Raw genomic sequence first — 56,951 nt, forward strand, 5'->3', positions numbered from 1 at the left:
AAGGTGGTCCCATGCTCGTGGCAAACAGGTGGTCCCATAGCGGTGGCAAATGACACTCGATGTTGCCATCGAGTTGGCGCGTGACAACAATCCCCAGCATTTCGCCCTCGTTTTCGTCTGGACCGTTGCAGCGGGACTGTCGCTGATTCGGTGTAAGTGGTTTTGATCGCCCCCGGCGTGGGGCAGGAGGAATCACGACGATGACCGACACAATCGGGGGCGTGGATGCCCCGGTGGCAGGGCCGGTTCAGCCCGGTCAGGAACACGATGTCACCACCGCGGATGCGGTGCGTGAGCTCTCGAAGGCCGAGCAGGCCTTGGTAAGCGATCTAGCACGTAGCTCCCGCGCTCAGGGCGTGGCCCTGACCGGTCCTGACGGGCTGCTCAAAGCATTGACCAAGAGCGTGCTCGAAGCGGCGCTCGATGAGGAGATGACCGAGCATCTTGGCTACGACAAACATGACGTGGCCGGCCGCAACACCGGCAATTCGCGCAACGGCACGCGCACGAAACGGGTCCTGACTGACGCGTGCGGGCAGGTGCCGATCGAGGTCCCCCGCGACCGCAACGGCACCTTCGACCCGGTGATTGTCGGTAAGAGCAAACGTCGCGTCACCGATGTGGATCGGGTGGTGCTGTCGCTGTATGCCAAAGGCCTCACGACCGGAGAGATCTCGGCGCATTTCGCCGATGTCTACGGTGCGTCGGTGTCGAAAGACACCGTCTCCCGCATCACTGATCGGGTCATCGAGGAGATGGTGGGTTGGTGGGCACGCCCGCTGGAGAAGGTGTACGCGGCGGTGTTCATCGACGCGATCATGGTCAAGATCCGTGACGGGCAGGTGCGTAACCGGCCGATCTACGCCGCGATCGGTGTTGATCTCGACGGGCACAAAGACATCCTAGGCATGTGGGCCGGCGACGGGGGCGGTGAGTCGGCCAGGTTCTGGTTGGCGGTGCTCACCGACCTCAAGAACAGGGGTGTCCGCGACATCTTCTTCGTTGTCTGTGACGGGTTGAAAGGGTTGCCCGACAGTGTATCTGCCGCGTTCCCGTTGGCCACGGTACAGACGTGCATCATCCATCTGATCCGCAATACCTTCAAGTACGCCTCCCGCAAGTACTGGGACAAGATCAGCGCCGATCTCAAACCGATCTACACCGCGTCGACCGCCGCTGAGGCCCGGCTGCGGTGGGAGGAATTCGCTGAAAAGTGGGGCACGCCGTACCCAGCGATCGTGACCCTGTGGGAGAGCGCGTGGGAGGAGTTCATTCCGTTCCTTGACTACGACGTCGAGATTCGGCGAGTGTTGTGCTCTACCAACGCGATCGAAAGTCTCAACGCCCGCTACCGGCGTGCGGTGCGCGCTCGCGGGCACTTCCCGAACGAGCAGTCCGCACTCAAAACGCTCTACCTGGTCACCCGGTCGCTGGACCCGAAGGGTACCGGTCAGACGAAGTGGGCCGTACGCTGGAAGCCAGCGCTCAACGCCCTGGCAATCACGTTCGCCGATCGTATGCCCGCAGCCGAAGAACGCTGACCCGCCGAGCAATCGGAAACCGCCGCTTACACCGAATATCGGACAGACCCGTTGCAGCGGCGATACAGTTCGTAGTTCTTCGCGCCGATGATCGTGCCCTCCACATCGGTGAAGAGGTGCTGCGGACATCGGAGCGGGTTGCCGATGACAACGCCTTGATGTTCGCGGAGTATGCGGTGGGGATCGTCCTCTTGTGGCTACGCGATGCCGGCTTCCGGGATTCTGGCGGAGGTTCTGGTGGACCGCGGGGACGAAGTCGACCTCGTCGAGGCTAAGAGGTCGCTCGACCGATTACTGGGCGTTCCGAACACCGGCGACTGGATGACAGCGCGGGCAACAGCGGCACACGTGCGCGCCCTGTTGGCCCGAGCGCGCGCTGACCCCTCCTATCCGGACCTCGTTGAGCAGTATCGTTCCCTGTCAGAGCGCTTCGGATTCGAAGGCCACATCGATTCGGCTGCAACGATGTAGCGCGGACACCGGCAGGAATCGACTACACCGTGGATCGGTCACGAGCGTCTGGTCACTCGTCTCGCAACTTCTCGAGTTCTGCTCTGGCCACGGCGGTCAGTCGCTCGATGATCTGCTGGTAGGCGGGGGACTGGCGATGCACCAGCGAGGTGTGTGTTTCGCCGTCGACCAGGTGCAGTTCCGCGGTGCCGCCCGCCGCTCGGACGGCGGCGGTGTAGTGCCGCGAGTTGTCCGGATTCACGTCGTCGTCGGCGAGACCGTGGAAGAGGATCACCGGCAGTTGTGGGTCGAGGTTCTGGATCGGGTCCACCGAGGCATAGCGACCAGGCACCTGTTCCGGTGTGCCGCCGAGGATCTGCTTGATGACCCGGCCGTTGCCGTGGTTCACGGCATAGCGCATGTCCAAGGGACCTGAGATGGACACCACCCGGGACGGGACAAACGCTGGGCGAGAGCCCACTTCGTCATCCTCGAGCCGGTGTCGGGTGCCGACCCAGACCGCCAATTGTGCACCGGCACTGTGGCCTATCACCAGCTCGTCGTCGATGCTGAGCTGCGGATGGGTCTCGGCCATCGTGGGCACGTGGTCGAGTGCTCGGGCCACGTCGTGGAAGGTCGTCGGCCAGCCGCCACCGGTGCCGACCCGGCGATACTCGACGTTGTAGACGGCCAGTCCGCGGCCGGCGAGGTCGCGGGCCATCTCGTCGAACTGCTCTGCGCCGGCGCGACTCTCCCAACCGCCGCCGTGAACGATGGTGACCAGCGGGACGGATCCGTCCTCGTGGTCCCCGGCAGGTAGGTACAGGTTTGCCCAGTTCTCGGCAGGGTCGGCGTCGGCGGGACCGAGGTACTCGATTCGCTCGATGTCGATTCCATCTGAGCTCTGGGGGACAGGTGGTGCTGCCGTGGGCGCGTGAGTTGTCGCGCTCACCGACGACGACTGTGGAGCCGGCTCATCGGACCCGGCGGAGCATCCGGCGGTCCCGATGACGACGAGAGCCACAGTGGCTGTTGAGATCAGATGACATACGCGCACGCCGAATTCAAACACGCCGGCGGTGATTTCGGGGTGGGGAATTGTGACCGGAGACGACGGACGCGTCTCTTTCCACTTTCAGAATAACGCCAGGAACGGGGCTTGCGGCAAGGCCCCGGCGAGCGTGCACAATTGCTCGGCAACTGTCACGGACGGAAGGATTCGCATTGGCGGAGATGGCAGATACACCCGAACGATTCACGGTGCACGAATCGGGCGTCTGGTTTCACGGCACCAAGGCCGACCTGAAGGTCGGGGACCACCTGGTGCCAGGTCACCGGTCGAACTACCGACCTGAACACACAGCGAACTACGTCTACATGACGAAAGTGCTCGACGGAGCGGTGCTTGCCGCCGAGATGGCGCAGGGGGACGGTCCGTGCCGGGTCTACGTCGTCGAGCCCGAAGGCCCGGTGGAAGATGACCCGAACGTCACCGACAAGAAGTTCCCGGGCAACCCGACGCACTCGTTTCGCAGCGACCGGCCCGTCCGGGTCGTCGGGGAGATGACCGACTGGACACCCCATTCGCCCGAGTTCCTGCAACGATTTCGCGAGGGGTTGGAGGTGCTGCGCCGGGAAGGTCGTGACGTTGTCTACGACTAGTCCACGGCGGCCGGTCCGGCTGATCAGACGCCGGCGTCCTGCGGGTCCGGGTCGGTGCGACGGTCGGTGTCGGAGAACACGTCCTGTCCGGGCTCGCTGTCGAGGACCTCTCGCCGGAACACCAGCAGGAAACCGAAATAGAGTCCACCGACGAGGATCAACCCGCCGACGATGATCATGGGGACGGTCGCGTCGATGGGGGAGAGCAGGATGACGACGGCGCAGACCGACCACACCAGCGCGGCGACGGCCACCGGCAACTCGAACCGGCCGAGGTCGAAGGCGCCGCGCTTACGGTCCAGGCGTTTACGGACGGCCAGATACAGAATGACGACGAGTCCGTAGGTGATCGCGGGGAAAAGAGTGCCCGCGGTGATGAGTTCGATCAGCGCGTCGCCCGGCAGCACGATCATCACGACGATCCCGATCACCAGCGGGAGCACGGTGGCCGCGATCGGGGTCTGGGATCGCTTGTTGACCCGTCGCATGAGCTGATGCGCCGGGAACCGCCCGTCGCGCGCCATCGCGAACACCATGCGCGCGCATGACGTCATCGACACCAGTCCGCCGTCGAAGAAGGCGATCGCGATCACCACCAACAGGATTCGCTCCATCGGTGCCCCGAACTGGTCTCGCATGATGGTCGCCACCGGCGACTCCGAGGCGGTCACCTTGTCGATGTCGTCGATCGCCACTGTCAGCCCGATGAGGAACAGCATCCCCAGGATGCCGGCCGCTGCGACCGAACCGACGATGGCCCGGGGCACGGTCCGGTGCGGATCCTTGGCTTCCTCGGCCATGTTGGCTGCCGAGTCGAAACCCACCAGAGTTGCCAGTCCGACGATCATCACCGCCATCAATCCGCCGCCGAAGGCGAAGTAATCAGCTGAATCCGATGCGACGCCGCGCGATCCGAGATTGCCGGCCGAACCGTCCCCGGTCACCGCGACCGCCACCAACAGGGCGATCACGAGTACCACCACGATCGTGACCTCGACGCCCACTGCCAGCGAGTTGATCAGCCCGACGAGTCGAGTCGATGCGATCGCCAGCGTCGCCTGAACCAGCAGGATCACGACGGTGAGGACGCGGGCGGTGTGCTCGTCGGGAGAGATGTTGAACAGCGGCATCAAGCACTGGCTGGCCATCGCGAAGTCGATCGCCATCAGTCCGACGATGAGGTAACAGAAGGTCAGCCAACCGAAGATCCAACCCACGCGTGGGTTGGCGAGTCGGGACGCCCACTGGTACGACGATCCGCTGAGCGGGATGCGGGCGGCGAACTGGGCGATCACCAATGCCACCAGCATCTGTCCCGCCAGCGCGATCAGCCAGGTCCAGATGCCCACTGGGCCCGCATTGTTCAGCAACATGCCGTAGGTGCCGAAGATGCCGACCGCGACCGAGATGAACGCGAAGGACACGGCGAACACCTGGAATGAGCCGAGGGTCCGTTTCAGCTCCGGTGTGTAGCCGAACTCGACGGACACCTCGTTCGTATCGTCCTGGGATGTCTGGTCGCTCATCTGGCCTCCGCCGCTCAGGTCGGAACCAAAGCTAGACGGCGTTCTTCAAAATCGACGCAAAACGCGCGAAACGTCCCCCGACTGACCTACGCGTCCACAGGACGCTGTGAGGCACAGGAAGTCCGCTGGGGTCAGCGGGTACGGCCTTGGCGCAGTGCTTCGGTGACGGAACGGAACATGGTGGACTTGATCGCACCGAGGGTGCTCGAGTCCTTGCCGACGAGCGGCTTGAGTCGATCGAGCGCGCCGGAGACGATGTCGTTCTCATCGGCGACGGCGTCGACGAGACCGGCTGCGACAGCTTCCGGTCCGGCATACCGGTGTCCGGTGGTCATGGCGGTGACTGCGGTCTGTGGTGTCACCTTGGCCTGGATGAGGGCGGCCATGCCCGCCGTGAACGGAATGTTGATGTCGATCTCGGGGAAGCAGTAGTAGCCGCGGTCCTCGCGCATCAGCCGATAGTCGTGAGCGAGTGCGAACATCGCCCCTGCGCCGAACGCGTGACCGTTCACACCGGCGACCGTCGGCAGCGGGAAGGTCAGGATCCGGACGAAGAGTTCCTGCACCTGTTCGACATACGCGTCAGCCTTGTCGCCGTTGGCGAGAAGCCACTCGAGATCGAGTCCGTTGGAATAGAACTTGCCCGAGCCGACGGTGACCAGGCCGCGGGCTGCGGACTCGGCTCTGTCGAGGTGTTCGTCGATGGACTCGAGAACCGCAGGGGAGAAGCGGTTCTCGTCCTCACCGAGAGTGAGCACGGCGATGTCGTCATGAAAGTCGAGGGTTGTAGCCATCGGAGGTTTTCCTATCTGTCGAGAGACGTTGAGGCAGTTGACGATGAGTCGGATCCGGGAGGATCGAGTGTCAGCACGGCACGGACGGCGGTTGCGAGGCGCTCGCGCACGGCCGCATCCGCCGTGCGTCGACCGCGAAGAAGAAGCGCGGTCGGGAGTTCGACCACGCAATCCCTGATGATCTCCACCGTCTGGCGGTCGGTTCGTCCCCAGACCGCTTGCGACAGCTTCACGAACAGGTCGACGAGGTCCTGGTCGAGGTTGCGGAGTTCATCGGCCAGGTCGTCGGGTAGTTCACCCGACCCGAGGAGTTCGTGGCGGTTCACCGTGAGCAGGAACCGCCCGGACGTCGGGTGGTCGAGCGTGAAGCGGGCCGGCGCGTCAGCCGCTGCGACCACGGCTTCCACCGCGGTGGTATGACCATGACCCTCGCCGCCGGCCAGGATGGCATCCACCGCAGCGCCTTGCGTACCCAGGAAGCGCCGCGCAGCGCGAAGCCACACCCGCCCGACGAGCCCCGCGCGGGACCCGAACGCGTGATAGATCGCGCCGTTGGAGACCGACGTCAGATCTGAGAGGGCCCGCACCGTCACTGCTGCAGCGCCGGATTCGACCGCCAGCGTTTCGGCAGCATCGAGCAACCGCTCGAGATCGTGCGTTCTGGGCCGCGGCATGGCACGACGATAACAGAGCGCATGCTCTGTTATCGTCGTGCCCTCCCGCAACCGACAGGTTAGGGACGGGCGTTGTGAGCTGACCTAACGATATGCGCGGTGTGTCCGTATGATCACGCGCATGCCCGGTCTTTCCTCTTCCCTTCAGTACACCTCCCGTGTCAGCCGATCAGCCGCCGGTCGCACCCGGCCTCGGTTCGCGTCGCTGGGCCTGGCGATCCTGGCGACTGTGATGTCCCTCGTCGTTCTGGCGCCGAGCGCGCAGGCCGATCGGGTGATCAACGGAATCCTGGTCGGAGGGAAGATCGAAGAGGCCTACGCACAGAGTGGCGGGTTCTGGAAGTGGGGTGTACCGACCGGGCCCGAACGTGCTTCTGCCAAGCGCGGCCGCTACCAGACGTTCGCTCGCGACGCGTCGTTCTATTGGCATCCTGCGGTCGACGGCGGCACGGCACACCAGGTCGGCGGCGCCATCCGGACCCGCTGGCAGAAGGTCGGAGCCGAGCGCGGTGCGCTCGGATTCCCCGTCACCAACGAGTACAAGTCGGGAAGCGGGCGGAGCAACGACTTCCAGGGGGGTGTCGTGACGTGGTCCAAGGCCGGCGGCGCCCAGATCGTGTGGGGTGGAATCCTGCAGAAGTGGCGTGCACACGGCGGCGCAAAGGGCTACTACGGCGTCCCCCTCGGCGGCGAATATCGCAGCGGTGGTCGTTTCGCCCAGGACTTCCTGAATGGCACCATCTTCTGGCCCTGATCCGCCGGTACGCTGGTCGCTCATGATCCGGATATGGTCCTCGGTCGTCGCGACCATCGTTGCTTTGGTGGTGGCGGGTTGCTCGACGACGGACGGTGAAGGCGGCGTCGCGGCGACTGTCACCGAGACGGTGACGTCAACGCCTCCGATGGAGACGAGTCCGGCGAACTCCGAGATCACCACTGAGGGTGGGGATGCCGGTCCGAAGAGCGCGCCCGCGAGTGAGGGTGCGCGACTCACCGTTACCGATATCCGTATCGGGACGCACGACGGATTCGATCGAGTCGTCTACGAGCTCGGTGGTACGGGTCTGCCTGGCTGGCGGGTGTCCTACGTCGACGAGGCTGTCCAGGACGGCAGTGGATTCCCGGTCGACGTCGCGGGCAACGCGATCCTGGAAGTTCGGATCACGGGGTCGGCGTACCCGTTCGACAGCGGCGTCGAACCCTATGACGGTCCTGATCCGGTTCGCGCGCAACCCGGCGGCTCGGTGGTGGAGGTGCGGAGCGCGCTCGTATTCGAAGGTGTCACACAGTCTTTCATCGGCGTATCCGAACCCGCGAGGCCGTTCAGCGTCGACGTGCTGACCAATCCGACGCGACTGGTGATCGACGTACAACGCTGATCGTGCCGCTGGTGGTGTGGGCGAACCCGTCGCCGGGAGCGGAGCGAGATAAGGCGGTTTACGCGGGATGAACCCGATACGGTGTACGAAGTAAGGTGTCGGAAGGATCGATCATGCCCACGTCACGGCGAACCCCCGCGCCCCGCTGGCTCAAGCCGATGAACAAAATGTTCCTGTTCATGCAGCGCTTCGGTGCGATGAAGGAGTTGCCGGTCCTGATCGTGACCGGCCGAAAGAGTCGAAAGACGCGGCGCACTCCGCTGACCGTGATCACTCTGGATGGAGAGCGTTACCTCCTCGAGGGATTTCCCGGCGCCGACTGGGCGCGCAACGTCCGCGCAGCCGATGGACTCGCGCAGTTGTCGATTCGCGGAGACGTGACCGACGTCCGACTTACCGAGTTGCCCGCGGACCAGGCGGTTCCGGTGCTCCGTGCCTGGCCCGAGCTTGCGGGCAGCGACGGCCCGAAAATGATGAAGGACGCCGGCGTGGTCACCGATGTCACGCCGGACGCCTTCGCTGCTGTCGCCGGACGATGTGGAGTGTTCCGGATCGATCCTCGGTGACTCATTCCCGACGGCTCCGACCGCGGCGATGTTTACCCGCCGAGCCGGATGGTTATGTAACCCTCGCGCTTCACGTGTCGGAAGAACGAAAGGTATGAGACATGGCCGGACTCATCGTGGGACTGTTCGCCCCCATTGGCCTGACCGTGTTCACCCTCGGCATGGACGTCGTCCAACGCCGGATGGAAACGCCTGGTCGCGGGAAGAGCCGTGCACTCCGAGTGATCCGAGGCGCGGTCGTCCCGGCGGCCTCCCTTACAGATGCGGCTCCACGGGCCAGGAAGCTCAACTGACTCGCCCGCGGCAGCGGGAGCACGAGCTGCCGTTCGACGCGCGTGTGGGCGTCGTCAGTGCGCGTATTCGCGGGAATCGGTTGTGTACGCCGGGATTCCGTAATCGTCGAGGCGTCGTTTCACCAAGGCGGTGATGTACTGATCGGCGACATCCTGTAGCACGGGGACCTTGCCCGCGATGCGGACGGCGGCGAACCGACCGGTCAGCAAGGGCGCTGTCACGGCGGCGCGGGCAAAGTCGTTGACCGAGAGGTCGACGCCCATGTCGGCTGCCTTCTTCAGATTGCCCTCGCAGAAGGCGGCAGCGAATGCCAGTTTGCTGTAACTCTTTTCGACGGCATCGGCGGCGCGGTCGAAGGTGCTCCCGGACGGGCGCAGGTAGGCATTCATCGTGGACGTGACGAGTTTGCGGCATTCGTCGTCGTAGCCGTGTCGCAGCGTCGCGGCGCGCGCGTTGAACAGATCGACGATCTCCCGCGGAGATCCGGGTAGCAGTTCTTCAGGAAGTCCGAGCAGGTAGCCGCGGTAGCGGTGGAACTCGACCATCGCCCGCTCGTCGTAGGGGAGTTCGCGGTTGGCCCGCACTGCCTTGTCCGCCTTCTGGTATGGACCGATCATTCCGGCCGGGAACTGATCGATCTGCGGGACCGGCAACCCGTAGATCCTGGTGTCCCAGGTCCGCTTCTTGCTGTTGTGGCCGCGGCCGGTTCGTTGCAGGGCGTTGAACCGGACCATCGAGTGCATGAGTCGCACCATGACGGTGGCTTCGAAGCCCGCGCTGAAGCGTTCGAGACCGCCGGGTAGTGCCGTCACCGCAAAGTAGGCCGTGGTCTCGTTGACACGATGCGCGGCACGGGTGCCCGACAGTGCTCCGGTGATCGTCATCGGCAGTGCCGCATAGCTGTTGGTGAACGTCGCGAGGAACGCGCCCCGAGTCATGAAGGGGGAGACGAGCGCGGCATACAGGCGCGAGTACGTGGCGCCGTCCTCGACGAGATCGAAGTTGATCCAATCGGGTTTCTCCTGCATCACCGCGATGAGCTCGGCGATCTCGGGTGGAGCCTCGGGGACGTTCTCCGCGCCCTCGCGGCACACGCGGCGAACCAAGCTCACCAGCTCGGCGACCGGATACCGCGTGGCCAGTGCTGCCACTCGGTCCGCGGGGACGTCGGCCAGAAATGTCGAGGTGTGCACCAACTCCAGGAGGCGCGGATCGTTCAGGTACCTGGAGCGATCGCCCAACCGAGTCAGCAGGGCTGACTTCACACCCGGATCGGTGGTGAAACGCTCCGGGGTGACGGCGAAATCGAAATCGCCGTACAGCTCGGGTAACTCGTCGGCCTGCCGGGTGACGCGCTCCGCCAGTTCCGGGTAGTGATGCGCCATTCCGACCTCTCAGACACTGCCGACGATGTAGCTGCCAGTCATTGGATCAGGTGGAGCGTCGCCATATGGGCGGATCGGGACAATTCGGAGAATGTGTCTCACGGACAGGTGAATGTCCCGCGCCGGGTTGTGGTCGTCTACCTACGATGGGGAGATGCCGCGAAGTGGGCGATCAGCGCAGACGATCCGGAGCGAGCCGTTCTTCACCATCGGTCACTCCACTCGGACCCTTGCCGAGTTCATCGATCTGCTCGCCGCGAGCAGCATTCAGGTGGTTGCCGACGTCCGGAGGCTCCCCGGCTCGACTCGATACCCGCAATTCGACCAGGACGCGCTCACGGGGAGCCTGGACGAATCGGGGATCGGGTATTGGCACGCTGAAGGACTCACCGGGCGGCGTCCGGTGAGTCAGGACGTGCCGGTCGATGTCAACGGGTGGTGGGAGAACCGCAGCTTCCACAACTATGCCGACCATGCATTGTCCGACGAGTTCGCAGATGCACTCACCGGACTGCGCGGGAGGGGGCAGGACTCGCGCGTGGCGCTGATGTGCTCGGAGGCGGTGTGGTGGCGGTGTCACCGGCGGATCATCGCCGACCATCTGCTCGCCCGCGGCGAGGACGTGTGGCACATTCTCGGCGCCGGCCATGTCGATGCCGCGCATCTGAGTGCCGGCGCGGTCGTCGGCCCGCAGAATCAGGTCACCTATCCCGCCGCGACCTGAGTCGGAACTGTCGGTCGTGGACAGTGCGTCAGATCAGCCCGGCCCGGTTGGACTCCGCCCGGTTTGCTGACCCCTCGTAATCTAGCTACTTTAGATTTATGACTCCAGCGTCGCCCGGGTCGGGACTGTCGGACCCTCACGCCTCAGGCGAGATGACCAGGCTGTATGCCGAGGACCTGTCAGCGGGGGAGGTCTTCGAGTTGGGCACGGCGAGCGTGACCGAAGTCGAGATCATCGACTTCGCGAGCCAGTACGATCCGCTGCCGATTCATGTCAGCCGGGAAGTGGCGGCGAACGGGCCGTTCGGCGGCATCATCGGAAGCGCGGCGCATTCTCTGGCGCTCTACTCCGGTCTGGCTTCGCGCATGTTCGTTCCTCGGCTGGCCCTGGTGGCCGGCAAGGGCATCGAACGCATGCGTCTGCCCAATCCGCTTCGCCCGGACGTCATTCACACGGCCAGCATCACGATCCTCGGAGTTTCTCCGCGTTTCCGCGGTGACGCACCGACCACAGACCGCGCAGATCTGCGCTGCGCTGGACAGCTCGTCGACGCCGATGGCCGGGTCGTGCTGACGATGGAGCCACTACAGGTCATCCGGTATCGGACGGTTCAGCACCGCTGACGGCGGACGCGTGGCGAGTGGCAACTCCGGTGCAACCTGACCACGAGCGTATGTCATCGCCTGGTGGTGGCAGGCTCCCTGGCCGAGGCGCCGGCTTCGTCGTAGTGCAGCAGGGAGGATTCCGGTCACCGGTCTTGGGCGATCCGTGGTGCGCTCCGTTCACCAGCGATGGCTGCTCTTCAGGAAACGCTGAAGGCGATGGGGGCTAGGCGTCTTCCCGTCCGAGCCGAAGTAGGCGGTCTCGAGAGCTCGCTGTGCGCTGACGACGCCGGGTTTGACGTGCCGTTCGGTCGCGCGTGAACTGGCGCTGGCGTACCGGAATCAGTTGGCGCTGTTGCTGGAGGTTCCGTAGTCGGAGGACTGGGACAGGTGATGCGCAGATAAAGTTGGCAGTACTCGACTTGGCATGAGGTAGAATATCAACGAATTATGTTGTGCGGCTTGACATTTAGTTACCAGTGACAAAACGATATATGAATCACACCTGGCGGTGTGCGCCTCTAGCGATCGACACGCGAACGCCTACCGGCGATTCGCCCACCGCATCCCTGACGCGGCCGACGGGACTGGGCAGACGCCCGCCGCTCACCTTGGCCGATTGACACCCTCGACGGCGCGTCCGGTCCTCGCACTTATCTTTCACCGGAAAGAACTGACACGGCCCTTGTGCGTGCCAACGAAACACTGGACGGGCTTCAAACCCGTTGCCACGAGAGGCTAGTGCGATATTGGACCTCTCGAAATGGTGACGTGCCGATAGGATCAGCTGCGTCCGTAGACTCGCCCCAAGTTGGAGCCCCAGCACACGCTGGTGCAAGGAGTGCAACCAGCAGTGCAGCCCGCAACCCCCGCCGAACACCAGCTGTTGACCGCCGCCCATACCGGCGACCGATGCGATTTGCCTACCGACACCGAACGCAAAGGGTCCTGGAAACCGACCGTCGAGGATGCCGTCGGCTGGACCGACGACCGCGTCGTGCGCGCCGTTTACCTGCGTCACCTGCTCGTTGACGAGAAGCTACCCATCCGCCTGATCGGCGCCCGCATCGACGGCGACCTCGACCTCGAAGGTGGTCGATCCATCACCCTTAGTCTGCCGCAGTCCGTCCTAACCGGGACCGCCGGGGGTTCGGCGGGGCGACGTTCACCGGGGACACATGGTTCGGCGGGGCGACGTTCACCGGCGGATCGCGCGACGGTGGGACCGACGACGAAGACGTCGCCGCCGCGGATGGCCCACAGGCCAGGTTCGGCGACGGGCCGACAATCGGCCTCCAATGTGGCGGCGATGTAGGTGATGTCGCGTTCGGTAGCGATGCAGCCCACACACCGGTGGACTGAGATTCACCGCTGAGATCTTCGGTTGTTCTCCACTGACGGCAAGGTGCGACCGTACGTCGGGCGTGTGGAACGCAATTCTTGCCCGGTACGTGCCAAAGATGGCCGGCGCGCCCAGCAGAAGGACCTCGGCACCATCGTGGAGACCCTGCGGCCCAGGCTGCAGTTATCGGCCGCCTACATGCTTCCGACACTGCTTATCCGGCACGGTATTCGATCATTGCTTCGTGTGCGAGAACATCACCCGCGTCAGCGATCTCAAGACCGTCCTCCGAGATGGTGTAGGTGACTGACCCGTTGGTGACTACCCACCCTATGTAGTTGGCCTGCACATTCCAATACTCGCTAGGGGCCTGGTCGCTCAGCCTGACACCGCGATAGTAGTAGCTGTAATCGTTCTGAACACAGATCACTAACTGCGACTGAGCCGTCCGAGCCGTCGCCGCAGGTTCGTCGTCGGCATCACAGCGGGCGTGGGAGTTCCGAAAGCCAAGTTCGTCCATGTCCGCAAACTGCTGAGGAGAGTTTCGGGCGATAGACGTCGAACGCGGCTGCAAAGCGCTCGGTCCACCCGTTGAGGTGGTCGGCTGAGGGTTCTGCCGCTGGTGGGCGCTGGCTTGTGGGCAGACGTAGGTTGGGTAGCTGTAGAAGGGGAAATAGCTGGCGGGGGATTCGTATCCGGTTGGAGGAGAGTTGTGCTGACTCGGCATGACCCAGATGTCTGTCGAAAACGCGTCGCCCTTCGGAATGCCGAAGTAACCCGACAAGTCAGCGGTGAGAGTAAAGGTGTGGCCCTCAAAGGCCCAATCGTCGACCGGAAGATAGCGCGATTCGCCGTCCAAGCCGTCTATTTGCCAGCCAGTCCATCCGGGGTCGTAATTGTCCGAGTGGAAATAGATGGGCGGTGGGTACTTCGCGTCGAAACCCCGCGGGTACAAAAAGATCGTGAACTCCCATGCCCCGGGCTGAGGAATCCGCTGATCACCGTAACCGGGGATTAAGACCTGCGGCACCGGCTCCGGTGTCCCGGCAAAGGTGACCGTGAGGCGCACTGTCGAGTCGCCCAGGTCCTCGATGAACACCTCCTCGGCTTGTACGGACTGGGCGGGCACACCGGAAACGTAACTGGGGTCGCCCCGAAAAAGTTCGTCGGCTGTAGGAGACACCGCGCAGGACTGGCTGCGCGGGAAACCTGTCCAAGCGGTGTCGGACGTAGGCCGTGTCTGGGCGTAGAGCACCACCGCTGCCACGACGACGAGAGCGACAGTTGCGATCGCTGCCACAATGAGAAGGCGTCGGCGGCTTAACAGCGAGTTTTTAGGCCCGTCTCGGACCCCGCTCTGCTTCGGCGATTCGCCGTCGGGCGACCGCTCGGCCGAGGGCTCCCGCGGAGGTATAGACATCTTGGGAACTCCAACTCATCCGGCTTCCGAACTTGCCTGTTAAGTCCCTATCCGCAAACTCTGCCTCACCGTTACCCTGCGTCGAACACGTCGGGAGACGACGTGTCCCACGACTGTTTGTCGAGAACTCTTGGAGCGACACGCGACACTGTTACCGTGCGGAAATGGCACCACCCGCTGAACTGTTCGCTGGAATCGACCCCATCCCTGGCCGCGACTGGGCCCTTGGTCAACGACTTCGTTTCGACCCCGTGTACGTGAGGTCCAAGCGTCCGGATGACTGGATGTCAGCTGGTCGCCAACTAGGTGATTGCTGAGCAGGTAGAGCAGGTGCGTGCGGAGACCGCAGCACTGGGAACGGCTGCTGAGTCAGGATCAGAGTGAAGGCGTCTCTGTGCCTGTCGTCGGATCGCGATACCGAAAATCCTCGACCCGGACGGGCGGTTGCGGCGACCGGCCGGGATGGCACTGGACGCGTGGCTCGGACACGTTCTTGCAACTCATGGCGTTGGATCGGGATCTCACTGAGCAAGCCGGCGTTCCCGCGCCACAATTACATCGCTGCGACGCGCTCATGTGGACGGGGTAACCCTGTCCGCGATGAACTTGCGGGGCTGTGTGTTCGCCGACGCCACCCGCAGAACGCTCCCGCGACCACGGACCCGGGCTGTAATCCCGGAACGGATCGCGCGAGGGCTAACTCGCGTAACACTGCTCGTCGACGTGCCTATTCACTTAGTGACGCCACCCGAATCGCGTCGGGGACTGAGTGACCTTCAAGACGGGCGAGGCCACGCTACAAGTGGAGAACTCGCATGACCGCTTTCGAAGAACGTCACGGTTTCATGATTCAGCCCAACCCCGAGTACCGGCCCAAGCCCGGGCAGAAGTCGCCGACTCCTGACGACGACGAACGCAAACGGTTCCGCATAGGGCTCGCTGTCGTCAGCATCGCAGTCCTCGCGGTTATTGGAGCCAGCGTGATCATCGTCAACCTGGCTTCCGACGACCGGCCCGACGAGTCCTCCTCGCTGGTCATGGGGCCGGGATACACAGACGACGAACTGGCATACCTCGCTGCAGTGCGACGACAACTCGCGTACGAAGTAGATTCAGCACTTTTGGTCGGCCTCGGCCACATATCCGCGGAATACTTGGACCAGGGATACAGCATGAACTACGCCATTGGCAGCCTCCACTCCGCGGCGGTCCGAGAGGGCAAAGCCCACATCATCGACCGGAGGGCTTGCGGAGAAATTGTCAAGACCTGTGGATCGGGGTGTTTCAGGCGACCTCCGTTCCGGTGCGCTCGTCACCGTTTGAAGGCGGTTGCGGTGGGGTGATGTCGGTGGGCCGTTCGAGCAGTTTGCCTTTGTGGAAGACCGCGCCGGCACGGACCAGGGCGACCAGATGCGGGGCGTTGACGGCCCGCCAGCGGGCTTGTGCGGCGTCTATCAGCTTGTAGGCCATGGCAATCCCGGCCGCGCGTGATCCAGGCCCCTTGGTGACCTTGGTCCGAAGTCGCACCGTGGCGAAAGTGCTTTCGATCGGGTTGGTCGTGCGCAGGTGAATCCAATGCTCGGCCGGGTACTTGTAGAACTCAAGCAGGGTGTCAAGGTCGTCGGTGATCTTGGCGACGGCCTTGGGGTATTTGGCGCCGAAGTCGACCTCGAATGCCTTGACCGCGACCTGTGCCTTGTCGATGTCCTCGGCGTTGTAGATATCCTTGATCGCCGCCAACGCCGACGGATGTGCCGACTTAGGCAGTGCGGCAAGGACATTGGCCTGCTTGTGAAACCAGCACCGCTGCTCACGGGTCGCTGGGAACACTTCGCGGACCGCCTTCCAGAACCCGAGGGCGCCATCGCCCACGGCCAGCACCGGGGCAGTCATCCCGCGGCGTTTGCAGTCGCGTAGCAGGTCGGCCCACGACTCGGTGGACTCCCGATACCCGTCGGTGATCGCCACCAGCTCCTTGCGGCCATCAGTACGCACGCCAATCATCACCAGCAGGCACAGTTTGGTCTGCTCCAGGCGCACCTTGAGGTGGATGCCGTCGACCCACAGGTAGACGTAGTCGGTACCGGACAGATCACGGCGCCCGAACGCCGCGGCTTCGTCCTGCCACTGCGCGGTCAGCCGGGTGATCGTCGAGGCCGACAACCCCGCACCCGAGCCGAGGAACTGCTCCAACGCCGCAGTGAAGTCGCCGCTGGACAGCCCATGCAGGTACAGCAGCGGCAACACCTCACTCATCTGCGGAGACTTACGTGCCCACGCCGGCAGGATCGCCGAGGAAAACCGCTGCCGCACACCGGTATCGGGGTCCACGCGGCGGTCGTTGACCCGCGGCGCCTTCACCTTGACCGCGCCGGCCGCGGTCAGCACCTCACGCGGCTGGTGGTAGCCGTTGCGGACCACCAACCGATGGCCGTCCTCATCGAGCTGGTCGGCGAACTGGGCCACGTAGGCGGCGACCTCGGCTTTGAGTGCTGCAGCCAGCATCTGCCGGGCGCCGTCGCGGACGATCTCGTCCAATAACGACCGACCGGCACCGCCGGTGCTTTCAGTGGCCTCGGTGGCATCGTGAACTACGGTGAGCATGGGCGTACCTTCCCGAACCAGCGCGCCAACGCCGGCTCATGATCGGACCTTCGGATATTCAGATCATCCTCGGGAAGGTGCGCCCACTTTCAACGCCCCCTCACCGAGGGTCATCCACAGGTTCTGATCATTGCTCGGGCTTGCGCGGTTATCGTCCGAGCTGCGTACTACCACCTCAGTTATACCGGCCCCTAGACACGTCTGCGGGTGGCGACTGGCCGCGAGCAGGGATGGCCTGTTGCCGGTAGATCGGGCAGCCGCAGAAGGTGCCGCAGGGGAAGCTCCAGGTGGGGTGGGTGTGTACTCCCCAGGGGTGTTCGCATTCGCAGTCGGGGAAGAACTGTCGGTCCCAGCGGTCGCAGACTCGCTTCCGGCTCCGATGCGCTCGCCGGAGACCAGCAGTTCTGCCCGGTTGAAGAGAGCTGCCACCCCGCGTAGGTCCCCGGCATCCAACCGCTCCGCGTAGCTGGTGAGGAGAGCCGTGATAGGCGCGATCGGAGGCAACATCAGGTGCCGAGCCGGACAGGTAGTCGTCGCAGGCGGCGGACAAGCAGACTGCGCTCCCAGTCGGGATCTGTTGTGTCGACGACGAATCCGTTGGGCGCCTTGTCGAGTAAATGGTTGATCGCGACCCTTCCCTTGAGCCGGGCGAGAGCCGCGCCCACGCACAGGTGCAGTCCCTTGCCGAACGCCATATGCGAGCGGCGTGCGGTCGGGGTTAGGTCGATCTCCTCGGGTCGATCGAAGTTCTCCGGGTCGCGGTTCGCCGCGCCCCACATCAGGTAGAGGTGCGATCCGGCCGGCAAATCAACGTCGCCGAGGACGGTGTCCGCGACGACATGTCGGTAATGTCCACGAAACGGCGACTCCAGCCGTAGTACCTCCTCGATGAACGGAGAGACGAGGTCGCGATCGCCGCAGAGCTCGTCGATGATGTGCGGATTCCGGCCGAGTAGATACACAGCGCTGCCCAGCAGGCTCACCGTGGACTCCGCGCCCGCAGCCACGAGTTGCAGGCTGATCATGACCGCGGTGTCGCGGTCGAGGGCCCCGGTGGGGACCAGACGCGCCAGGTCTCCCATCACGTTCTCGCCGGTTGGTGCGCTGCGCCGTCAAACGCAGTCGATAGATAGACGTTCGCCCACCGCCTCCGCGGCGGTCTCGAGCTGGGCCTGCGTCACGACTCCGTCGAGCAGAACGGTCGCCGCAAACGACCACCGGACCAGATCGTCGATGTCATAGGTGGAAAACCGAGCAGCTCGGCGACTACCGCCATCGGCAGGCGTTGCGCAACAGTCGTCACCCAGTTGATCTCGCTGTCCTGGACACCGTCATCCCACAAACGGTCCAGGGTGCGGTCGACGAAGGGTTCGATGGCACGGACGCGTTGGGCCACCAACGACGGCATGACCATGACCATCGCGCGGTGCTGCTTGTGAAGGGGTCGTCCGCGGTGGCCAGCACGTGGATCGGAGACCCAGATCGGCGATCGGGTACTCCTCGACGGTTCCGTCGTCCTTCCACACCATGGTGGAGGTGAGATTCGAGGAGAAGTCTTCAGGCCGGGCGACCGCCTCGGCGATCACGTCCCACCCGGTCACGAGAAAAAACGATGAGCCGGCGATTCGGCTGACCGGTTGTGAGCGGGTCAGACTGGCGAGGGTGGGATACGGATCGTCGAGATTAAGCACGTTACAAGGGTGAATGCCACCCAGGCACCAGGCGTGGTCGGCGGGCCATACGAAGGCCGGCGGGTCGTGAAGTAGCGCAGGCGTCTTGGGTGTCCACGGCTCCTCCCACTCGTTGATGTCGGAAAGTGTGCCGGCGTAGAGGTGGTAGTCGCGGTTCGGGATAAGCATCCGAGGCCCTCCCGGTAGGGGAGGAACGCCACCTGAGTAGCCGGCCCAAATCGCGAAGTAGCAGTCGTCGGAGCTGCGCGTCGCCGCTGCCAGGGCTCTGCACGTCCTGGCGATGATGGCGTGCTCGTCGCCCGCATAGACGGCCTGCGTGAAGTCTTCGGTCGGATAGCGCTGGTGCCTGTGGACTGGATCTGGAACAAAACGGACACGCGCATCCTCCTCGAACTCAGGAGGCCCGAACAGCACAAGCGACTTCCACGCGTCGCGAATTCGGGTGATCCAGTCCGCTGGCGAGACGTCGGACAGAAACGCAGCACGAGACGACCATGCGCCAAAGGCGCTGCGGCCATCGTTTTCGACCAAGGGGGTGCTTGGGCGGCAGCGTGAGGTAGGGGTTGGCTTAGGCCAGCCCGTTGCGCAGCTGATGTAGTACACGGTGCTCGACTTGACATAATGTATCTTATCGGCACTCAACGAGGCCGAGTAGAAACAGATGAGAGGACTCGACCCAGTCCATCTCGAGTGACCGTGCAGGTTGCGCCGGTGCGTGTGGCGTGCCGCCGCTCGCTCGGGTCATCGTTCTCGCACTTCGGTGCTGGTTTAGCCAAACAGATGAGAGATTCTCGCGTACATTGAGTTGATGCAGAGCGTCCCGGGCCGGCTCCCTGAGTTCCTCGCCAACGGTGTCGTCGGTCTCTTGCGGCCTGAAGACCGAGTGTTCGAGGCGATGCTGGACGGCTGGCGGGCGCAGATGCTGGCGCGTGGCCTAGGTGTGCCGTTTATCCGGTCGTCCTGCAGCTTGGTGGCGCGTTTCCAGGAGCACTCGAACGAGTATCCGTGGACCTGGCAACCCATCCATGTCGATGAGTTCCTCGCTGATCGGCGCACCGGTCCCAAAGCTGTCTCGGTGTCGACGCTGCGCGCGAACGCTGGCACTATTCGGGCGTTCTGCTATTACGTCACTGACGAAAGGTACGGGTGGGCTACCTTCTGTAGCAAAGCGTTCGATGACGTTCCCGCTCAAGTTGTCTTCGAGTGGAACACGCCGCGCCACAAGACAGATGACGCGATTCCGGCCAATCGGCGTAGCTTCACCCAGGTCGAATTACAGACGTTCTTTGACGCGTGTGATGACCTCGTAGACCAGGAGTTCACGAAGGGCTCGAAACGCTGGCTCCCGCTCATGCGAGACTCGACAGCGTTTAAGGTCTGTTATGCCTACGGTCTCCGGCGCCGCGAGTTGGCGATGCTGGAACACTACGACTTCGGCCCGAATCCGCATGTCGAGAAGTATGGACACTACGGCGCTGTTCAAGTCCGCTACGCCAAGGGCATGTCAGGGTCGGGCCCACGGCGACGCACGGTCCTGACTGTGCCTGAGTTCGACTGGGTCGTAGGCATTCTCGAACATTGGATGTCGCAGCACGGGCGTGAGCTCTTTGCGACTGCGGACCGCTCGGCATCACTGTGGCCATCCGAACGCGCCGGCGCCACGGGTATCCGAAACTTCAATCGAACCTTCACCGCAGTCCGCGACATGGCCGGCCTGCCGAAGGAGCTCAAGATGCATTGCCTGCGCCACTCGTACGTCACACATCTCCTCGAGGCGGGATACGACCCAATGTTCGTACAACAGCAAGTCGGCCATGCATACTCCTCGACCACCGCCCTCTACACATCGGTATCTGCAGACTTCAAACAGAAGACCATCCAGAGGATGATCCAACAGAGAATCGTCACTCGTGACGAAAGTGGGAGTAAGAAGTACCCGTGAGCGAGCAACGCCGAATCGGCTATCACTGGAATCTGCGCCAACGAATGGCCGACCACAACCTTTGGAAGACAACGGAACTCATCCCGTTGCTGAAGTCACGTGGGATCAACCTCTCCAACGCCCAAGTGCACCGATTGGTGACTGGTACTCCCGAACGGATCCCGGCTCGTACCTTCGCTGCCCTATGCGACATCCTCGAATGCACACCCAACGATCTGTTTGAGCCCTACGTCGAGATGCGAGCCGCGGCCACCGCAGACGCGCCGGCGAATCCGGCGGACTTAGGCGTAGGTGAGAAGCGCTCCGTGGCACGCAGGATCAAGATCGTCCGAGATGACGGTAACGATGGCACGCCCACGTAAGCCAGAAGACCCAGAGCGCTGGCTCCCCTGCGAGCGTTGCGGAGAGCACCGCGAATGCGTCGTTACCTGGCAGGAGCTAGAGATCTGTGGTTACTGCTACCAAGCGGCCAAACGGACCCGCGGTGTGTGCGCATGTGGCCACAACGGCGTCCTGCCCGGAATCATCAACGGTCGACCCGCCTGCCGTGCCTGCAGCGGCATCAAACTGAACGTCGACTGCGTGGAATGCGGCGCAGAAGAAGAGCTCTATGCCAAGGGGCGGTGCTGGCGATGCGTCTTCGGATCGACGATTGACCGGATCCTGACGAACCCAGAGACGGGGGCCATCAACGCTGAGCTCAAACCCTTCGCGGCCGCGTTGAAGTCCATGAAACGAGCCAATAGCGGACTCACGTGGATCAACCAACCGCACGTCACTGCATTTCTCACTGACCTTGCACAGTCGCCAGCGGTGACTCATGAGGTGGTCGATGCGTTACCGAAGTCACGAACACGCGAGTACGTTCGAGAACTGTTGGTGGCCCACGAGATCCTTTCGCCTAGGGACGGACTGCTCCACCGCTATATCGAATGGTCCAACGAAGCCCTCAGCCGTGTAATATCCGAGGAACATCGTGACGTCGTAAACCGCTATATTCGTTGGCACCATCTACGTCAGATGCATTCGATGGAGTCGGTGTCGCAAGGAACCTTCTTGAGATCCAAGCAAACCGTCACTGTAACAATCGACTTCCTCAACTGGCTCACCGCTCGGGACATCTCGATTACGGGCCTGTCTCAGCCCGACCTAGACGCTTGGCAAGCCGAAGGTCCGAGCACGAGAGAGTTCGCCATACGCTTCCTTTCGTGGGCTATCAAGACCACGCTGGTCCCTGCGAACCTAACGATGACGCCGCACCGTCGTGGCAGTCGCAAGATGAGTACTGAGGACCAGCACGATGCCGTCGACAGCATCACGTCGAACAAACTGGCGCTGAATCCTCGAGACCGAGCTGCGGCGATCCTGGTACTCGTCTTCGGCCAGCAGATCGATCGCGTCGTCAAACTCACGTGGGACGACGTGATTGTCTCCGACGAGCTTGTGACAGTAACGCTCGGCGACATCGCCATCGCCCTGCCCGAGCCCCTTGATGAGCCATTCCGCTACCTCGCTGGCGAGCGCGAGCTCGCGAACACCGCTGCGCATCCGGCCACAACATGGGTGTTCCGCGGGTACATGCCTGGTCAACATATCAACCCGGGGTACTTACGAACGTGCCTCACGACGATCTGCAGTACCAGGGCGGCCCGCCTTGGAACACTTCACGAACTCACAAAGCTCGCACCACCCGCGATCCTCGCGGATGCCCTAGGCTACTCCCCCGCGACGATCGAGCGACATGCTGTGGCAGCTGCTGCAACGTACGCAGAATATGTGAGCAACTTGGGCGACGATTGATCATGTAAGTCCGACACTGGGGGGATAATTCGAATGGGATTCCTTCCACACATGCTTGGGTAGTACCCTGCGACGATCGAGCGAAATTCGGTCTCTGCTGCGGCGGCATACGCAAGAGACGTATTCAATCGTTGACAACGGCGCATGACTTACGCTGCCATTATTCTGTATAGGCAGTGGTGCGAATATCACAAATTCCCGACGTGATCGCGGAGGTTAAGATGTCGAAGAAGAAGCGAGGCAAGCCTCGTACGGGTAAGACAACCAAACAACGGCGTCGCGAGAGGCGGTCGAACGGGGCGCGCCCCGGAACGTCACCTTCCATGGCGCCCAAGCGTCTACCCACCGGACAGCCTGCACCGCTATTCGCGATCATTTCTGACCACGCGGGGCTGACCGCATTGAGCCACGCCGAGCGGGTTCAGCGACTTGGACAGATTTCCCAGAGATCGGCTCTTCATGCGTTGGCAGCAATGCAGTCTCGACTTGACGTTGCTACTACGACTGACTGGTCAGAGGTGAGTGTCGAACGTGAACTCCTGACAGAAGTTGGGGCGGAGTGGGCTAACCGGCTGTCTCCGATGATCGGGGTCACCCATCGTCTCGTACCCCCTCGATCAGTAACGCAACTCATACGAGAAGTCTTTGAGTCGTGTCCAGTCACAGAGGGATCATCCGGGGTACGTGATATCGAAACAAGTGACGTGATTGAGCTAGTTATGTCCATTACGACGGAACACGTAAGCGTACAGAACGCACTCGATTCAATGGCGAACCCAGACCCCGCCGACGTCGGTGCGTACATCGCAGAGATCGAAGCGTATACCTCTGACGAGACCATCGCGGCGATTCGTCAGCATGCATTGGATGATATGGCGAATTTCCTTAGCAATGAACCCGTCAAGATCGAGTTGATCAAGGCTCTAACGTACGATCTGTGGTTTCGGCCTTGGCCGGCACGCGTGAGTGACGCGCGAGTAGGTGCCAACCCGGCTGAGGCTTTCGAACTCGCAAATGGCATCCCGCTGCTCGATGTCATGGTTGCAGGCCAGATCATTAGCGAGATCGTTTCCTCTGGGCGGTTCGTTGTTCGACGCTCGGACCTAGTGCGTGCTGGTGCTACCGAATGCGCCGTAGAGTTCGTACTTAAGAACATGGCATATTCGGCGAATGATTATGCGCGCAGGCTTCGTCGTGATCGCGAGCAGGGTCCGGTTACGAATCAGCGATACGTTTTCACGGAACGTCCATTTCTTCGGGACGACGACGACACAGTTTTTGCGCTCCGATATCAATGGATTGTTGATAGGTTCTTTGGTTCGCAGTTGTATTGGCAAACATTTTTCTCGTTTGGTCCTGCGAAGCCAGGTTCAGCGGCCGAGGCATTCAGCCTTGCAATGAATTATGCGTTCGAGCGTGTCGCTGGTGACATTCTGGGGCGGATTGCATCCTATAGTTCCAAAATTTCGAGGGTAGTATATGAAAGCGAAATGCGGGAGGAGTGGTCTAGTACTAAAGGGGAAGCCCCTTCGGTCTGCGATTTCCTGTTGGTTGCGGGACGTGCCTGCATTCTCATTGACGCAACGAATCACCACCTGAGTGCCAGGCTTGCTCAAGGTCTTGCTGACGTCTCTGCCTACGACAAAGATATGGATACTTCGTTTGTCGAAAGCAAGTTCAACCAGATTTTGTCAACTGCGAGATTGATTAGGGAGCACTTATCCTTTGGAGTTGAGGCGAATCCGGTATTCATACCGTACGTTGTTGTGCCGAATAACGGTCTCGCAAACATAACCTCCGTCCGGTTGGATTGGATTACAAGGTCTGCGCCGTTCGAGGAGTTGCGGGGCTCCGCGCGAGCCCCTGTGCCACTGAGGCTGAGTGACCTAGCGTTGTTCGAGGGCCTCGGTGAAGCATTCTCCACGACTCCCAGAGACATCGCTGATCTATTGGGTTCGTGGACGACGTTACAGCCTGGCCCTGTCCCCGTCTCATTGAGAGAGCTACTTGATCAACTCGGCCTGCCTGCACCTATTCCGCGGTCCATGCTTCGAGATCAAGCTGTTCTTGATGCTTTAATTCAAGAGCGACGCTCAGAGGGAGGGCTGCCAGACTAGGAGCTATACTACTGACAGCCCTGCTTCCGAAATTGCGCTGCTGCCGTTCGTGAAAAAGCTATTCGGAAAGCTGTATCGCAACGTTATTGATTGCCTTGGATAGGGTCTTGGTGGCGTCGTCCACTGACTTTGCGATAGTCATTGGGGTGCCGGGTGTCGTCTTTGCGACCCATCGGTACTCGCTTAGGTTTATCGAATAACTTAAAGTGGTTTTCGTCCCGTTCGGTCCACGAAAAGAGATCGATATTTTGAAACGCCCATCACCGTTACCCGGAGTATCGGGGGATGGTAAGAGGTCTTGTGGCAATCCGAGATTCCACTGCATCATACGTCCAGGTGGTAGCGAATCAAAGCAGCGCATGCTCGCGAACTTCTCGTGGTCTTCGTTCCGGGCCCATTCAGACGGCAATCCTGGATTAATCTTCAGTGAGACGTCGGTAGCGACGGTCGGTCCTTCATTCTTCAGGATGAGCATCATGAATGAAGCATGCTGGGCGTGAGGTCGGATATCTGCCCAGACGTACGGTTGAGCGGCATCTTTGTACATTCCCCGCTGGATTGCGGTCTGTTCTTCTGCGGTCTTGACTTGTCGTCGCGTGAAGTACAGGGCAGCCAAAGTGATGGCGGCGGCAATCGCGGCAACGATGGCGGAAGCATCCATTGAGCCATTGTCAACGATCGTCCGAGGTGTGGACAGCGTGTCGCGCATTTTGCCGACCACTCGCTGTAGTGGCCCTGCGTGGTTGTGCCACTCCTCCCTGCATACGTCTGCTCGAGGTGAGGATGGTGGGGTGGCGGTTACAGTGCCTGTTGGTAGCGCTCGCCGCACGGGCCGGTTGGTGTCGTGGACGGCACGCTGCACTCCCGTCGCTACTCGTCCTACTTCAACACGTCTCGCTACCAGCTGAAAGGCGTTGGGGGAGTATGTATTTGAACATTCTCTGACGTAACGTCAGCGGCTCCGCCGGTCGAGGGTGATCTCGAAGGTCGCACCCGAGGTTAGGAGCGGTTGATCAGACGGTTCACCCCGGCCACGACGGCTGTAGTGAGCACCCAGCCGATGATGACGTTGAGCGCGCAGCTGGCGGATGACGAACCACAGCCCGACAACCGGGCCGGCGACCAGCAATCCGATCGAGGTGGACAACGCGAAGATGCGTTCCGAACTGATCTGCCCGTGACGTGGCTCCTGACCACCACCCACGTGGTGATGAACGCGGCAGCCGAGGAAGTACGCGCCGGACGCCTTGACGCTGACGACGCCCCGTGGTTCATCGGTGCGATCCTGCTACCAGCGTTCACGCAGACACAAGATTGAGCCGCAACACTCTTGCGGTCGCGATCAACGGCACACGGCGCGGCACGCGCCTCGGCTGCAAAGCCCGTCAATCGCACTCACCCACGGTCGGAGTGGCGTGTCCCCCGTGAACCGGTCCGGGTGGTTCTAGAGTCCTGATTGCCCTGTTGAGGGCGGAGAAGGGACGATAGGGATCATGGCGGGACGGAAGCGTCACTCGGCTGAGGACATCGTGCGCAAGTTGCGCCGAGCCGATGAACTGGCGGCCGAGGGCAAGAACGGCGAGGAGATCGCCGCCGACCTCGAGGTGTCGGCGGCCACCTTGTACAACTGGCGCCGCCAGTACGGCGGTATGGACGCTGATGCCGCCAAGGAACTCAAGAAGCTACGCGAGCAGAACGGCCGGCTCAAGCGCCTGCTCGCCGACGCCGAGTTGGAGAAAGACGCGCTGCGGGAGATCGCCAAGGGAAAATTCTGAGCCCGACCGCCAAACGCGCCGCGATCGACATGCTCAAAGACGTGAAGAACATGTCAGAACGTATGGCGTGCAGGGTTGTTGGGCTTTCACGGTCTACCTACCGGCGTCTGCCGTTGGCTCAGACACCGGCCGACCCGGACGCTGGTATGCGTGCACAGCTACGCACCTACGCCCGCAAGCACCCGCGACACGGGTTCCGGCGGGCGTGGGCGCACCTGCGGTTCGACGACGGTATCGAGGTGAACAAGAAGAAGGTGCATCGGCTGTGGACGGAGGAGGGCCTGCAGGTGCGCCGGGCGCCGCGGCGCAAACGAGCCGGGCAATCGTCAGTGCCGATCGTGGCGGCGGATGCGCCGAAGGTGGTGTGGGCATTGGACTTTCAGTTTGACTCGACCGTGGATGGCAAGAAGGTCAAGATCGCATCAATGGTCGATGAACACACCCGGATGTCGTTGCTCAACATCGTGGATCGCTCGATCACCGCCGACCGGTTGGTCGAGGAATTGGAGAAGACCTTCGCGATCTGGGGTGGCCCACCCATGGTGCTACGCATGGACAACGGCCCTGAGTTCATCTCAGAGGCGCTCCAGGCGTTCTGTGCAGGGTCGGTAGGCATCTCCTATATTCCGCCCGGCACGCCGTGGAACAACGGATTCATCGAATCGTTCAACAACCGGCTTCGCGACGAGTGCCTGAACCGCAACTGCTGGCCCACCCTGCTCGAAGCTCGCGTGGTGATCGACGATTTCAAAGACGACCACAACCACCGGCACCGCCACTCGGCGCTGGGCTACCAGACCCCGGCCGAGTACGCTGCCCGATGCACCCACCAGCACCACCCTGTGGGCTGCGAGATCGACTGACCGACAGCTAGAAGAAACTGGCTCTAGAACTGCCTGGGGTCCCGGTAGTAATGGCGCAAAAAACAACGAAGTTCGCGTAGTGCCTGGTCAGCGGCGATTTCTCGGTTCGGGCTGCGGGCCGGGGTGGTTGGTGCTTGGCTTGTCTGCCGATGAGGTTGGTCGGCGTGTTGGAGGCTGGGGTTCGTGGCGACGCGGGTATTCGCGGACGAGGAGTTGCAGCGCCTGCGGGAGTTCCCGGAGATCAGTCGTGAGGAGTTGTTCCGGTACTTCACGCTGACCCCGGCGGATCTGGCGTTTGTTGCTCCGCAGGGCAGGGGCCCTGCGGTCCGTCTGGGCCTGGCGGTGGCGTTGTGCACCTTGCCGTGGCTGGGGTTCGTGCCGGACAAGGTGCCGTCGGCGCCGCCGGTGGCGGTGGCCCGGCTGGCGGATCAGCTGAATATCGATGCAGCGCAGCTTCGTTCGTATGGCAAGCGGGCGCAGACGCGGACCGAGCATGTGCGGCTGGTGGCCCAGTATCTGGGGTGGCGGCCTGCCGGGGCGATGGAGTTGAAGGAGCTGGATGAGTTTCTGCTGGCGCGGGCGATGGAGCACGATTCGCCGACGCTGTTGTTCCGGCTGGCGTGTGAGTACCTGATCTCGGCGCGGGTGATCCGGCCGGGCCCGGAAACGGTGGTCCGCCGGGTCGCGCACGCTCGCACGCGGGCGCAGCGGGAGACCTACGACCGGTTGGCGCGCGAGTTCACGCCGCAGCGGTGTAAGGAACTGAATGCGTTGCTGGTCGTCGACCCGTCGATCGAGATGTCGCGGTTGCGGTGGTTGTCGACCGGCCCGGTGGAGGCGTCGGCGACCGCGGTGAAGGCCGAGGTCGAGAAGCTGGTGTTCCTGCGCAACCTGGGCGCGGATGAGCTGGACATGTCGGTGCTGCCGGCGGAGCGGCGGCGGTTCCTGGCGACGGTGGGCCGCCGCTTGACGGGCCAAGCCCTCGAACGCCGGGATCCGCAACGCCGCTACCCGATTCTGCTCACCGTGTTGGCGCAGTCGGCCACCGATGTGCTCGACGAGGTGGTGCAGCTGTTCGATCAGGCGATCTCGGCCAGGTTGAGCAAGGCCGAACGCCGGATGCGCGACGAGCTGGCCGAGCGCGGTAAGGCCGGAGAGGATCGGCAGGGGTTGCTCGACGACCTGCTGGCGATCGTCTGTGACCTGCAGATCCCCGACGAGGAGATCGGCGGCCTGATCCGGGGCGATCGGATCGGATGGGAGCGGTTGCGGGCCGCGGTCGCGCAGGCCAAGCCTCGGCTGCCGCGCGATCACGGGCACCTGGCCGCTCTGGACAGCTCGTACTCCTACCTGCGGCAGTTCACCCCGCAGGTGCTGTCGACAGTCCGGTTCGCCGGCGGCACCGCCGCGACCGAGCTGCTGATCGGGGTGCACATGCTGCGGGAGCTGAACGCGACCGGTACCCGCAAGGTGCCCGACGACGCGCCGACCGGGTTCGTGCCGACGAAGTGGCGCGGCTACCTCGACGAGGCCCGCAAAGCCGGTAACACCACCGCCTATCGGCACTACTGGGAGCTGTGCGTGCTGCTGGGGCTGCGTGACGGGTTGCGCAGCGGGGATGTGTTCGTGCCGGGGTCGCGCCGCTACGCCGACCCGGCCGCGTACCTGCTGACCCCGCAGGCGTGGGAGCCGCAGCGTGACGAGTTCTGCCGCCTGGTCGGCAAGTCCGCTGATCCCGCTCGCGCGCTGGCGACCGCCACCGACGAGCTCGACGCCGCTATGGGCGAGTTGGAGAAGGTGCTCGCCGGCGGCGACGGGCCGGTCCGTCTCGATGAGGCCGGTGACCTGGTGATCTCACCGCTGTCGGCGGAGGATGTGCCCGCGGAGGCGACGGCGCTCAAGGCCGAGCTGACGGAGATGCTGCCGTTCGCGCCGATCGTGTCGCTGCTGATCGAGCTGGACAAACGCACCGGCTACCTGGACTGCTTCACCCACGCCGGCGGCAAACAGGCCCGCAGCCCGGAGCTGAAACGCAACCTCATCGCCGTCCTGCTGGCCTACTCCACCAACCTCGGGCTGACCCGAATGGCCGAGGCGTCGGGCCTCTCCTACGACATCCTGGCCTGGACCAGCGAATGGTATGTGCGGGAGGAGACGCTGCGGGCGGCGAACCTGACGATCATCGACTACCACCAAAGGCTGCCGCTGACCCCGGTCTTCGGCGCCGGCACCCTGTCGTCGAGTGATGGGCAACGGTTCCCGACCCGCGGCAAATCGGTCACCGCCAGAGCGTTGAGCCGCTATTTCGCGAACGAAGGACTGAGCACGTATACCCATGTCACCGATCAGCACGCCACCTACGGCACCAAGGTCATCGTCGCGACGAGACGCGAAGCTCACTACGTGCTGGACGAAATCCTCGGCAATGCAACGGATCTGCCGATCACCGAGCATGCGACCGACACGCACGGCGTCACCCTCGTGAACTTCGGGCTGTTCGACCTGCTCGGATTGCAGCTCTCGCCCCGCATCCGGGACCTGGGCCGGATCACCCTGTATCGGGCGGCGCCTCGGGCCCAGGTGGAGTCCGCGTTCCCGCACGCCGGGCCGCTGCTGACCCGCAAGCTGAATCTGGATCTCATCGCCGAGCACTACGACGACCTGCTCCGGCTGAGCGGGTCGCTGAAGTTCGGGCACGCCACCGCGTCGCTGCTGGTCGGCAAGCTCTCCGCGTCGGGCCGGCAGAACGCCCTCGCGGCGGCGCTCAAGGAATACGGGGCGCTGCGGCGCACGATCTACGCCGCCCGGTACCTGTCCGACCCGGGCTATCGGCGCAAGATCTCCCGACAGCTCAACAAGGGCGAATCCCTGCACGCGCTCCGCCGCGACCTGCTCTACGCGCACGAAGGCGCCGTGCGCGCGAGGCACCTGGAGGGACAGACCGAACAGGCATGGTGCCTCACGTTGGCGACCAACGCCGTCATCGCCTGGACCACAGAGTATTACGGGCTGGCGACCGAACAGATGCGGCGGGCCGGGCGGCGCATCGACGACGAGGTGCTGACGCACATCTCCCCGGCCCACAGCGAGAACATCAACTTCTTCGGCGCCATCGAGGTCGACATCGACGCCGAACTCGCCCAGCTCGGCCCCACCGGGTACCGGCCGCTGCGCGTGCGGGACACCCTGTTCTGACCCGCAGCGCCGGCCCGGATCGGCGGCGGCGCGATCTAGCAGCAGGCGCTGGTTCCGGTGGTCGTGGTCGGGTCGGTGATCGCGTCGGCGAGGGGGCGGGCGAGCTGGTGGTAGGCGTCGGTGACCGGCAGCACCGTCATGCCTGGGAATTTCGCCTGCCAGTGGTGGGCGGCGTCGGAGGTGGCGAGGAACATCTGCGGGTTGCAGCAGGTGGCGCGGAGGTGACCGGGCTGGATCCGGTCGGGGTCGACGAAGGCCACCATCGCGGTGGCCGGTTCCAGGTCGCTGACCCCGGTGACGGGGTCGATGGTCAGGCGCACGGTGGTGCCCGTGATCGGGCAGTCGGATTCGATGCAGGCGGGTGCGCCGATGACGGCGGGGAAGATGAGGGTGTCGGGGGCACACCAGGTGTAGAGCTGGTGGCCACCGACGCTGAACCGGTGCGGGGTCGGGTTGAGGGTCAGGCCCCAGCCGACGATCCGGCCGGCCTCGTCGTATTCGACGTCGGCGCCGATCGGCGTCTGCGCGGGGTCGAGGTCGGGCACTCCCGCGGCGGCGGCGAGTTCGGTGACGGTGACCGGGGTGCCGTGGGTGAGCAGCCGCAGCGCGGCGCGCATCAGCGCCCGGTCCCGGCCGGCGGGCAGGATCTTGGCGAAAACGTCGGCAGTGAGGTTGTCGGTACTCATGGGATCGGACTCCTCGAGGGCGATCGGACAGTGACGGTGCCGACGGTAGGGTCTGTCCCCGGGGTGAGGGTCAAGCCCGTAGCTCGCATCCGCACGGGTCACCGGCCCAGCACAGGTCGTCGGTGGCCAGATGCGCACGGTGTGCGGTTTCGAAGGCGTCGATGCGGTCGAGGATCTGCTCGGCATCGGCGATGCGCTGGCGCAGCCGCTGCCGCGACCGCTGCAGCAGCTCGGCGAGATGGGCGCCGACCGAACGGCCGTGGTCGTCACGGTCGGTGGAGGTGAGCTGGCAGATCTCGGCGATGGTGAGCCCGAGGCCGCGCAGCTCGCCGATGAACCGCACGCACCACTCCGCGTCGTCGGTGTAGAGGCGGTAGCCGGCCGGGCTGCGGCCCAGGGTGTAGATCAGGCCGAGGTCGGTGTACTCGCGCAGCGCCTTCACCGGCACCCCGGTGCGGGCCGAGAGGTCCCCGATCGTCATGTGTCCGTTCATCACTGCCTCCCGTCCGACGGCGTCAGCCTGCGCAGCAGGACAGTTTGGTGACGTCGGTGGTGAAAGTCTGCGCGGTCAGTTTCAGCGCTTCGGCCATGGTCAGGTACGGCGCCCAGGTGTGGGCGAGCCGGTCGACGGTCAGACCCGCGGTCATCGCATAGGTGGCGGCGGTGATCAGGTCCCCGGCGCCGTCGCTGAGGGCGTGCACGCCCATGATCCGGCCGGTGCCGGCTTCGGCGACGATCTTGACCAGGCCGCGGGTGTCCCGGTTGACCAGCGCCCGCGGCACGCTCGACAACCCCAGCACCCGGCACTGGCAGGCCAGCCCGGCCGCGGCGGCTTGCGCGTCGGTCAGTCCGACCGAGGCGATCGCGGGGCTGGTGAACGTCACGCGCGGCACCGTGGTGTAGTCCAGGACGCGATCGGCACCGGCCAGGGCGTTGTCGGCGACCAGGGTGCCCTGCGCGGCGGCCACGTACACGAACTGCGGATCCCCGGCCACGTCCCCGGCCGCCCAGATGCGCGGATTGCTGCTGCGCTGGCGGTCGTCGACCACGACCGCGCCCCGCTCGTCGACGGCGACGCCGACCGCATCCAGGCCCAGCCCGGCGGTGTTGGGGCGGCGGCCGGTGGCCATCAGCACCTGCTCGGCCCGCAGCTCGGTGCTGGCGCCGCCGCCGGTGCGCACGGTCACCACCTTGTGCCCGTCGTCGGCGAGGACCTTCTCGACGGTGGCGGCGGTGAGCACGTCGATGCGCTCGTGGGCGAAGACGGCCTCGAGCGCGGCCGAGATTTCCGGTTCCTCACCCGAGGTCAGCCGGCTACGCGCGATCACCGTGACCTTGCTGCCCAGGCGGGCGAACAGCTGGGCCTGCTCGAGCCCCACATAGCCCGCACCCACCACGATCAGCGACTCCGGCAGCTGCTGGAGGTCCATGGCGGTGGTCGAGGTCAGATACCCGGCCTCAACGAGGCCGTCGATCGGCGGAGCCCAGGGCGCGGCACCGGTGGCGATCAGATACTGGTCGGCCTCGATCACCCGTACACCGCCCTCGGCGCGCGCGACCCGCAGCACGGGTGCCTCGGCGCTGCCGTCGAACACCGCGGTGCCGGAGACGATCTCCCACCCGTAGTCGGCGGCCAGGTCGACATACTTCTCCGCCTGCAGCTGCCCGACCAGCGCGTCCTTGCCCGCGATCAGGGCGGGGAAATCCAGCGGCACCTCGGCGGGGGTGAGCCCGGGGAACCGGCCCGCCGCCTCGGCGGCGTGGCGGGCCTCGGCGGCGGCCAGCAGCGCCTTCGAGGGCACACACCCGACGTTCACGCACGTGCCCCCGACCGTCCCGCGCTCCACCATCACCACCCGTTTGCCGAGGTTGACCGCGGCGATGGCGGCGGCGAACGCCGCCGAGCCGGAACCGATGATCGCCAGATCGGCGCGGGAATCTGTCAAGGTCACGAGGGTGCCTCCTGGTCGGGCAACCGCTGAACCGACAACGGCTGCTATTCGTGTTGACGAATATCTACCGGAACCATATTATGCGCTTATCCGAATAGTTCAAGTCTCGTGGAGGCGATCCCATGGCCCGGTCCACCACCGCCACTGTCACCGTGCCCGGTGCCGAGTCGGCGTGTACGCATCTGGATACGACGGCGAAGTTTTTTCGCGCCCTGTCGGATCCGACCCGGCTCAAGCTCCTCGAATTCATCCTCGCCGGGGAGCGCACCTCCGCCGACTGCGTCGAACACGCCGGCATCTCGCAGCCCCGGGTGTCGGTACACCTGTCCTGCCTGGCCGACTGCGGGTATGTCCTCGCGCGCCGCGACGGGAAGAAACTGCGGTACTCCGTGGGTGATCCGCGGGTAGCTGACCTGGTGATGCTGGCGCGGTCGCTGGCGGCCGACAACTCCGCCGCGCTGGGCTGCTGCCCGCGCATCCCCGCCGCGGACGGTAGTGGGCGGCGATGAACACACCCGACAACAAGGCGATGAACACACCCGACAACGACTCGGGCGGGTTCGGTGGTCTGCTCGCAGTGGCCGGTGGCGTGCTGGTGATGGTCGCCTGCTGCGCCGGTCCCGCCCTGATCGCCGGCGGCGTGCTCGCCGGTCTCGGCGGTGTCTTGACCAGCCCGTGGCTGCTTGCCGCAGGCGTGCTGGTCGTGGCCGCCGCCGTCGGCTACACCCTGCGGCGCCGCGCCCGTAAGGCCACGGGGTGTTGTCCGCCCCGACCCGGATCACCATCCCCGCCATCGACGGCCTCGACACCGTCCCCTACTTCACTTCCCGCACCCTGCTGGACCTCACCGACCTGCCCTCACATCTGCTCGTCGTCGGCGGAGGCTACGTCGGCTGCGAGTTCGCCCAAATGTTCCGGCGATTCGGCTCCGAGGTCACCCTCATCCAACGCGCCGACCGGCTGCTGCCCGGCGAGGACCCCGACATCTCCGCCGCCGTCAGAGAGGGCATGACCGCCGACGGCATCACCGTGCTCACCGGCACCACCTGCACCGCGGCCACCGGCACCACCGGGAACATCCGGCTCGGCTGCACCGGCAGCGAAGCCGACGACATCACCGGCAGCCACCTGCTGATCGCGACAGGACGCACCCCCAACAGCGACAATCTCGGCCTCGAGTACCTCGGTCTCGAACCCGACCCACAGGGCTTCCTCACCGTCGACGCCTCCCTGCGCACCGACGCCGAAAATGTTTGGGCGCTCGGCGATCTGCGCGGCGGGCCCATGTTCACCCACACCGCCCGCGACGACGCCGACATCGTCTACCGCACCATATTCCGAAGCCAGGACCGCACCACAACCGGGCGCATCGTGCCGCACGCGGTGTTCACCGACCCCGAAGTCGGCGCCGTCGGGCTCACCGAACCTGCCGCCCGCGCCGCCGGCTACGACGTCGTCGTCGGGCGCCAGGACTTCACCGGCGTCGTGAAAGCCCGCGCCATCGGCAACACCCGCGGCCTGGTCAAATTCGTCGCCGACGCCGCCACCGACCGTATCCTCGGCTGCCACATCGCCGGACCCGACGGCGGGAACCTCGTTCACGAGGCCGTCATCGCCATGACCACCGGCGCCACCTACACCCAACTCGCCCAAGCCATCCACATCCACCCCACCCTCGCCGAAGCGGTCAACACCGCCGCCGGCGGCGTCCACCGCGAAATCGGCGCATAGACACCCCATGAGCATCGCCCGGTACTCGGGTGAGGCCATTTTCCGACTGCCACGGATAACACCCTGTTATCTGTAGCATCATGACATCCGGCCTGCGCCGACTCCGCTCCGGCGGTGCGCGACGCGGACCTGTTATCTGCGGCAAGCCCAGTGAGGGAGGTACCACCGTGCCGTCCGGGATCACCGTCCGCGCCGCCGGCGACAGCTTCCTCGACTCGATCGGCTCCCCGAACACCCGCCGCGCCTACGGCATCGCCGTCGACAAGACCACCGCCACGCTCGGCGAGACCCGGCGGCTGGCCGACGTCGCCGACGATGAGATCGGTGAAACCCTCGAAACCCTGTGGGGCTCCTCAGCAGTCAACACCTGGAACGCCCGCCGCGCCGCGGTCGCGTCGTGGCTGGCGTGGTGCCGCGAGCACGGCCACACCGCCCCGGCGGTCCCGGCCTGGGTGAAACGCTCCACTCCACCGGACTCCACCACCCCGGTGCACTCGCGCACCGCGATCGACCGGCTCATCGCCCGCCGCGACATCGACCTCCGGGAGAAGACGCTGTGGCGGATGCTCTACGAAACCTGCGCCCGCACCGAGGAACTGCTCCAGGTCAACATCGAGGACCTCGATCTGGCCGGGCGGTGTTGCCCGGTGAAGTCCAAGGGCGCCAAGCCCCGCACCCGCCGCCGCGGTGCCACCTACCACGAGTACGCGCACGAGCTCGTGTACTGGGACGCGGGCACCGCCCGGCTCCTGCCACGCCTCACCAAGGGCCGCACCCGCGGACCGCTGTTCGTCACCCACCGCCGACCGGGCCCCGGAAAGGCCGCCGCCGACCGGGACATCTGCCCCGACACCGGGCTGGCCCGGCTGTCCTACGGCCAGGCCCGCGCCGTGCTGGATGCCGCCACCGCGACGAATGGGCCCGGCACCGGTTGGGATCTGCACGAACTTCGGCATTCCGGCCTGACGCATCTCGGCGAGGCCGGTGCCAGCCTGGTGGAGCTGATGGCCAAGTCCCGCCACCGCAAACCCGAGAACCTACGCCGCTACTTCAAACCCTCACCGGCAGCCATGCGCGGCATCACCAGCCTCATCGGCCCCGACCGCAGCCACCGATAGCGGCCACCAACAAGAGCGTCCGTCTACCCGCTGACCAGGCACTACGCGAACTTCGTTGTTTTTTGCGCCATTACTACCGTGACCCCTGCCTGGACCGGCTATCGGGGACCTGCCAGGAGATCTGATACCAGAGAGCACTTGGTTGTTGCGCTTCCAGTTACGGGCACGCCAGTTTGGCGTGTACCGCGCGGTCACTCTCGAAGTCGGGTGGCAGACACCTTTTAGGGACTGGTGTGAGCGCGGCCCAGGGTTCCTCGCCTCGGGAGGCCTCGGTTCATCCATGGGGTAGGGCTACTCCCCCTCCGCTCAGCGTCCTCCGGCTCATCTGAACTACTATTTGGATTAGTTTCAAGATGGCTGTTGGAGGCGCGGTGATCGCAAGCGTTGTGGCCCAAGGGGCACTCTTGGGGCTGTTCGGTGCGGTCGTAGCGTGTGGTGTCGCCGCTGCCCGTCGGCCGGGTCGAGGTGGGGAGGCTTGGCGGGCGCTCGTTTCGTGTGCGCTTGCTGTGAGTGCGGCCGGCGGCGTGATGGTGGTTGCTCCCCAGGGCTTTTTCGCGGCGGCTATCGTGTTGGCGCTGCTCTGTGTTGGGGCGTTCATGCTGTCTTCTGCTCGTCTGCACGGCGCGTCGTTGGCGGTGATGGTGGACTCGCTCGTGTGGATGGCCTCGGCGATGTGGGTGTTCATCGTGTTCGCCGCCACGGGCGGGCCGATCGAGGGTGGTGTGGTGCCTGCTGATCCGATTGCCGAGTTGGCGTTGAGGGCAGAGCTCAATCGACCCCCGAGGTGGGTCCGTACTGGCAGTGTGATCGCGATTTTCGGTCTGGTGGCCGCGATAGTCTTCCGCCTGGCCCGGCCGGCCTCCTGTGGTGATTGCTTCGAGACCCTCGTTCCCGGCGCCCACGCCCGATGGCCACAAAATACGAAGGTGGTTAGTAGAAGTGGGGTGTGATGCGGGTGTGCGGGGAGGTGGTGAGGCATGACTGACGGTGTCGCGGTGCGGCGTGCGGGTCGGTTCGGCCCGCGCGGTCCTGCCCGTACGATCTCCCGTGCGGTGGGTCTTGCTGTGGTGATGTTTGAGGCGGTGGCCGCGTTCTGGCTGGTGATGCTGCTCCGAACGTCGGATCTCGTGCCATCCGACCCCCGCTCAGGAGTCGGGCGCGGTGATCCGGTTGAGCTGCGGGTGCTGACCGCTGTGGATGTGCACGACTGGGTGTCGGCTCTGAGTGCTGCGGCCTTCGCTGCGGGTGTGGCCGGTGCGCTGGTGGCGCGTCTACTCCCAGCAGTCAAGGGGCGCGCGACCGGTTGAGTAGTCGGGCCTGGGCCTCGCCGGAGTTTCCCTTGTCGGAGGGTTTCTATGGCTTAGGCTTTGGTGCCGCCGCCGCGGGTGTGGCGAGGTTTAAGGGTGAGGTATTCGCTGAGCACTTCACGCTCGGCGGGTGTCACGGTCTGGGCGAAGTGCATCAGTACTGCCGCGGAGTCCCCGCTGGCGTCGAGGACCTGACGCAAGGTGCGTGAGGTGGCCTCTTCACGGGTCTGCATGGGGAAGTACCGGTAGGCGCGGCTGACTTTTTCTCGACCGACGAACCCTTTTTTGTGCAGGTTGGTGACGACGGTGAGCACTGTGGTGTAGGCCGGTTCGCGGTCGTGGAGTTCCTCGACTAGGTCGTGCACCGACATCGCCGCACCGGCTGACCACAGCACGTCCATCACTGCGCGTTCCAGTGAACCCAGCCCAGTCATTTTCACCCACCATCTCTAGATGCGGGTCAATCTTACGACGGACTACCTCAGTTAGTAGCTTGGTCCCGTTGGAGCGCATCGGCAGCGCCGCGACGCGGGCGGTGTTTGAAGGCCACGGAGAATTCGGTTCCAGGGGTGCTGCGGTGGATGTGACGTCGGGTGGTGGTCGGCAACGTGATGGTGAAGGTGGCTCCGTGTCCGGCTCCCAGGCTTTCGGCGAGCAAGGTGCCCCCATGGTCTTCGACGATAGAGCGGGCGATGGTGAGGCCGATTCCGCTGCCGCCGGCGTCTCTGGTGCGTGAGGAGTCGGTGCGGTAGAAGCGGTCGAAGATGTGTGGAAGGTGTTGAGGGGGAATGCCGTCACCGCAGTCGACGACGCTGATGCGCACCGCGTGTGCCGGGGCGGTGTCGGCTTTCACTACGACTCGCTGGCCCGGGGAGCTGTGTCGCAGCGCGTTGGTGAGCAGATTGAGCAGTACTTGGCTCATTCGTTCGGCGTCGACATGGATGTGTACGCGCGCGGCGGTGGTGACGATGCCTAGCGTGACTTTGGCGTCGGTGAACAGGTCGGCGGCTTCTTCGTAGGTCGCGATGAGCAGTTCGTTGACAGTGATCGTCGCCGGGTGGAGGGGCATCTGATGCTCGTCGGCGCTGGATACGGTCGCGATGTCCTCGGCGAGACGCTGCAGGCGGGTGGTGGCGGTGCGCACGACGTCAAAGGTCTGTGAGTCGGGAGCCCGGATTCCGTCTTCGATGGCGTCGGTGATCGCGCCGATGGTGGTCAGTGGGGTGCGCAGTTCGTGGGCAAGGTCTGACAGCATCCGCTTACGGATGTCGTCTTGTGAATCCAGCCGTTGTGCAAGTTGGTTGATAGCTCGGCTGAGCTGGGTGAACTCGGTGCCGAGCTGGCGATCGGGTACGCGCGTGCGGTAGTTGCCGGCGCCAATAGCCACGGCTGAGCGGGCGACACTGGCGACTGACTGTTGTACGCGGCGAGCCAGGAACCAGCTGACGGCCGTGGCCAGGATCGTCGAGGTGATCAATGCGACAGACATTGAGACGACGATCGAGGAAGTGAACGCGGCTTCGACATGGTCGGCCTGAACTGACCCTGGCTCGAGGCGAGCTTGGCCGAGGTGGTCGTGGAAGGTGTGTGGAGCCACGAATAGTGCCACGATCGCGACGCTGATGCCGCCGCCGGCGATGACGATAGCTTGAGCGAGCATGAGCCGGGAGCCGAAGCTGCCGGGGATACGTAACCGTCGACGTTCATCGTTCATCGCTGGCTCCTCGAGGTTGGCCGTCACCCATCCGGTAGCCCACTCCGCGAACGGTGCGGATGAATCGGCCGGCTACGGCGCTGTCACCGAGTTTGCGGCGCAGACTGGCGACATGGACTTCGACGACGTGGGCATCGCCGACCCAGTCGGGTCCCCAGATTTCGGTGAGCAGTTGCTCTCGACTGAACACAACACCGGGCCGCCGCGTGAGCGCTTCGAGAACGTCGAACTCAGTCCGAGTCAGCTCCACGGGTGTGCTCTCCACCTGGACTTCACGACCCTGAGGGTCGAGGGTGAGCTCCCCTATCGTCCGCGGGTGCGACTCGCCGGTTGGGGTCGGCCGTGGTCGGCGCAGCATGGCGTCGATGCGCGCCATCAGCTCACGAGGGCGAAATGGTTTCGTGAGGTAGTCATCGGCCCCCACCGACAGGCCAACGACTGTGTCGACTTCGTCCGCGCGGGCCGTGACCATCACGATGTAGGCGTTGGTGAAGGTGCGCAACTGTCGACAGACCTCGACGCCATCGAGTGACGGCAAGCCCAGGTCGAGGATGACTACTGCCGGACTCGCCGTGCGTGCGGCGGCGACTCCCTCCTGGCCGTCGGGCGCAACGGTGACCGTGAATCCGCTGCGCTGCAGGTAGTCAGCAACGACTTCGGCAATGTCGGGCTCATCTTCGATCACCAGGGCGTGCAGACCGTGCGGTGGTCGGACCACCGGCATATGGAGGTCGTCGACGACGTTGCGATCTTGGGGCACGCTCCTATGGTGGCGGTGGTCTACACGATCATCCAACCTCGTGGGCATTCTTGAGCAGATCTTGATCCACGCTGCCGATCAGCCTTGAGGTTCGGTGGGCAAGGTGGCGGTGTCGCCGGGTGGAACGTTACGACACAGTTCCCTCTCACACTGATGATCTGATTTCTGCCCGGCGGCGTCCTGTTCAACAACGCAGAGGATGCCCGTGTGACTGTCTCCTACAGCCTCACCACCAGTGATCCATTCGCCAGTACCTTCCCCGCCGAAGCCGCGTCGCCCCGTGCTGGGCTGAGTCGTCAGCTGGTGGGCGGCACCCCGGTGTTGCGCATCGAGGAACCCTTCGCCGAGCACGGGCGCGGCTTCTGGGCCAAGCTGGAAGGCTTCAACCCCGGTGGTATGAAAGACCGGCCTGCGCTGCACATGGTGGAACGCGCCCGCGCCCGTGAAGAGCTGGCCCCGGGGGCGCGGATCATCGAATCAACTAGTGGGACACTGGGATTAGGCCTGGCTTTAGCGGGCATCGTGTTCGGGCATCCGGTGACCTTGGTGACCGATCCAGGACTGGAACCGATCTTGCGGCAGATGCTCGCCGCATACGGCGCCCAGGTCGATGTCGTCAGCGATCCCCATCCGGTCGGGGGTTGGCAACAAGCCCGCCGCGACCGCGTGCGCACCCTGCTCGAGCGCGACGAGGCTGCGTGGTGTCCCGACCAGTATTCCAACCCCGACAACGTGACCGGTTACAGCTCGTTGGGTGTGGAGTTGATCGCGCAGCTGCGACATATCGATGTGCTGGTGTGCTCGGTGGGCACCGGTGGGCACTCAGCCGGTGTGGCTCATACTCTGCGGCAGTTCAACCCTGAGCTGGAGGTTGTGGGCGTAGACACCATTGGCTCGACGATTTTCGGCCAGCCGGCACAGTCACGGATTATGCGGGGACTCGGCTCGAGTATCTACCCCCGCAACGTTGCCTATGACCAGTTCAGTGAGGTGCACTGGGTGGCGCCGGCCGAGGCAGTCTGGGCATGTCGCACCCTGGCCGCCACGCATTACGCCACCGGCGGCTGGAGCGTGGGCGCGGTGGCCCTGGTCTCGGGCTGGCTGGCGCGTACTCGTTCGGCCGATACGCGCATCGCGGCGGTGTTCCCCGATGGCCCCGCTCGCTACTACGGAACCATTTACAACGATGAGTACTGCCGCGCTCACGACCTGATCGGCGCCCCGGCGCCGCCCACTGAACCCCGCACCATCAGCGATCCGCTCACTCAGGTCGCGAGCAGCTGGACGTGGTGCCCTACCATCATCGACCCCACTTGCGTGCCGCACGCCGAGCCCACGAGCTGATCTATGCGACGCCTCTACCGCAGTTTCCGCAGCTTCGATCGCCCCAGCCAAGTGCTGATGGTCAATCAGTTCACCATCAATCTCGGCTTCTACATGCTCATGCCCTACCTCGCCGCCTACCTCGCCGGCCCGCTGGCCCTGGCCGCATGGGCAGTGGGCCTGGTCCTGGGGATACGCAACTTCTCCCAACAGGGCATGTTCCTGATCGGGGGAACACTCGCTGACCGCTGGGGTTACAAACCGCTCATCATCGCCGGATGCCTGATGAGGGTCATCGGATTCGTCCTACTGGCCCTGGTCAGTTCGCTGCCGGCGATCCTGATCGCCTCGGCGGCAACGGGATTCGCCGGGGCGCTGTTCAACCCCGCCGTACGGGCCTACCTGGCCGCCGACGCCGGTGAGCGCCGCATCGAAGCATTCGCCGTGTTCAACGTGTTCTACCAGGCCGGGATCCTGCTCGGGCCGCTGGTCGGACTAGCCCTGACCGCCCTGGACTTCCGGCTCACCTCTCTCTGTGCGGCAGCAGTTTTCGCGGTCCTGACCCTCGTGCAGATCAAAGCGCTACCCGCAACAACACCTGCCCCGAGCAGCACCTCAATCATTCAGGACTGGCGCAGCGTCGTCCGTAACCGGCGATTCCTGCTCTTCGCTGCGGCGATGGCCAGCTCTTACGTGCTGTCCTTCCAGGTCTACCTCGCCCTGCCCCTACATGCCGACCGCATAGCAGACAACCCCACCCTCGCCACCAGTGTTGTCACCGCAATGTTCGTGGTGACCGGTCTGGTGGCCATCGCCGGCCAGCTACGCATCACCACATGGTTCGGCAACCGCTGGGGCAGCACCGGCAGCCTGAGCGTGGGAATGACGCTGATGGCTGCAGCTTTCCTGCCCCTAGTCGCCAGCACCGCAACGCATCAGCGCAACATCGCCCTCAACATCGCCGCCCTGCTACTCACCGCAGCTCTGCTCGCCGCCGCCACCGCAGCAGTGTTCCCATTCGAAATGGACACGGTGGTGGGACTGGCCCGCGGCACGCTTGTCGCCACCCACTACGGGCTCTACAACACCATCGTCGGGATCGGGATTCTGCTCGGCAACGCCGCGACCGGGTGGCTGTTCAGCGCGGCCACCACCCGCGACATGCCCGAACTGGTGTGGATCGCTCTAGTCCTCACCGGCATGGCGGCGGCGTCAGCCCTGTTGCTGTTGCACCGCCGCGGATGGCTGGGCTTCACCGCCACCACCGAAGCTCAGCCCACCACAACCCATTGATTACCCTAGGGGGGTAAGGTATGAATGTGGTGTGGCGAGACGCCACAGCGACAGACCCCCTGAGGGTCGTCGGCACCACTGCTGTACCGAAAGGGCACATCTCATGAGCACATCGACAGTGATCGTCTCCGGAATGACGTGTGGGCACTGCGCGTCGTCGGTGCGTGAAGAAGTCGGAGCACTGGCCGGCGTGACTGACGTCGACGTCGACGTGGCCAGCGGGCACGTCACCATCTCCAGCTCGGCCCCGATCGAGCCCGACGCGATCCGCGGCGCGATCGAAGAGGCCGGCTACCACCTGGCGCAGTAGCCGATGGGGGGCTGAAGTGTCTGCCCCACTGGCGACTTCAGCCTCTCCCGGGCGGCGTGGGTGTCGCCACCACCGATGACAGGAATCCAGCGATGAATGTTCCAACCAAGCTCGGCGTCTTCGCCGCGGCCCTGCTGATAGTTTTCGCTGCGGCGTACGCCATCGCCGCTGGTGTCGCTCCCGACAGGGCGTCGACCTCCCCGGCTGAGTCCGCCCATGCCGATCACAATGCTGCACCACAGTCGCGAACATCCGCCTCGTCTCCGGGGGCCGATCAGGTTCGCGGAGTTTCGATGGCAGCAGCCGGCTTCATCCTGGGGAATGTGGTGGCACCCCATGCGTCCGGGGTGCAGGCACCGCTGAGCTTTGAGATCCTCGACGCCGCCGGGGCCGCGGTCACCGACTTCGCCGCCGAGCACGACAAGCAGCTGCACCTGATCGTCGTCCGCGCGGATGGCACCCACTTCCGACACGTGCACCCCACTCTCTCGCCCGAAGGGCGCTGGACGCTGCCCTGGCAGTGGGCGACGGGAGGCAGCTACCGGATCTACGCCGACTTCGTGCCCGCCGCCACCGGCCAACCCCTCACCCTCACCAGCACCGTCGAAGTCAGCGGTGACTACCAGCCGGCCCCACCCGCCGCCGAATCACGACAGTCACCCGTCGACGGGTTCGACATCGAACTGGCCGGGCACCTGCGCGCTGGAGCCGAGTCCGAACTGACCGTCACCGTGCGCCGAGCAGGACAACCAGTCACCACCCTGCAGCCGTATCTGGGCGCTTTCGGTCACTTGGTGGCCCTGCGACAGGGTGACCTGGCCTACCTGCATGTTCACCCAGAAGGCGCGGCACCAACCGCCGGTCAACTCGCGGGACCACAGGTCCGCTTCGCCACCACCGCCCCCACCCCGGGCCGCTATCTGCTCTACCTCGACTTCCAGGTCCAGGGCGCTGTGCATACCGCCACCTTCGTTCTCGACGTCCCCACCGGCGCCCCGGCCCCGACACCTGACTCCACGGCCCCCTCGGCCGATCCGCACGCCGGACACTAACTCGCTGACCAGCGCCACCCGGGGCACTGCGCCGAGGCATTCACCCAACGAGGAACCCCCCATGACCACCTCAGCTCCGATCCACCCACCTGCGGCCACCGCCGAGCAGACAGGCGCCGTCGATATCGAACTCGCCGTGTCGGGCATGACGTGTGCATCGTGCGCGGCACGCATCGAACGCACACTGAACAAACTCGACGGAGTGAGCGCCTCGGTGAACTACGCCACCGAAAAAGCTCACGTCAGCGCACCCGCCGGTGTCGACCCACACCTGCTGATCGAGACCATCGAACAGGCCGGATACCACGCTGCGCTGCCCGCCACTCCCACCAAAGGTGCCGCCCCCGACGATGACCCTTCGGACGACGACGGGGAGCTCGTGGCCTTGCGTCACCGACTGATCGGTGCGGTGGTTCTCTCGGTACCGGTGATCGCGCTGGCAATGGTCCCGGCGTTGCAGTTCACCTACTGGCAGTGGGCGTCGTTGACGTTGGCCGCGCCAGTGATCGTGTGGGCGGCATGGCCGTTTCATCGCGCCGCGTTGCTCAACCTGCGCCACGGTGCGGCCACCATGGACACCCTCATCTCGGTCGGCACCACCGCGGCGCTGTTGTGGTCGTTGTATGCGTTGTTCTTCGGCACCGCCGGACAACCAGGCACGACCCACGGGATGTTGACCGGACTAAGTTCGGACACGCCGAGGACGATCGAGGCGGGGGCGGTCAGCGTGGTCATTGTCGAGGGCACTGTTGAAGGGAGTGTCCGTGAACCGTGAAGACGCGAAGGGTGTGCCGACGAGGCTTCCGGCCTGGGGTCGTGTGAACCCAGTAGATGGGGTTCCGTTCTGGTCTCTGGTTGGACCGGACGATCGTGAGATCGAGCCGGTCGGCGAGTTTCTGAAGGAGTTGGTCACTCGTGGTCACCGCGCCGGGACGGTTCGGAGCTATGCGTATGACCTGCTGCGATGGTGGCGCTGGTTGCGTGTGATCGACCGGCCGTGGAACCGTGCCACACAAGAAGACCTGCGCGAGTTCGTTCTCTGGTTGTCTGATGCCATCAAGCCGGAAAGTGGTCGGCGGACCGTGTCCGTCTCGACCGCGGGCACGATCAACGCCGTCACACGCAAGCAGTACCTCGACGACCGCTACAAGCCGCGGACCATCCGCCACAGCAATGCGGTGCTGCGCACCTTCTACGAATGGGCCATCATCGAAGGGACTGGGCCCCTGGTAAACCCAGTCCAGTTGCGCAACGCGAGCCGGCGCGCCCATGCGCACCACAACCCCCTCGAATCATTCCGAACCGACGGCCGGCTTCGCTACAACCCGCCCATACCGAAACGTCGTCCGAGGGTCCTTCCCGATCCGGAATGGGTTCGGCTCTTCGGTGCGCTCACCTCCAATCGCGACAGGGCACTGCTGTCGATGGCGGTCAGCAATGGTGCCCGAGCTGGGGAGATCCTCGGGATGCGGATGGCCGACGTCGACTGGGGCGAGCAGTTGGTGCGGGTGACTCGTAAAGGTTCACGGGACGAACAATGGCTACCTGTGAGCGCGGAGGCGCTGCTGTGGCTCCGCCTGTATCTGTCCGAGATCGATGATGTGCAACCGAACGCCCCACTGTGGTGGACCCTTCGCGTCCGCAATCGTCGGGCTGGTGCGTCCCGCCAACCGATGAACTACGAAACGCTCCGAGGCGTCTTCCGTCGCACCAACGTCGCGCTCGGAACCAACTGGAGCATGCACGATCTGCGGCACACTGCCGCACGACGTATGGCCGACGACTCGAAGCTCTCGCTCCGTGACGTTCAGACAATCCTCGGCCACCGACAAATCGCCACGACCGTCCAGGTGTACCTGCACGAATCAGATGTCCAGGTGGCGTCGCGTGTACTCGAGCACCTGAGCAGGCCTTCACCACCACACCCCCTCGCGGGGAAGTCGCTGGGATACCGGGACCATGACATGTCTGTTCTGTTTGGCGGTGAGGATCTGTGCTGACGACAGTGGCAACTCCCTCAGTGACCGTCCGCCCCGAGCGCGTTCACGGACACCACGACGGCCACTCGATCGATGAGGTGCTTGCCGCCGTGGAGGCAGACCTTCGCTGGCGGAATCACCCGGTACGCGGCGAGCGGGCCGCGATCGCGCTGCGCGGCATCCTCGAGTGGCTCTCCACATTCCCCGGAACCGGCTGGCAAGAGCGGTGGTCAGCCGCATCGGGGAACGACTACCCGAGCTGGATCACCACCATGACCGAGCATCTCTCGGCGCGCGGAGTCGCCCGCAGGAACGTGATCGACACAGTGCCGGCGCTCCTCATCCATCGAGTGGTGATCGTCGACTACGCGTTCCTGCGCGCATACAGGGCACGAAGCCTGTACGAGACGGTTCGAGAGAGGCTCCGCCCCGATCTCTGGGAACGCATCGCCGCCAACGCACCGCGCGCCAAACTGACGGCGTACCAGTTCCGCGAAGCGCGGTTGGTGTTGAGCAAGATGGTCCTGGCAACCGGCCGAGACCTCAACCAACTGCAGCTACATGACTTCACCGACTATCTTGCAGACAACCGGCACTCCAACGGGTCCAACCCGAACGGCGTCCACGCGGCCTGGGATCTCGTCCGCGGGATTGCCCCCATTCCCGACAACGACCTGCTGACGTGTCTGAGAGTCGGCCAGCGCAGCGCCGAACAGATCATCGACCGATTCGCCATCCAGAACTCGGCTATCCGGGATCTCCTCGTTCGCTATCTCAACGAGAGGAAGCCAGCGCTGGACTACACCTCCTTCGACTCAACAGCCCGCCTACTCGGCTCCTTCTGGGCTGATATCGAAGCCCACCATCCGGGTGTCGACTCCCTGCACCTCAGCGACAATGCCGCGCGAGATTGGAAGCTGCGCTTGCGTACCGTCACGAATCGAGATGGGTCCACCAGACCGCGGCTGAATTACCTGGACGTGCTGATGGTTGTGCGCGCGTTCTACCTCGACATCCAGGAGTGGGCCCTCGCGGATCCCTATTGGGCTCCGTGGGCGGCTCCGTCTCCCGTGCACCGTATGGACACAAAGGGAATCGAGAAGGCCAAGCGCACCCGACAAGCCCGGATGCACCAACGCGTCCGCACTCGGCTTCCACATCTCGACCGTCTCGTGGACAGCGCAAACGACCATCGCGAAGACCGGGCGGCGCTTCTCGACCATGCGCGGAGGGCCCAACCCGGCGAAGAGTTCGAGTACCGCGCAACGAAATACCGCAGGGTCGACCCCAGCGACAAGCGACGCGTCAACGGCAACACGACGTTCGTTCACGTCATCGATCCAGCGGGCCGGCGCATCGACGTCGTCAAGGAGGAAGACGACGCCTTCTGGACCTGGGCTGTTATCGAGACACTGCGCCACACCGGAATACGAGTGGAAGAGCTCGGCGAACTCACTCACCTCGCACTCGTCACCTACAGGCCGCCGGATACGGGCGAGACGGTGCCACTTCTGCAGATTCTTCCCTCGAAGAGCAACGAGGAGCGCCTGCTGCTCGTCAGCCCCGAACTCGCCAGCGTCCTCGCCTCGATTATCACTCGACTACGCGGTGAGAACGATGGAGTGATCCCGCTGGTCGCCAGATACGACAAGCATGAGCGGACGACAGGTCCAGCGCTTCCGCACCTCTTCCAGTGCCGCAACGGGCACCGACGTTCAGTGATCGGGTACGGAACCCTGCGACGCCTTCTCGAAGAGGCGATCGAGCGCATCGGCCTTCGTGACGCGGCCGGCGAGCCGTTGCACTTCACACCGCACGACTTCCGGCGATTGTTCGCCACGGACGCGGTTACGGGCGGACTCCCGGTCCACATCGCCGCCAAGCTCCTCGGACACGCCAACATCACCACCACGCAGGGGTACGTCGCGGTTTTCCAGGATGAGCTGATCGGGTCCTACCGCCGTTACCTCGACCACCGTCGAGCGATGCGCCCCGCCGTCGAGTACCGGGAACCCACCGATACAGAGTGGGCTGAGTTCGAGCAGCACTTCGCGACCCGACAGCTTGAACTCGGCACCTGCGGTCGCCCCTACGGATCCCCCTGCAACCATGAACACGCCTGTATCCGTTGCCCGATGCTCCGTGTCGACCCCCGGGCGCGACCACGATTGGTCGCGATCATCGCGAACCTGCGCGAGAGGATCGCTGAAGCGCGAACAAACGGGTGGCTCGGCGAAATCCAAGGGCTCGAGACCAGCCGAGACGCGGCGATCCGCAAGCTCACGGTCCTCGACCGATCGGGCCCGTACGGCCGAACAGGCCTGGCCGACTTGGGTATCCCGTCGGCTCGCTGATCCGCTCAGGGCGAGACGGTCGTTCAGTGAACCAGCGGCACGCCGAAGTTCAAAAGAACGTCGGGAATTGGATGACCAGACCAAGTTCCAGTGGTGCGGGAGATTCTAGGTCGGCGGGAGGTTCGACTGGGTCGTCTCGGACGGGCGGGTCAGTGCATTCAGTGCGTTGATCCCTACAGGTTCAGTGGCCAGCATCGGCACGATCGCACTCCGGTTGTGTGTGCTGGTGATGGAGCTGATCTCGACGACTTCTGTCCCGGCACGCCGTCGGAGCAGCGGTGATGTCGGGTGAGCTGCAGCGATCGAGTTGTTGACCACCCAGGCCCACGGGTGGATCCGGCGTCGGTGGTGTCGGTGAGGCCGAGCATCTGGATCGCGGCGGGCGCGGCCACCGGTTCGGGGGCGATGCCGGCCCACTTGGCGAGCTGGGCGCGGTCGGGGTAGCGGCCGGTGACGGCGGTGACGCCGTCGACGAGGACGAGGGGCAGGCCCTCTGAGCCGGAGAGCTGCAGGAACGCCTTGACCGGTTCCCGCTCGGCGAAGGCGAGGGGCTCATTGGCGAGGTTGAAGCGGGCGATGTCGCCGCCCTGGGTGTTGATCCAGTCCATGTCGGCGGTGAAGGTGACCAGGGCCTGGTCGACGTCGTCGCCGCACACTCCGGTGTTGCAGCACAGTGCGGGCTCGAAAACCTCGATACGGGTCATCAGGGGGGCCTCTCAGTTCTCAGGGGTGGGTGGGGGCGGTGAGCTGGGCGGCGAGCCGGTCGACGCGGGCGGCGATGTCGTCGCGGACCAGGCGCATGCGGTCGATGCCGTCGATGCCGCGTTCGGACGGCTCGTCGGTGTCCCAGTTCTCGAACCGGGTCCCCGGGACGGGATCGACGTGGGCCTCGCGGCCGAGGGTGACCACCACGTCGACTGCCCGCAGCAGCTGCGGGTCGATCGCCTTCGGGGTCTCGGCGGTGATGTCCACGCCGACCTCGAGAAGCGACTGCGCGGACAGGGCGTTGACCGCGGCGCCAGGCTTGGTGCCGGCCGAGTGCACCTCGACCGCGTCGCCGGCGGCCTTGCGCATCAGCCCGGCCGCCATCTGGGACTTGCCGCCGTTCTTCACGCAGACGAACAGCACCGAAGGTTTGTTCACGCTCGGATCCTTCCGGGGTGGCCGTGTTCACCGGCCGTTCGGTTGACGAGTTGAATCGATAAGAGTCAATATAGACGTATGTCGAATCAATCGTCGAGTGGGGTCGAGGCCTGCTGCTCGCCCATCACGCGGGAGCCGTTGACCTCAGATTGGGCCTCTGACCTGGCCCGGATGTTCAAGGCGCTCGGGGATCCGGTGCGTCTGCGGATGCTGAGTCTGATCGCCAGCCACGAGAACGGCGAGAGCTGTGTGTGCGACATCTCCCCGGCGTTCGAGCTGTCGCAGCCGACGATCTCGCATCACCTCAAGGTGTTGCGCGAGGCCGGTCTGCTCGACTGTGAGCGCCGCGGCACCTGGGTCTACTACCGGGTGATCCCGTCCGCGCTCGCGCAGTTGTCGGCGGTGCTGGCGTCCGAGGTCGGTGTCGTCGAAGGCTCGGCCTGCGTGCCCGCAGCTGCGGTCGTGGAGGTGGCCCGGTGACCGAGACGACCACCCATCCCGCTGTTGTCGGCAAGCTCTCGACCCTGGACCGGTTCCTGCCGGTGTGGATCGGTGTGGCGATGGTCGCCGGCCTGCTCCTGGGCCGGATGATCCCCGGCCTCGGTGACGCACTCGGGGCCGTCGAACTCGACGGCATCTCCCTGCCGATCGCGCTCGGTCTGCTGATCATGATGTACCCGGTCCTCGCGAAGGTGCGCTACGACCGCCTCGACACCGTCACCGGCGACCGCAAACTCCTCCTCGGCTCCCTGCTGCTGAACTGGGTCCTCGGCCCGGCGCTGATGTTCGCGCTCGCCTGGATCTTCCTGCCCGACCTGCCCGAATACCGGACCGGTCTGATCATCGTCGGCCTCGCGCGCTGCATCGCGATGGTCATCATCTGGAACGACCTCGCCTGCGGCGACCGCGAAGCGGCCGCCGTCCTGGTCGCGATCAACTCCGTCTTCCAGGTAATCATGTTCGCCGTCCTCGGCTGGTTCTACCTCTCGGTGCTGCCCGGCTGGCTGGGCCTCGAACAGACCACCATCGACACCTCACCGTGGCAGATCGCCAAGTCCGTACTGATCTTCCTCGGCATCCCGCTGCTCGCCGGGTTCCTCACCCGCCACTTCGGGGAGAAGGCCAAGGGCCGCGAGTGGTACGAGGAGCGGTTCCTGCCGAAGATCGGCCCCTGGGCGCTCTACGGCCTGCTGTTCACCATCGTGATCCTCTTCGCGCTACAGGGCGACCAGATCACCTCGCAGCCACTCGATGTCGTCCGGATCGCGATCCCGCTGCTCGCGTACTTCGCGATCATGTGGGGCGGCGGCTACGCACTCGGCGCCGCAATGGGACTGGGCTACGAGCGCACCACCACCCTCGCGTTCACCGCCGCGGGCAACAACTTCGAGCTCGCCATCGCGGTCGCCATCGCCACCTACGGCGTCACCTCCGGCCAGGCCCTCGCCGGGGTCGTCGGACCGCTGATCGAGGTCCCCGTCCTCGTCGGCCTGGTCTACGTCTCCCTCGCGCTACGCAAACGCTTCAACCGCACGGACTCTCCCGCACCCATCGCTTCGTGACCCGAGAAGGCCAGGAGACGAACATGTCCCAGCATGTCGACCGCCATCAGTCCGAACTACTCGTCCCCGAGGCGGTCCTGCGGCGGGCCGCCGAGCATCTCGCCGGCAGATACGTCGGGGTCTTCTCCCCGGAAACGGTGGAGCGGACGGTGTTCGAGTCGTACGCCGCGCTCCGCGAGACCGCCACGGTGCACACCCATCTGACGGCGCTCGCGCCCAGGCTGGCCGCCGAACGCCTCACCGCCCGCGCCCACACCGACGGTTCCGTGGTGAAGACGGCGCCCGAGGTGCTGTTCGTCTGCGCCCACAACACCGGCCGCTCGCAGATGGCGGCGGCGCTGCTCGACCACCACAGCGGCGGCCGTGTCCACGTCCATTCGGCGGGCTCGGCCCCGACCGGCGGGATCGATCCCGCCGTCCTCGCGGTGATGGCCGAAACCGGAATCGACCTGGCCGCCGCGTATCCCAAGCCGCTGACCGACGAGGTCGTCGCCGTCGCCGACGTGGTGGTCACCCTGGGCTGCGGCGACGCCTGCCCGGTCCATCCGGGCACACGGTATCTCGACTGGTCGGTACCCGACCCGGAAGGGCAATCGCCGCACATGGTGCGCGCGATCCGCGACGAGATCGATATTCGTGTCCGCGGCCTGCTCACCGAACTCACCACCACCACCCAGGCCTGACCCCTCCATCTTCCCGAAAGGTTCTCGATGACCACCGATTCCCCGAACGCCACTCCGTCGGTCCTGTTCGTCTGCGTGCACAACGCCGGCCGCTCCCAGATGGCCGCCGGATTCCTCACCGCGCTGGCCGGTGACCGGATCGAGGTCCGCTCCGCGGGCAGCGCCCCGGCCGACCAGGTCAACCCCGCCGCGACCCTGGCGATGGCCGAGGTCGGCATCGACATCTCGACGCAGTCCCCGAAGATCCTCACCGTGGACGCGGTACAGGCCTCCGACGTGGTGATCACGATGGGCTGCGGCGACACGTGCCCGGTCTTCCCCGGAAAGTCCTACCGCGACTGGGTTCTCGAGGATCCGGCCGGTCAGGGTGTCGACGCGGTCCGCCCGATTCGTGACGAGATCAAGGCGAAGGTCGAGGCGCTGATCGCAGAACTGACCGCCGAGCCCGCCCGTTCCTGACCGACAACGTCCACCTCTTCGCCCCTGCGGGGGCCGCACGGAAGGCTCCTCATTGAGTACTGACGCGACCATCCACGACCTGATCATCGTCGGCTCCGGACCCGCCGGATACACGGCCGGCGTCTACGCCGCCCGCGCGGAGCTCGAGCCCCTGCTCTTCGAGGGCACCCAGTTCGGCGGCTCGCTGATGACCACCACCGAGGTGGAGAACTTCCCCGGCTTCCGCGAGGGCATCATGGGCCCGGATCTCATGGACGAGATGCGCGAGCAGGCCAAGCGTTTCGGCGCGGACATCCGCACCGAGGACGTCGAGAAGATCGAGCTGGACGGCCCGGTCAAGAAGGTCGTCGCGAACGGTGAGACGTACTACGCCCGCGCCGTCATTCTCGCGATGGGTGCCGCTGCCCGCTACCTCGGTATCCCGGGGGAGGAGAAGCTCCTCGGCCGCGGCGTCAGCGCCTGCGCCACCTGCGACGGCTTCTTCTTCCGCGACCAGGACATCGTCGTGGTCGGCGGCGGCGACTCCGCGATGGAGGAGGCCACCTTCCTGACCAAGTTCGCCCGCAGCGTCACCCTCGTGCACCGCCGCGAGGAGTTCCGCGCGTCCCGGATCATGCTCGAGCGCGCCAAGGCGAACGAGAAGATCCGCTTCGTCACCAACGCCGAGCCGGTCGAGGTGCTGGGTGAGAACAGCGTCACCGGCCTGGTGGTCCGCGACACGGTCACCGGCGAGCGGTCCACGCTCGACGTCACCGGCATGTTCGTCGCCATCGGCCACGACCCGCGCAGCGAGCTCGTCAAGGGCCAGGTCGACGTCGACGCCGCCGGCTACGTCCAGGTGCAGTCGCCGACCACCGCCACCTCCACCGAGGGTGTCTTCGCGGCCGGCGACCTGGTCGACCACACCTACCGTCAGGCCATCACCGCGGCCGGCACCGGCTGTGCCGCCGCGATCGACGCCGAGCGCTGGCTGGCCGACCAGGGGGAGATCACCGAGAACACCCTCGCCGCCGCGGGCGAGCCCGTCACCGTCTGAGCATGATGCAGCAGCGATCGGTGACCGACATGGATGTGGTCGTGATCGGTGGCGGACAGGCCGGGCTCGCCGCGGGCTACTACCTGCGGCGAGCCGGGCACCGGTTCGTGATCCTCGACGACCAACCGGTACCCGGCGGGGCATGGCCACACACGTGGCCGTCGCTGCGGCTGTTCTCCCCGGCGGAGTTCGCGGCCCTGCCGGGATGGCCGATGCCGCCGTGGCCGGACGGTTTCCCGCCCGCCTCGCACGTGGTCGACTACTTCACCGCCTACGAGGAGCGCTACGACCTGCCGATCAAGCGGCCCGTCCGGGTCACCGGTGTGGACCGCGACGGGCAGCACCTCGCCGTCACCACGAACCAACGGATCTGGCGGGCCCGGCGGGTGATCAGCGCGACCGGCACCTGGCAGCAACCGTTCTGGCCGCTGTACCCGGGTGCGCGGGAGTTCACCGGCCGCCAACTCCACACGGTCGACTACCGGCAACCGTCGGACTTCGCTGGCGCCCGGGTGGTGATCGTCGGTGGCGGCAACTCCGCCGCCCAGCTCGTCGCCGAAATCTCCACCGTGGCCACCACCACGTGGGTGACGACCCGGCCACCCCGCTTCCTCGCCGACGACGTCGACGGGCGGGTGCTGTTCCAGGTCGCATCCGAGCGCGCCGCGGCGATCGCCGCCGGGAAACCCGATCCCGGCGGACCGGCTTCCCTCGGCGACATCGTCATGGTGCCCGAGGTGCGTGAGGCCCGCGATCGTGGTGTCCTGCAGGCGCTACCGATGTTCGACCGTCTCACCCGAGACGGCGTCGCCTGGGGAAACACGGTTCAGCACGCCGATGTCATTGTGTGGGCCACCGGCTTTCGGCCCGCGCTGGCCCACCTGCGTCCGCTGCGGTTGCGCGAGCACGACGGCACGATCGCCGTCTCGGGCACGAAGGCGCTCAAGGAGCCCCGCCTGCACCTGCTCGGCTACGGGGACTGGACCGGCCCCGGCTCGGCGACCATCCTCGGCGTCGGACGCACTGCCAAAGCTGCAGTCGCCCAACTCGACCTCGACGACTGACCACACTCGTCCGATAAGGGACCGGCGACGAGCGCGCCCACGTTCACCCGGACGCTTCCGCGGTGTGGGCGTTGCGCAAGGTGCTCGGGTATGCGGGTCATGGTGAGTGGTCCTCGTTGGATTCGAGGAGCAATGCGCCGATGACGAGGACGACGCCGCAGGTGATGTAGGTGTCGGCGATATTGAAGGTGGCGAACCATCCGGTGTGGAAGTAGTCGGTGACCTTGCCGTCGAGAAGACGGTCGATGACGTTGGCGGCGGCGCCGGCGACGATCGCGGCGAGCCCGACGGTCTGGATCGGGTGACTGTCCGGTGCGGTACGCCACGCGAACACACTGATCGTGGCGGTGATGGCCGCGGTGGCGGCAAGAACGACGGCGGTGGGGAGTTGGTCGCCGAGACTGAAAGCGACCCCGGTGTTGTAGGTCAGGCGCAGTTGCAGCAGGCCGAGATCGACGGTCCGACCCCAGGAAAGAGTGTCGCGTGCAATCGGATCGACGACCAGCGCGATCGCAGCTAAGGCGACGGCGACCGCGACGAGGGTGCGGCGGCCGCGGCGCCACCTGGCTGAGGTCGAGGTGGTGGGCTCGGCGTAGGTCATGACCGAGTCCCGGCGATCGGTTCGCGCGTGATCGCCGAGGGTGTCGCTGCGGTGAGGGTTCGGGCGCGTCCGGCGCGGACGCCGTTGGCGATGACGACGATCTCGGCGACTTCGTGGACGAGGACGACCGCGGCCAGGCCGAGGACACCGAACAGGGCCAGCGGCATCAAGACGGTGATGATCGCCAGGGACAGGCCGACGTTCTGCAGCATGATCGTCCGAGACCGGCGCGCGTGGTGCAGCGCCTGAGGTAGGTGGCGCAGGTCCTCGCCCATCAGAGCGACGTCGGCAGTCTCGATCGCCACGTCGGTTCCTATTGCGCCCATCGCGATACCGAGGTCTGCGGTGGCGAGGGCGGGGGCGTCATTTACTCCGTCGCCGACCATCGCGGTCGGTCGCGCAGCGCGGAGGGTTCCGACGATGCGGGCCTTGTCCTCGGGGCGCAGGTCGGCGTGCACTTCGTCGATGCCGACGTCGGCGGCCAGGGCGCGGGCGGTGCGGTCGTTGTCGCCGGTGAGCATCGCGACCTGGTAGCCGTCGCGGCGCAGGCCGGCGATCACCTCGTGTGCCTCGGGGCGGAGTTCATCGCGGACGGCGACCGCCCCAATCACGGTTCCGGCGCGCTCGATCAGGACCGCGGTGGCGCCGGCACGCTGCATCCGTTCGATGTCGGCGGTGAGGGGGCCGGGGTCGATCCAGCCGGGTCGACCGAGCCGAACCGGTGCGCCGTCGATGCGGCCGGTCAGGCCCGCGCCGGTCACGGCATCGACATCGTCGGCGGGCACGTAGTGGCCGACGGCGGCGAGAATCGCTCGGGCCAGCGGGTGTTCGCTGCGGGCCTCCAACGCCGCGGCCACCGCGAGGACGTCGCCGCGGGTGGCGCCGTTAGCGGCGGCGACGTCGATCACGACGGGCTGGTTGCGGGTGAGAGTGCCGGTCTTGTCCAGCGCGACGGTGCGGATGCGGCCGAGTGCTTCGAGGGCGGCACCGCCCTTGACCAGGACGCCGAGCTTGGACGCGGCGCCGATCGCGGCGACGACCGTCACGGGGATGGCAATCGCCAGCGCGCACGGTGAGGCGGCGACGAGCACGACGAGGGCGCGTTCGATCCACACCCGCGGATCACCGGCGAGGCTGCCGACTGCGGCGATGACCGCGGCCGCGACCATCACGGCCGGGACAAGCGGCTTGGCTATCTTGTCGGCCAGGCGTTGCGCTTCGCCCTTGCGGGACTGCTCGGCCTCGACGATCCGCACGATCTTGGCCAGCGAGTTGTCTTGCGCGCCAGCGGTGACCTCGACCTCGAGGACTCCGGTGCCGTTGATCGACCCGGCGAACACCTCGTCGCCGGGACCGGCCTCGACGGGCACCGATTCGCCGGTGATCGCGGAGGTGTCCAGGGCGGTGCGTCCGGTGCGGATGACGCCGTCGGTCGCGATCCGCTCCCCGGGCTTGACGATCATGATCTCGCCGAGAGCGAGCTCGGCCGGCGGGACGGTCTCCTCGCGGCCGCCGCGGAGCACCGTGGCGGTGTCCGGGACCAGGGACAACAGGGCCCGCAGGCCGCGGCGGGTGCGGGTGACCGCGTACTCCTCGAGCCCCTCGCTGATCGCGAACAGGAACGCGAGCATGGCGGCCTCGCCGACCTCGCCGAGCAGCACCGCTCCGACGGCGGCAATCGTCATCAGCGTGCCGACGCCGATCTTGCCCTTGGCCAGCCTCTTGAGCGTGGACGGGACGAACGTGTAACCCGCCACGATCAGCGCGGCCGCCTCGAACCCCACAGCGAGCGCATCGGCTCCGCCGGTCACGCGAACGATCAGCGCCGCGACCAGCAGCACGCCGGCCGCGGCGGCGGCGCGGATCTCGGTGATGTGCCAGAGCTTTTCGGGCTCGTGTTCTTCCTCGCCTTCGGGGCGGGGTTCGTCGTGGCCGCAGCCGCACGCGTCGCTCATGACTTCTCCTCGGCATCGGTGCCGTAGTTCGGGCACAACGCGACCGCGTTCCCGGTCGCCGCCAGCAGCGTCTCCGCCGAGGCGAGAAGATCCATCAACTCCGGCCGGGCCAGCGCATAGAACACCTGCCGCCCCTGCGGGCGGCCGGTCACCAGCCCGCAGTCTCGCAGACACGCCACATGCGCCGACACCGTCGACTGCGCCAACCCCAACTCGCCGACCAGATCCGCCACCCGAGCCTCACCCGCAGCGAGGCGGCGCACGATCGCCAACCGGGTCCCGTCCGACAGGCTGTGGAACAACGCCACCGCCGCATCGAGGGTCGAGCCGGTACTCCCGGCTGTCAGGCAACCATCCGCACGATCAATCGTCATACGGCGATGATAACCGATGAACTACGATGTTAGATGGGGGTTGGAGATCAGGTGAGGACATGGAGAACTGGCTGACGAATCTGCAGGCCTGGTGGACCTGTCAGGTAATGATGGCGAACGGAACATGTGAGATGTGCGCGTGCACGCCG

53 protein-coding genes and 2 pseudogenes are annotated in these 56,951 nt (G+C 65.1%); 34 read left to right on the plus strand and 21 right to left on the minus strand.

The window, feature by feature from the left end; genetic code table 11:
- Nucleotides 1-200 precede the first annotated feature (200 nt).
- The gene (locus GAA2_RS10735) at nt 201-1,541 is read left to right on the plus strand and encodes an IS256 family transposase (protein ID WP_248664734.1); all 1,341 of its coding nucleotides are present in this window, start codon (nt 201-203) and stop codon (nt 1,539-1,541) included.
- Between the two features lie 523 nt (nt 1,542-2,064).
- Here GAA2_RS10735 and GAA2_RS10740 read toward each other — a convergent pair.
- Nucleotides 2,065-2,943, minus strand: a complete 879-nt coding sequence (locus tag GAA2_RS10740; RefSeq protein ID WP_232512988.1) for an alpha/beta hydrolase — start codon at nt 2,941-2,943, stop codon at nt 2,065-2,067.
- 281 nt (nt 2,944-3,224) lie between these two features.
- Between GAA2_RS10740 and arr the strand changes: the two genes are divergently transcribed.
- Nucleotides 3,225-3,653: an NAD(+)--rifampin ADP-ribosyltransferase gene (gene arr / locus GAA2_RS10745; RefSeq protein WP_024497540.1), complete on the plus strand. Its 429-nt coding sequence runs from the start codon at nt 3,225-3,227 to the stop codon at nt 3,651-3,653.
- 23 nt (nt 3,654-3,676) lie between these two features.
- Here the strand turns inward: arr and GAA2_RS10750 are convergent, their stop codons facing one another.
- The 3 genes from GAA2_RS10750 to GAA2_RS10760 all read right to left on the minus strand — a co-directional run bounded on the left by GAA2_RS10750 (nt 3,677) and on the right by GAA2_RS10760 (nt 6,647).
- Nucleotides 3,677-5,179, minus strand: a complete 1,503-nt coding sequence (locus tag GAA2_RS10750; protein ID WP_024497541.1) for an APC family permease — start codon at nt 5,177-5,179, stop codon at nt 3,677-3,679.
- A 131-nt stretch (nt 5,180-5,310) separates the two neighbouring features.
- A complete protein-coding gene (locus GAA2_RS10755; RefSeq protein ID WP_024497542.1) occupies nt 5,311-5,973 on the minus strand; it encodes an enoyl-CoA hydratase/isomerase family protein in 663 nt (220 codons plus the stop codon).
- Nucleotides 5,974-5,984: 11 nt separating this feature from the next.
- On the minus strand, nt 5,985-6,647 hold the full coding sequence (locus GAA2_RS10760; protein ID WP_024497543.1) for a helix-turn-helix domain-containing protein: 663 nt from the start codon (nt 6,645-6,647) through the stop codon (nt 5,985-5,987).
- Between the two features lie 121 nt (nt 6,648-6,768).
- On the opposite strand from GAA2_RS10760, the gene GAA2_RS10765 reads away from it, so the two are divergent.
- The 4 genes from GAA2_RS10765 to GAA2_RS10780 all read left to right on the plus strand — a co-directional run bounded on the left by GAA2_RS10765 (nt 6,769) and on the right by GAA2_RS10780 (nt 8,885).
- The gene (locus GAA2_RS10765) at nt 6,769-7,401 is read left to right on the plus strand and encodes an LGFP repeat-containing protein (protein ID WP_024497544.1); all 633 of its coding nucleotides are present in this window, start codon (nt 6,769-6,771) and stop codon (nt 7,399-7,401) included.
- 22 nt (nt 7,402-7,423) lie between these two features.
- Nucleotides 7,424-8,026, plus strand: a complete 603-nt coding sequence (locus GAA2_RS10770; RefSeq protein WP_024497545.1) for a hypothetical protein — start codon at nt 7,424-7,426, stop codon at nt 8,024-8,026.
- A gap of 113 nt (nt 8,027-8,139) precedes the next feature.
- On the plus strand, nt 8,140-8,592 hold the full coding sequence (locus GAA2_RS10775; RefSeq protein ID WP_024497546.1) for a nitroreductase/quinone reductase family protein: 453 nt from the start codon (nt 8,140-8,142) through the stop codon (nt 8,590-8,592).
- A gap of 101 nt (nt 8,593-8,693) precedes the next feature.
- A complete protein-coding gene (locus tag GAA2_RS10780; protein ID WP_024497547.1) occupies nt 8,694-8,885 on the plus strand; it encodes a hypothetical protein in 192 nt (63 codons plus the stop codon).
- A 54-nt stretch (nt 8,886-8,939) separates the two neighbouring features.
- Here the strand turns inward: GAA2_RS10780 and GAA2_RS10785 are convergent, their stop codons facing one another.
- Nucleotides 8,940-10,271 carry an oxygenase MpaB family protein gene (locus tag GAA2_RS10785; RefSeq protein ID WP_024497548.1) on the minus strand — a complete coding sequence of 444 codons (1,332 nt, stop codon included), beginning with the start codon at nt 10,269-10,271 and terminating at the stop codon, nt 8,940-8,942.
- A 154-nt stretch (nt 10,272-10,425) separates the two neighbouring features.
- Here GAA2_RS10785 and GAA2_RS10790 point away from each other — a divergent pair, with 154 nt between their 5' ends.
- Both GAA2_RS10790 and GAA2_RS10795 read left to right on the plus strand, forming a co-directional pair.
- Nucleotides 10,426-10,995: a DUF488 family protein gene (locus GAA2_RS10790; RefSeq protein ID WP_051349549.1), complete on the plus strand. Its 570-nt coding sequence runs from the start codon at nt 10,426-10,428 to the stop codon at nt 10,993-10,995.
- Between the two features lie 215 nt (nt 10,996-11,210).
- Entirely contained in the window at nt 11,211-11,618 is a 408-nt protein-coding gene (locus GAA2_RS10795; RefSeq protein ID WP_157753398.1) for a MaoC/PaaZ C-terminal domain-containing protein, read from the plus strand.
- 1,535 nt (nt 11,619-13,153) lie between these two features.
- Here GAA2_RS10795 and GAA2_RS10800 read toward each other — a convergent pair.
- Complete coding sequence (locus GAA2_RS10800) at nt 13,154-14,068, minus strand: hypothetical protein (RefSeq protein WP_096274057.1); 915 nt, start codon at nt 14,066-14,068, stop codon at nt 13,154-13,156.
- A gap of 1,106 nt (nt 14,069-15,174) precedes the next feature.
- Here GAA2_RS10800 and GAA2_RS10805 point away from each other — a divergent pair.
- On the plus strand, nt 15,175-15,702 hold the full coding sequence (locus GAA2_RS10805; RefSeq protein WP_157753397.1) for a hypothetical protein: 528 nt from the start codon (nt 15,175-15,177) through the stop codon (nt 15,700-15,702).
- Here the strand turns inward: GAA2_RS10805 and GAA2_RS10810 are convergent.
- From GAA2_RS10810 to GAA2_RS23160, 3 genes are all read right to left on the minus strand, one after another.
- Nucleotides 15,644-16,963: an IS256 family transposase gene (locus GAA2_RS10810; RefSeq protein ID WP_006438912.1), complete on the minus strand. Its 1,320-nt coding sequence runs from the start codon at nt 16,961-16,963 to the stop codon at nt 15,644-15,646. The genes GAA2_RS10805 and GAA2_RS10810 overlap by 59 nt on opposite strands.
- A gap of 506 nt (nt 16,964-17,469) precedes the next feature.
- Complete coding sequence (locus GAA2_RS23155) at nt 17,470-18,045, minus strand: cytochrome P450 (RefSeq protein WP_232512987.1); 576 nt, start codon at nt 18,043-18,045, stop codon at nt 17,470-17,472.
- Nucleotides 18,046-18,294: 249 nt separating this feature from the next.
- A complete protein-coding gene (locus GAA2_RS23160) occupies nt 18,295-19,185 on the minus strand; it encodes a hypothetical protein (RefSeq protein ID WP_232512986.1) in 891 nt (296 codons plus the stop codon).
- Between the two features lie 277 nt (nt 19,186-19,462).
- Between GAA2_RS23160 and GAA2_RS10820 the strand changes: the two genes are divergently transcribed.
- The 4 genes from GAA2_RS10820 to GAA2_RS10835 all read left to right on the plus strand — a co-directional run bounded on the left by GAA2_RS10820 (nt 19,463) and on the right by GAA2_RS10835 (nt 24,513).
- Entirely contained in the window at nt 19,463-20,596 is a 1,134-nt protein-coding gene (locus tag GAA2_RS10820) for a tyrosine-type recombinase/integrase (protein WP_035760292.1), read from the plus strand.
- The gene (locus tag GAA2_RS10825) at nt 20,593-20,958 is read left to right on the plus strand and encodes a helix-turn-helix domain-containing protein (protein WP_024497890.1); all 366 of its coding nucleotides are present in this window, start codon (nt 20,593-20,595) and stop codon (nt 20,956-20,958) included. The genes GAA2_RS10820 and GAA2_RS10825 overlap by 4 nt, the downstream gene beginning before the upstream one ends.
- Nucleotides 20,942-22,396, plus strand: coding sequence for a hypothetical protein (locus GAA2_RS10830; RefSeq protein WP_024497891.1), 1,455 nt, complete (start codon nt 20,942-20,944; stop codon nt 22,394-22,396). The genes GAA2_RS10825 and GAA2_RS10830 overlap by 17 nt, the downstream gene beginning before the upstream one ends.
- A 767-nt stretch (nt 22,397-23,163) precedes the next feature.
- Nucleotides 23,164-24,513: a hypothetical protein gene (locus GAA2_RS10835; RefSeq protein WP_139180017.1), complete on the plus strand. Its 1,350-nt coding sequence runs from the start codon at nt 23,164-23,166 to the stop codon at nt 24,511-24,513.
- A 58-nt stretch (nt 24,514-24,571) separates the two neighbouring features.
- On the opposite strand, the gene GAA2_RS10840 is transcribed toward GAA2_RS10835, so the two are convergent.
- Nucleotides 24,572-25,174 carry a hypothetical protein gene (locus tag GAA2_RS10840; RefSeq protein ID WP_139180018.1) on the minus strand — a complete coding sequence of 201 codons (603 nt, stop codon included), beginning with the start codon at nt 25,172-25,174 and terminating at the stop codon, nt 24,572-24,574.
- Nucleotides 25,175-25,558: 384 nt separating this feature from the next.
- Between GAA2_RS10840 and GAA2_RS22960 the strand changes: the two genes are divergently transcribed.
- From GAA2_RS22960 to GAA2_RS10855, 3 genes are all read left to right on the plus strand, one after another.
- Entirely contained in the window at nt 25,559-25,831 is a 273-nt protein-coding gene (locus GAA2_RS22960) for a hypothetical protein (protein ID WP_024497892.1), read from the plus strand.
- A gap of 175 nt (nt 25,832-26,006) precedes the next feature.
- A protein-coding gene (locus GAA2_RS10850; protein WP_085950783.1) for an IS3 family transposase occupies nt 26,007-27,151 on the plus strand; the annotation gives its coding sequence in 2 pieces (ribosomal slippage) (nt 26,007-26,274 and nt 26,274-27,151; 1,146 coding nt in all).
- Between the two features lie 183 nt (nt 27,152-27,334).
- Nucleotides 27,335-30,346, plus strand: coding sequence for a Tn3 family transposase (locus tag GAA2_RS10855; protein ID WP_005195266.1), 3,012 nt, complete (start codon nt 27,335-27,337; stop codon nt 30,344-30,346).
- Between the two features lie 35 nt (nt 30,347-30,381).
- Here the strand turns inward: GAA2_RS10855 and merB are convergent, their stop codons facing one another.
- From merB to merA, 3 genes are all read right to left on the minus strand, one after another.
- The gene (merB, locus tag GAA2_RS10860) at nt 30,382-31,032 is read right to left on the minus strand and encodes an organomercurial lyase MerB (RefSeq protein WP_005195267.1); all 651 of its coding nucleotides are present in this window, start codon (nt 31,030-31,032) and stop codon (nt 30,382-30,384) included.
- Between the two features lie 70 nt (nt 31,033-31,102).
- Nucleotides 31,103-31,525 (minus strand): MerR family transcriptional regulator, encoded by a 423-nt coding sequence (locus tag GAA2_RS10865; protein ID WP_005203167.1) that lies wholly within the window; start codon nt 31,523-31,525, stop codon nt 31,103-31,105.
- 22 nt (nt 31,526-31,547) lie between these two features.
- Complete coding sequence (gene merA, locus GAA2_RS10870; protein WP_005195274.1) at nt 31,548-32,984, minus strand: mercury(II) reductase; 1,437 nt, start codon at nt 32,982-32,984, stop codon at nt 31,548-31,550.
- A 122-nt stretch (nt 32,985-33,106) separates the two neighbouring features.
- Here merA and GAA2_RS10875 point away from each other — a divergent pair, with 122 nt between their 5' ends.
- The 5 genes from GAA2_RS10875 to GAA2_RS10895 all read left to right on the plus strand — a co-directional run bounded on the left by GAA2_RS10875 (nt 33,107) and on the right by GAA2_RS10895 (nt 37,140).
- Complete coding sequence (locus tag GAA2_RS10875) at nt 33,107-33,493, plus strand: ArsR/SmtB family transcription factor (protein WP_004018626.1); 387 nt, start codon at nt 33,107-33,109, stop codon at nt 33,491-33,493.
- Nucleotides 33,494-33,740: 247 nt separating this feature from the next.
- Entirely contained in the window at nt 33,741-34,715 is a 975-nt protein-coding gene (locus GAA2_RS10880; RefSeq protein ID WP_005195276.1) for a dihydrolipoyl dehydrogenase family protein, read from the plus strand.
- Nucleotides 34,716-34,882: 167 nt separating this feature from the next.
- Nucleotides 34,883-35,833, plus strand: coding sequence for a tyrosine-type recombinase/integrase (locus GAA2_RS10885; protein ID WP_005195278.1), 951 nt, complete (start codon nt 34,883-34,885; stop codon nt 35,831-35,833).
- Nucleotides 35,834-36,339: 506 nt separating this feature from the next.
- Complete coding sequence (locus tag GAA2_RS10890; RefSeq protein ID WP_231742666.1) at nt 36,340-36,783, plus strand: hypothetical protein; 444 nt, start codon at nt 36,340-36,342, stop codon at nt 36,781-36,783.
- A 27-nt stretch (nt 36,784-36,810) separates the two neighbouring features.
- Nucleotides 36,811-37,140 (plus strand): hypothetical protein, encoded by a 330-nt coding sequence (locus tag GAA2_RS10895; protein ID WP_005195283.1) that lies wholly within the window; start codon nt 36,811-36,813, stop codon nt 37,138-37,140.
- A 53-nt stretch (nt 37,141-37,193) separates the two neighbouring features.
- Here GAA2_RS10895 and GAA2_RS10900 read toward each other — a convergent pair whose 3' ends face one another.
- From GAA2_RS10900 to GAA2_RS10910, 3 genes are read right to left on the minus strand one after another with little or no spacing between them, the layout of a single operon-like run.
- Entirely contained in the window at nt 37,194-37,574 is a 381-nt protein-coding gene (locus GAA2_RS10900) for a BlaI/MecI/CopY family transcriptional regulator (protein ID WP_005180013.1), read from the minus strand.
- Nucleotides 37,575-37,621: 47 nt separating this feature from the next.
- Nucleotides 37,622-38,854, minus strand: coding sequence for a sensor histidine kinase (locus GAA2_RS10905; protein WP_005195289.1), 1,233 nt, complete (start codon nt 38,852-38,854; stop codon nt 37,622-37,624).
- Complete coding sequence (locus GAA2_RS10910; RefSeq protein ID WP_005180009.1) at nt 38,844-39,578, minus strand: response regulator transcription factor; 735 nt, start codon at nt 39,576-39,578, stop codon at nt 38,844-38,846. Before GAA2_RS10910 ends, GAA2_RS10905 begins: the two co-directional genes overlap by 11 nt.
- A 243-nt stretch (nt 39,579-39,821) precedes the next feature.
- On the opposite strand from GAA2_RS10910, the gene GAA2_RS10915 reads away from it, so the two are divergent.
- The 7 genes and pseudogenes from GAA2_RS10915 (at nt 39,822) to GAA2_RS10945 (ending at nt 47,925) form a co-directional block, all read left to right on the plus strand.
- Complete coding sequence (locus GAA2_RS10915) at nt 39,822-40,958, plus strand: PLP-dependent cysteine synthase family protein (protein WP_024499319.1); 1,137 nt, start codon at nt 39,822-39,824, stop codon at nt 40,956-40,958.
- 3 nt (nt 40,959-40,961) lie between these two features.
- Nucleotides 40,962-42,230: an MFS transporter gene (locus tag GAA2_RS10920; RefSeq protein ID WP_024499318.1), complete on the plus strand. Its 1,269-nt coding sequence runs from the start codon at nt 40,962-40,964 to the stop codon at nt 42,228-42,230.
- A 103-nt stretch (nt 42,231-42,333) separates the two neighbouring features.
- Entirely contained in the window at nt 42,334-42,540 is a 207-nt protein-coding gene (locus GAA2_RS10925; protein ID WP_024499317.1) for a heavy-metal-associated domain-containing protein, read from the plus strand.
- A 92-nt stretch (nt 42,541-42,632) separates the two neighbouring features.
- Entirely contained in the window at nt 42,633-43,592 is a 960-nt protein-coding gene (locus GAA2_RS10930; protein WP_024499316.1) for a hypothetical protein, read from the plus strand.
- Nucleotides 43,593-43,653: 61 nt separating this feature from the next.
- A pseudogene (locus GAA2_RS10935) lies at nt 43,654-44,272 on the plus strand (cation transporter); the annotation flags it as partial.
- Between the two features lie 138 nt (nt 44,273-44,410).
- On the plus strand, nt 44,411-45,592 hold the full coding sequence (locus GAA2_RS10940) for a tyrosine-type recombinase/integrase (protein WP_208863606.1): 1,182 nt from the start codon (nt 44,411-44,413) through the stop codon (nt 45,590-45,592).
- A 5-nt stretch (nt 45,593-45,597) separates the two neighbouring features.
- Nucleotides 45,598-47,925: a tyrosine-type recombinase/integrase gene (locus tag GAA2_RS10945; RefSeq protein ID WP_157226812.1), complete on the plus strand. Its 2,328-nt coding sequence runs from the start codon at nt 45,598-45,600 to the stop codon at nt 47,923-47,925.
- Between the two features lie 320 nt (nt 47,926-48,245).
- Here the strand turns inward: GAA2_RS10945 and arsD are convergent.
- Both arsD and GAA2_RS10955 read right to left on the minus strand, forming a co-directional pair.
- Nucleotides 48,246-48,629: pseudogene (gene arsD / locus GAA2_RS10950) on the minus strand (arsenite efflux transporter metallochaperone ArsD); the annotation flags it as partial.
- Between the two features lie 19 nt (nt 48,630-48,648).
- Nucleotides 48,649-49,068, minus strand: a complete 420-nt coding sequence (locus GAA2_RS10955) for a low molecular weight phosphatase family protein (protein WP_005195317.1) — start codon at nt 49,066-49,068, stop codon at nt 48,649-48,651.
- A 78-nt stretch (nt 49,069-49,146) separates the two neighbouring features.
- On the opposite strand from GAA2_RS10955, the gene GAA2_RS10960 reads away from it, so the two are divergent.
- The 6 genes from GAA2_RS10960 to GAA2_RS10985 are packed head-to-tail and all read left to right on the plus strand — an operon-like array spanning nt 49,147 to nt 53,872.
- Nucleotides 49,147-49,548, plus strand: coding sequence for an ArsR/SmtB family transcription factor (locus GAA2_RS10960; RefSeq protein ID WP_005195318.1), 402 nt, complete (start codon nt 49,147-49,149; stop codon nt 49,546-49,548).
- Entirely contained in the window at nt 49,545-50,630 is a 1,086-nt protein-coding gene (gene arsB / locus GAA2_RS10965) for an ACR3 family arsenite efflux transporter (protein ID WP_005195320.1), read from the plus strand. Before GAA2_RS10960 ends, arsB begins: the two co-directional genes overlap by 4 nt.
- Before the next feature lie 23 nt (nt 50,631-50,653).
- Entirely contained in the window at nt 50,654-51,313 is a 660-nt protein-coding gene (locus tag GAA2_RS10970; protein ID WP_005195321.1) for an arsenate reductase ArsC, read from the plus strand.
- 27 nt (nt 51,314-51,340) lie between these two features.
- Nucleotides 51,341-51,772 carry an arsenate reductase ArsC gene (locus GAA2_RS10975; RefSeq protein ID WP_005195323.1) on the plus strand — a complete coding sequence of 144 codons (432 nt, stop codon included), beginning with the start codon at nt 51,341-51,343 and terminating at the stop codon, nt 51,770-51,772.
- A gap of 52 nt (nt 51,773-51,824) precedes the next feature.
- Complete coding sequence (gene trxB, locus GAA2_RS10980) at nt 51,825-52,808, plus strand: thioredoxin-disulfide reductase (protein ID WP_191834945.1); 984 nt, start codon at nt 51,825-51,827, stop codon at nt 52,806-52,808.
- A gap of 2 nt (nt 52,809-52,810) precedes the next feature.
- A complete protein-coding gene (locus GAA2_RS10985) occupies nt 52,811-53,872 on the plus strand; it encodes an ArsO family NAD(P)H-dependent flavin-containing monooxygenase (protein WP_005195327.1) in 1,062 nt (353 codons plus the stop codon).
- 97 nt (nt 53,873-53,969) lie between these two features.
- Here GAA2_RS10985 and lspA read toward each other — a convergent pair whose 3' ends face one another.
- The 3 genes from lspA to GAA2_RS11000 are packed head-to-tail and all read right to left on the minus strand — an operon-like array spanning nt 53,970 to nt 56,802.
- A complete protein-coding gene (gene lspA / locus GAA2_RS10990; RefSeq protein ID WP_005195328.1) occupies nt 53,970-54,473 on the minus strand; it encodes a signal peptidase II in 504 nt (167 codons plus the stop codon).
- The gene (locus tag GAA2_RS10995; protein WP_005195329.1) at nt 54,470-56,428 is read right to left on the minus strand and encodes a heavy metal translocating P-type ATPase; all 1,959 of its coding nucleotides are present in this window, start codon (nt 56,426-56,428) and stop codon (nt 54,470-54,472) included. The genes lspA and GAA2_RS10995 overlap by 4 nt, the downstream gene beginning before the upstream one ends.
- Nucleotides 56,425-56,802, minus strand: a complete 378-nt coding sequence (locus GAA2_RS11000; protein WP_005195330.1) for an ArsR/SmtB family transcription factor — start codon at nt 56,800-56,802, stop codon at nt 56,425-56,427. The genes GAA2_RS10995 and GAA2_RS11000 overlap by 4 nt, the downstream gene beginning before the upstream one ends.
- Between the last annotated feature and the right edge of the window lie 149 nt (nt 56,803-56,951).

The organism is Gordonia ajococcus (genome assembly GCF_012974285.1).
Classification (GTDB): domain Bacteria; phylum Actinomycetota; class Actinomycetes; order Mycobacteriales; family Mycobacteriaceae; genus Gordonia; species Gordonia amicalis.

What these genes read in the sequence shown, in the direction of transcription:
- GAA2_RS10735 (WP_248664734.1), top strand. Translation starts at nt 201, where the DNA reads ATGACCGACACAATCGGGGGCGTGGATGCCCCGGTGGCAGGGCCGGTT.
- arr (WP_024497540.1), top strand. Translation starts at nt 3,225, where the DNA reads ATGGCAGATACACCCGAACGATTCACGGTGCACGAATCGGGCGTCTGG.
- GAA2_RS10750 (WP_024497541.1), bottom strand. Translation starts at nt 5,179, where the DNA reads ATGAGCGACCAGACATCCCAGGACGATACGAACGAGGTGTCCGTCGAG.
- GAA2_RS10755 (WP_024497542.1), bottom strand. Translation starts at nt 5,973, where the DNA reads ATGGCTACAACCCTCGACTTTCATGACGACATCGCCGTGCTCACTCTC.
- GAA2_RS10760 (WP_024497543.1), bottom strand. Translation starts at nt 6,647, where the DNA reads ATGCCGCGGCCCAGAACGCACGATCTCGAGCGGTTGCTCGATGCTGCC.
- GAA2_RS10765 (WP_024497544.1), top strand. Translation starts at nt 6,769, where the DNA reads ATGCCCGGTCTTTCCTCTTCCCTTCAGTACACCTCCCGTGTCAGCCGA.
- GAA2_RS10770 (WP_024497545.1), top strand. Translation starts at nt 7,424, where the DNA reads ATGATCCGGATATGGTCCTCGGTCGTCGCGACCATCGTTGCTTTGGTG.
- GAA2_RS10775 (WP_024497546.1), top strand. Translation starts at nt 8,140, where the DNA reads ATGCCCACGTCACGGCGAACCCCCGCGCCCCGCTGGCTCAAGCCGATG.
- GAA2_RS10780 (WP_024497547.1), top strand. Translation starts at nt 8,694, where the DNA reads ATGGCCGGACTCATCGTGGGACTGTTCGCCCCCATTGGCCTGACCGTG.
- GAA2_RS10785 (WP_024497548.1), bottom strand. Translation starts at nt 10,271, where the DNA reads ATGGCGCATCACTACCCGGAACTGGCGGAGCGCGTCACCCGGCAGGCC.
- GAA2_RS10790 (WP_051349549.1), top strand. Translation starts at nt 10,426, where the DNA reads ATGCCGCGAAGTGGGCGATCAGCGCAGACGATCCGGAGCGAGCCGTTC.
- GAA2_RS10805 (WP_157753397.1), top strand. Translation starts at nt 15,175, where the DNA reads ATGACCGCTTTCGAAGAACGTCACGGTTTCATGATTCAGCCCAACCCC.
- GAA2_RS10810 (WP_006438912.1), bottom strand. Translation starts at nt 16,963, where the DNA reads ATGCTCACCGTAGTTCACGATGCCACCGAGGCCACTGAAAGCACCGGC.
- GAA2_RS23155 (WP_232512987.1), bottom strand. Translation starts at nt 18,045, where the DNA reads ATGGGAGACCTGGCGCGTCTGGTCCCCACCGGGGCCCTCGACCGCGAC.
- GAA2_RS10820 (WP_035760292.1), top strand. Translation starts at nt 19,463, where the DNA reads ATGCAGAGCGTCCCGGGCCGGCTCCCTGAGTTCCTCGCCAACGGTGTC.
- GAA2_RS10830 (WP_024497891.1), top strand. Translation starts at nt 20,942, where the DNA reads ATGGCACGCCCACGTAAGCCAGAAGACCCAGAGCGCTGGCTCCCCTGC.
- GAA2_RS10835 (WP_139180017.1), top strand. Translation starts at nt 23,164, where the DNA reads ATGGCGAACCCAGACCCCGCCGACGTCGGTGCGTACATCGCAGAGATC.
- GAA2_RS10840 (WP_139180018.1), bottom strand. Translation starts at nt 25,174, where the DNA reads ATGGATGCTTCCGCCATCGTTGCCGCGATTGCCGCCGCCATCACTTTG.
- merB (WP_005195267.1), bottom strand. Translation starts at nt 31,032, where the DNA reads ATGAGTACCGACAACCTCACTGCCGACGTTTTCGCCAAGATCCTGCCC.
- GAA2_RS10865 (WP_005203167.1), bottom strand. Translation starts at nt 31,525, where the DNA reads ATGAACGGACACATGACGATCGGGGACCTCTCGGCCCGCACCGGGGTG.
- GAA2_RS10875 (WP_004018626.1), top strand. Translation starts at nt 33,107, where the DNA reads ATGGCCCGGTCCACCACCGCCACTGTCACCGTGCCCGGTGCCGAGTCG.
- GAA2_RS10895 (WP_005195283.1), top strand. Translation starts at nt 36,811, where the DNA reads ATGACTGACGGTGTCGCGGTGCGGCGTGCGGGTCGGTTCGGCCCGCGC.
- GAA2_RS10900 (WP_005180013.1), bottom strand. Translation starts at nt 37,574, where the DNA reads ATGACTGGGCTGGGTTCACTGGAACGCGCAGTGATGGACGTGCTGTGG.
- GAA2_RS10905 (WP_005195289.1), bottom strand. Translation starts at nt 38,854, where the DNA reads ATGAACGATGAACGTCGACGGTTACGTATCCCCGGCAGCTTCGGCTCC.
- GAA2_RS10910 (WP_005180009.1), bottom strand. Translation starts at nt 39,578, where the DNA reads ATGCCGGTGGTCCGACCACCGCACGGTCTGCACGCCCTGGTGATCGAA.
- GAA2_RS10920 (WP_024499318.1), top strand. Translation starts at nt 40,962, where the DNA reads ATGCGACGCCTCTACCGCAGTTTCCGCAGCTTCGATCGCCCCAGCCAA.
- GAA2_RS10925 (WP_024499317.1), top strand. Translation starts at nt 42,334, where the DNA reads ATGAGCACATCGACAGTGATCGTCTCCGGAATGACGTGTGGGCACTGC.
- GAA2_RS10930 (WP_024499316.1), top strand. Translation starts at nt 42,633, where the DNA reads ATGAATGTTCCAACCAAGCTCGGCGTCTTCGCCGCGGCCCTGCTGATA.
- GAA2_RS10960 (WP_005195318.1), top strand. Translation starts at nt 49,147, where the DNA reads ATGTCGAATCAATCGTCGAGTGGGGTCGAGGCCTGCTGCTCGCCCATC.
- GAA2_RS10970 (WP_005195321.1), top strand. Translation starts at nt 50,654, where the DNA reads ATGTCCCAGCATGTCGACCGCCATCAGTCCGAACTACTCGTCCCCGAG.
- GAA2_RS10975 (WP_005195323.1), top strand. Translation starts at nt 51,341, where the DNA reads ATGACCACCGATTCCCCGAACGCCACTCCGTCGGTCCTGTTCGTCTGC.
- GAA2_RS10985 (WP_005195327.1), top strand. Translation starts at nt 52,811, where the DNA reads ATGATGCAGCAGCGATCGGTGACCGACATGGATGTGGTCGTGATCGGT.
- lspA (WP_005195328.1), bottom strand. Translation starts at nt 54,473, where the DNA reads ATGACCTACGCCGAGCCCACCACCTCGACCTCAGCCAGGTGGCGCCGC.
- GAA2_RS10995 (WP_005195329.1), bottom strand. Translation starts at nt 56,428, where the DNA reads ATGAGCGACGCGTGCGGCTGCGGCCACGACGAACCCCGCCCCGAAGGC.
- GAA2_RS11000 (WP_005195330.1), bottom strand. Translation starts at nt 56,802, where the DNA reads ATGACGATTGATCGTGCGGATGGTTGCCTGACAGCCGGGAGTACCGGC.